46 protein-coding genes (1 of these 46 running past the window's edge) are annotated in these 57,671 nt (G+C 36.0%); 5 read left to right on the top strand and 41 right to left on the bottom strand.

Annotation, left to right across the window (positions count from 1 at the left end):
* The 10 genes from A8L32_RS03460 to A8L32_RS03415 form a co-directional block, all read right to left on the bottom strand.
* On the bottom strand, positions 1-1,875 hold the start of the coding sequence (locus A8L32_RS03460) for an efflux RND transporter permease subunit (protein ID WP_066627841.1). The gene continues 2,841 nt to the left of window position 1, outside the view; the window shows 1,875 of its 4,716 coding nt (coding positions 1-1,875); it begins with the start codon at positions 1,873-1,875; the stop codon falls past the left edge of the window.
* 238 nt (positions 1,876-2,113) lie between these two features.
* Positions 2,114-5,197 (bottom strand): efflux RND transporter permease subunit, encoded by a 3,084-nt coding sequence (locus A8L32_RS03455; protein ID WP_066627838.1) that lies wholly within the window; start codon positions 5,195-5,197, stop codon positions 2,114-2,116.
* A gap of 160 nt (positions 5,198-5,357) precedes the next feature.
* The gene (locus tag A8L32_RS03450) at positions 5,358-6,413 is read right to left on the bottom strand and encodes an efflux RND transporter periplasmic adaptor subunit (RefSeq protein ID WP_066627834.1); all 1,056 of its coding nucleotides are present in this window, start codon (positions 6,411-6,413) and stop codon (positions 5,358-5,360) included.
* A gap of 12 nt (positions 6,414-6,425) precedes the next feature.
* Entirely contained in the window at positions 6,426-7,895 is a 1,470-nt protein-coding gene (locus A8L32_RS03445) for a TolC family protein (protein WP_066627831.1), read from the bottom strand.
* Between the two features lie 18 nt (positions 7,896-7,913).
* Complete coding sequence (locus tag A8L32_RS03440) at positions 7,914-11,267, bottom strand: golvesin C-terminal-like domain-containing protein (protein ID WP_143525006.1); 3,354 nt, start codon at positions 11,265-11,267, stop codon at positions 7,914-7,916.
* Positions 11,260-12,159: an ABC transporter ATP-binding protein gene (locus A8L32_RS03435; protein WP_066627827.1), complete on the bottom strand. Its 900-nt coding sequence runs from the start codon at positions 12,157-12,159 to the stop codon at positions 11,260-11,262. The genes A8L32_RS03440 and A8L32_RS03435 overlap by 8 nt, the downstream gene beginning before the upstream one ends.
* A 147-nt stretch (positions 12,160-12,306) precedes the next feature.
* On the bottom strand, positions 12,307-12,861 hold the full coding sequence (locus A8L32_RS03430; protein WP_066627825.1) for a Spy/CpxP family protein refolding chaperone: 555 nt from the start codon (positions 12,859-12,861) through the stop codon (positions 12,307-12,309).
* A gap of 117 nt (positions 12,862-12,978) precedes the next feature.
* Positions 12,979-13,515 (bottom strand): Spy/CpxP family protein refolding chaperone, encoded by a 537-nt coding sequence (locus A8L32_RS03425; RefSeq protein WP_066627822.1) that lies wholly within the window; start codon positions 13,513-13,515, stop codon positions 12,979-12,981.
* Between the two features lie 12 nt (positions 13,516-13,527).
* Entirely contained in the window at positions 13,528-13,869 is a 342-nt protein-coding gene (locus A8L32_RS03420; RefSeq protein WP_066627819.1) for a hypothetical protein, read from the bottom strand.
* A gap of 53 nt (positions 13,870-13,922) precedes the next feature.
* Positions 13,923-14,504 (bottom strand): RNA polymerase sigma factor, encoded by a 582-nt coding sequence (locus A8L32_RS03415; protein WP_083631159.1) that lies wholly within the window; start codon positions 14,502-14,504, stop codon positions 13,923-13,925.
* Positions 14,505-14,665: 161 nt separating this feature from the next.
* Here A8L32_RS03415 and A8L32_RS03410 point away from each other — a divergent pair, with 161 nt between their 5' ends.
* Both A8L32_RS03410 and A8L32_RS03405 read left to right on the top strand, forming a co-directional pair.
* A complete protein-coding gene (locus A8L32_RS03410; protein ID WP_066627815.1) occupies positions 14,666-16,891 on the top strand; it encodes a sensor histidine kinase in 2,226 nt (741 codons plus the stop codon).
* Positions 16,892-16,971: 80 nt separating this feature from the next.
* Positions 16,972-17,679: a 16S rRNA (uracil(1498)-N(3))-methyltransferase gene (locus tag A8L32_RS03405; RefSeq protein ID WP_066627812.1), complete on the top strand. Its 708-nt coding sequence runs from the start codon at positions 16,972-16,974 to the stop codon at positions 17,677-17,679.
* Here the strand turns inward: A8L32_RS03405 and A8L32_RS03400 are convergent, their stop codons facing one another.
* The 14 genes from A8L32_RS03400 to A8L32_RS03335 all read right to left on the bottom strand — a co-directional run bounded on the left by A8L32_RS03400 (position 17,680) and on the right by A8L32_RS03335 (position 38,224).
* A complete protein-coding gene (locus A8L32_RS03400; RefSeq protein WP_066627807.1) occupies positions 17,680-18,078 on the bottom strand; it encodes an RrF2 family transcriptional regulator in 399 nt (132 codons plus the stop codon).
* Between the two features lie 205 nt (positions 18,079-18,283).
* Positions 18,284-18,775 carry a hypothetical protein gene (locus A8L32_RS03395; protein ID WP_066627805.1) on the bottom strand — a complete coding sequence of 164 codons (492 nt, stop codon included), beginning with the start codon at positions 18,773-18,775 and terminating at the stop codon, positions 18,284-18,286.
* A 232-nt stretch (positions 18,776-19,007) separates the two neighbouring features.
* On the bottom strand, positions 19,008-19,454 hold the full coding sequence (locus A8L32_RS03390; RefSeq protein WP_075590043.1) for a hypothetical protein: 447 nt from the start codon (positions 19,452-19,454) through the stop codon (positions 19,008-19,010).
* Positions 19,455-19,887: 433 nt separating this feature from the next.
* Positions 19,888-21,525, bottom strand: a complete 1,638-nt coding sequence (locus tag A8L32_RS03385; protein WP_066627801.1) for a sulfatase — start codon at positions 21,523-21,525, stop codon at positions 19,888-19,890.
* A 26-nt stretch (positions 21,526-21,551) separates the two neighbouring features.
* Positions 21,552-23,066, bottom strand: a complete 1,515-nt coding sequence (locus A8L32_RS03380) for a family 16 glycosylhydrolase (RefSeq protein WP_066627798.1) — start codon at positions 23,064-23,066, stop codon at positions 21,552-21,554.
* A gap of 3 nt (positions 23,067-23,069) precedes the next feature.
* Positions 23,070-24,536 carry a sulfatase family protein gene (locus tag A8L32_RS03375; protein WP_066627796.1) on the bottom strand — a complete coding sequence of 489 codons (1,467 nt, stop codon included), beginning with the start codon at positions 24,534-24,536 and terminating at the stop codon, positions 23,070-23,072.
* A 14-nt stretch (positions 24,537-24,550) separates the two neighbouring features.
* On the bottom strand, positions 24,551-26,254 hold the full coding sequence (locus tag A8L32_RS03370) for a family 16 glycosylhydrolase (RefSeq protein WP_066627793.1): 1,704 nt from the start codon (positions 26,252-26,254) through the stop codon (positions 24,551-24,553).
* Between the two features lie 502 nt (positions 26,255-26,756).
* Complete coding sequence (locus A8L32_RS03365) at positions 26,757-27,110, bottom strand: hypothetical protein (protein WP_066627790.1); 354 nt, start codon at positions 27,108-27,110, stop codon at positions 26,757-26,759.
* A 66-nt stretch (positions 27,111-27,176) separates the two neighbouring features.
* Positions 27,177-28,067 (bottom strand): T9SS type A sorting domain-containing protein, encoded by an 891-nt coding sequence (locus A8L32_RS03360; RefSeq protein ID WP_066627787.1) that lies wholly within the window; start codon positions 28,065-28,067, stop codon positions 27,177-27,179.
* Positions 28,068-28,872: 805 nt separating this feature from the next.
* Positions 28,873-29,310 carry a hypothetical protein gene (locus A8L32_RS03355; RefSeq protein ID WP_066627784.1) on the bottom strand — a complete coding sequence of 146 codons (438 nt, stop codon included), beginning with the start codon at positions 29,308-29,310 and terminating at the stop codon, positions 28,873-28,875.
* Positions 29,311-29,370: 60 nt separating this feature from the next.
* Positions 29,371-31,140, bottom strand: coding sequence for a hypothetical protein (locus A8L32_RS03350; protein ID WP_066627782.1), 1,770 nt, complete (start codon positions 31,138-31,140; stop codon positions 29,371-29,373).
* Between the two features lie 14 nt (positions 31,141-31,154).
* Positions 31,155-32,942 (bottom strand): RagB/SusD family nutrient uptake outer membrane protein, encoded by a 1,788-nt coding sequence (locus tag A8L32_RS03345; RefSeq protein WP_066627781.1) that lies wholly within the window; start codon positions 32,940-32,942, stop codon positions 31,155-31,157.
* Between the two features lie 10 nt (positions 32,943-32,952).
* Positions 32,953-36,066 (bottom strand): SusC/RagA family TonB-linked outer membrane protein, encoded by a 3,114-nt coding sequence (locus A8L32_RS03340; protein ID WP_066627778.1) that lies wholly within the window; start codon positions 36,064-36,066, stop codon positions 32,953-32,955.
* 544 nt (positions 36,067-36,610) lie between these two features.
* The gene (locus A8L32_RS03335) at positions 36,611-38,224 is read right to left on the bottom strand and encodes a tetratricopeptide repeat protein (protein ID WP_066627776.1); all 1,614 of its coding nucleotides are present in this window, start codon (positions 38,222-38,224) and stop codon (positions 36,611-36,613) included.
* A 234-nt stretch (positions 38,225-38,458) separates the two neighbouring features.
* Here A8L32_RS03335 and A8L32_RS03330 point away from each other — a divergent pair, with 234 nt between their 5' ends.
* Together A8L32_RS03330 and A8L32_RS03325 are read left to right on the top strand one after the other, a co-directional pair.
* On the top strand, positions 38,459-39,841 hold the full coding sequence (locus A8L32_RS03330) for a sulfatase family protein (protein ID WP_198931723.1): 1,383 nt from the start codon (positions 38,459-38,461) through the stop codon (positions 39,839-39,841).
* 82 nt (positions 39,842-39,923) lie between these two features.
* On the top strand, positions 39,924-41,459 hold the full coding sequence (locus tag A8L32_RS03325; protein ID WP_066627772.1) for a sulfatase family protein: 1,536 nt from the start codon (positions 39,924-39,926) through the stop codon (positions 41,457-41,459).
* Positions 41,460-41,518: 59 nt separating this feature from the next.
* Here A8L32_RS03325 and A8L32_RS03320 read toward each other — a convergent pair whose 3' ends face one another.
* The 9 genes from A8L32_RS03320 to acs form a co-directional block, all read right to left on the bottom strand.
* The gene (locus A8L32_RS03320; protein ID WP_066627909.1) at positions 41,519-42,412 is read right to left on the bottom strand and encodes an alpha/beta fold hydrolase; all 894 of its coding nucleotides are present in this window, start codon (positions 42,410-42,412) and stop codon (positions 41,519-41,521) included.
* 119 nt (positions 42,413-42,531) lie between these two features.
* Positions 42,532-43,113 carry a TetR/AcrR family transcriptional regulator gene (locus A8L32_RS03315; RefSeq protein WP_066627769.1) on the bottom strand — a complete coding sequence of 194 codons (582 nt, stop codon included), beginning with the start codon at positions 43,111-43,113 and terminating at the stop codon, positions 42,532-42,534.
* Positions 43,114-43,235: 122 nt separating this feature from the next.
* Positions 43,236-43,832 (bottom strand): hypothetical protein, encoded by a 597-nt coding sequence (locus A8L32_RS03310; protein WP_066627760.1) that lies wholly within the window; start codon positions 43,830-43,832, stop codon positions 43,236-43,238.
* Between the two features lie 82 nt (positions 43,833-43,914).
* Positions 43,915-44,448, bottom strand: coding sequence for a hypothetical protein (locus A8L32_RS03305; protein ID WP_066627758.1), 534 nt, complete (start codon positions 44,446-44,448; stop codon positions 43,915-43,917).
* Between the two features lie 177 nt (positions 44,449-44,625).
* Complete coding sequence (locus A8L32_RS03300) at positions 44,626-46,281, bottom strand: FAD-dependent oxidoreductase (protein ID WP_066627756.1); 1,656 nt, start codon at positions 46,279-46,281, stop codon at positions 44,626-44,628.
* 147 nt (positions 46,282-46,428) lie between these two features.
* Positions 46,429-46,740: a rhodanese-like domain-containing protein gene (locus A8L32_RS03295; RefSeq protein ID WP_066627753.1), complete on the bottom strand. Its 312-nt coding sequence runs from the start codon at positions 46,738-46,740 to the stop codon at positions 46,429-46,431.
* 89 nt (positions 46,741-46,829) lie between these two features.
* The gene (locus tag A8L32_RS03290) at positions 46,830-47,078 is read right to left on the bottom strand and encodes a rhodanese-like domain-containing protein (protein WP_066627751.1); all 249 of its coding nucleotides are present in this window, start codon (positions 47,076-47,078) and stop codon (positions 46,830-46,832) included.
* A gap of 78 nt (positions 47,079-47,156) precedes the next feature.
* On the bottom strand, positions 47,157-47,795 hold the full coding sequence (locus tag A8L32_RS03285) for a Crp/Fnr family transcriptional regulator (RefSeq protein ID WP_066627749.1): 639 nt from the start codon (positions 47,793-47,795) through the stop codon (positions 47,157-47,159).
* A 194-nt stretch (positions 47,796-47,989) separates the two neighbouring features.
* Positions 47,990-49,933: an acetate--CoA ligase gene (gene acs, locus A8L32_RS03280; protein ID WP_066627747.1), complete on the bottom strand. Its 1,944-nt coding sequence runs from the start codon at positions 49,931-49,933 to the stop codon at positions 47,990-47,992.
* A 176-nt stretch (positions 49,934-50,109) separates the two neighbouring features.
* Here acs and A8L32_RS03275 point away from each other — a divergent pair, with 176 nt between their 5' ends.
* Positions 50,110-50,613, top strand: a complete 504-nt coding sequence (locus A8L32_RS03275) for a ribonuclease HI (protein WP_066627744.1) — start codon at positions 50,110-50,112, stop codon at positions 50,611-50,613.
* 54 nt (positions 50,614-50,667) lie between these two features.
* On the opposite strand, the gene A8L32_RS03270 is transcribed toward A8L32_RS03275, so the two are convergent.
* From A8L32_RS03270 to A8L32_RS03235, 8 genes are all read right to left on the bottom strand, one after another.
* Entirely contained in the window at positions 50,668-51,129 is a 462-nt protein-coding gene (locus tag A8L32_RS03270; RefSeq protein ID WP_066627737.1) for a hypothetical protein, read from the bottom strand.
* Between the two features lie 234 nt (positions 51,130-51,363).
* Positions 51,364-53,280 carry an aldehyde ferredoxin oxidoreductase family protein gene (locus tag A8L32_RS03265; RefSeq protein ID WP_066627735.1) on the bottom strand — a complete coding sequence of 639 codons (1,917 nt, stop codon included), beginning with the start codon at positions 53,278-53,280 and terminating at the stop codon, positions 51,364-51,366.
* Between the two features lie 358 nt (positions 53,281-53,638).
* Positions 53,639-54,664 (bottom strand): oxygen-dependent tRNA uridine(34) hydroxylase TrhO, encoded by a 1,026-nt coding sequence (gene trhO / locus A8L32_RS03260; RefSeq protein ID WP_066627729.1) that lies wholly within the window; start codon positions 54,662-54,664, stop codon positions 53,639-53,641.
* A gap of 320 nt (positions 54,665-54,984) precedes the next feature.
* Complete coding sequence (locus A8L32_RS03255) at positions 54,985-55,476, bottom strand: hypothetical protein (RefSeq protein ID WP_066627724.1); 492 nt, start codon at positions 55,474-55,476, stop codon at positions 54,985-54,987.
* Between the two features lie 172 nt (positions 55,477-55,648).
* Positions 55,649-55,969, bottom strand: a complete 321-nt coding sequence (locus A8L32_RS03250; RefSeq protein ID WP_066627721.1) for a hypothetical protein — start codon at positions 55,967-55,969, stop codon at positions 55,649-55,651.
* A gap of 152 nt (positions 55,970-56,121) precedes the next feature.
* Positions 56,122-56,397 (bottom strand): hypothetical protein, encoded by a 276-nt coding sequence (locus A8L32_RS03245; RefSeq protein ID WP_066627718.1) that lies wholly within the window; start codon positions 56,395-56,397, stop codon positions 56,122-56,124.
* A gap of 304 nt (positions 56,398-56,701) precedes the next feature.
* Complete coding sequence (locus tag A8L32_RS03240; RefSeq protein WP_066627715.1) at positions 56,702-56,905, bottom strand: hypothetical protein; 204 nt, start codon at positions 56,903-56,905, stop codon at positions 56,702-56,704.
* Positions 56,906-57,196: 291 nt separating this feature from the next.
* On the bottom strand, positions 57,197-57,637 hold the full coding sequence (locus A8L32_RS03235; RefSeq protein ID WP_066627712.1) for an outer membrane insertion C- signal: 441 nt from the start codon (positions 57,635-57,637) through the stop codon (positions 57,197-57,199).
* Between the last annotated feature and the right edge of the window lie 34 nt (positions 57,638-57,671).

Genomic DNA, 57,671 nt, shown 5'->3' with positions numbered 1-57,671 from the left:
ATCAGCTTTAATTTCTCCCAGAGAACGGTCCGACTCTTTTTTATATTCATCCTTTAGCTTAACTATTAGGCTAGCTTTTTCTTCGTAAACCTGACTGATGATTTTATCATGCTCGCCAACCTTAGCCAAACGCTCCTCTAGCTCCTTTACCATTTCGTCGGTCGCTTCTAAAGTAGAACCTGAGGGTCTTTCAATATCAATAATATATTCGGGTGTTTCCACTTCTTTACTCACTTGCAAACTCACCACCAAGCTAATACCAATCGTTAAAAAGAAGGTTATCACCGCCATATTGATGGTTCGAGCAGGTAAACGAAGTGCATTTTTCAAGAGCACCAAATAGCCTTGAATCATGCGATTATGCAAAGGCAATCGTCTTAATCGCTTTTGCACATTGGTCTTTCCATACCACAACACACTGTGTGTCATCATAGGAATTAACATGAGTGCCACCGCCAGCGAAATAATTAATGTACCTACAATAGAAACACTGATATTTTTGGCGACTAACTTAAAGTAAATATTGGATGAAAATACAAAGGGTAAAAATACCGTGATAGTAGTTAAAGTAGCTGCCAAAATAGCTCGCCATACTTCTCTGGTTCCCATAGTCACCGCCTTGTCCCTATCCTTTTCTGTCGAGGCGACTCGATATATATTCTCCATCACCACAATACTGTTGTCAATGAGCATACCCACTGCCAACGCTATCCCTATTAAGGTTAAGGTGTTGATGGTAATACCAAAGGCATAAAATATATTAAATGCAGAAAAAACAGAAATAGGAATAGATAACATCACCAAAGAAACCAATGGTATGTTTTTTAAGAATATCCATAAAATAAACACTGCCAGCAGGCTACCAATAAGCGCTAGATCAATAATGCTAGCAATATTCTCTTCCATGGTTTCGGCAGAATTGGACGTAATGGCTATTTCTACTCCCTCAGAGCCAAGCTCGCCATTTAGGCGCTCTACCTCATCCTTTATCCTGCCCGATAATTCAATTTGATTAACGGTAGACTCGCGTGCCACACGAATGGTTACCGCTTCTTTAGCATTTACACGGCTATAAGATGTTTGTTCTTTTACTCCGAAAACGATTTGGGCAATATCTTTCAGTAAAATAGGCCCATCTGCCGAAATAACCACATTTTCTAAATCCTGTATTTTATTATACTCACCTTCAACATTAACAAATAAATACTGCCCTTCGTTAACCACTCTACCCGCAAAAGCTTTTTGACCTTCGTTATTGAGTATTTTCCTGCGTACCTCAGATGTGGTTAACCCTAAGGATTCCAGTTTATCTTCATTTAAAGTAATCTCTACTGTTTTTTCGCGTCCTCCATAAACCTCAATACCTGCAACACCATCAATATTTTCAAGCTTATCGCTGATTCTCTCATCCGTTATAGCCCGTACTCTATCTACATCACCTTCGCCCAATACTTGCAGCTGCATAAACTGATTGGAAAACTGCTGCATGTCCATTTTAATGACCGTGGCTCTGTAATCCTCTGGCAGTAGACTTTGGGAAGCACTTATCTTTTCCGCCAATTTTAAATAAGCATATTTAAAATCCACATCCTTGGTCAGGTAAACAATAATAGTCGCTCTGCCTGGGTTAACCCGCGATTCCATTTTCTCGATACCTTCCAGAGTACCAACCACACCTTCCATGGGTATGACCGCTTCTTGCTCTACATATTTTGGGTCAGATTCTGTATCGCCCACTATCTGCACAAAAAGCATGGGTAGCTCCGTATCGGGATATAACTCCACAGACAGGTTATTATAGGACACTATTCCTAACATGGATAGTGCTATAAACAGCATGCTGATGAGTACTTTTCTATGTATAATAAAGTTCATTATTTCAAAGTATCAAGATTCAAGTATCAAGTAACAAGACACTTGTTATTAGTTTGATATTTATTTCATCGCAAATTCAGTTTGCGAATCACTCAATATAGTGATGCGACGAGTATTTTTTACGTCATATTTTCAGGGCGTTGCTCTGGGCTAATGCTTTAGGCCCTTTGGGGCATAATGCTGTACCTTTAAGCCTTTGTAACATTGCACCCCTGAACCTGTAAACCATTTCTCCTTCTTACCCTTCTACCTTTTCTCCTCTTTTAAAAACACCATCGAAAATGTAATACACACATGGAATTACAACCAATGTTAATAAAGTTGATGTTACCAGCCCCCCAATAACAGCAATAGCCATTGAAGAACGGATAGCTGCGCTTTCTCCCAATCCAATAGTCATAGGTAACAAGCCTAAAATAGTGGTTAGACTAGTCATAAAAATTGGTCGCAACCGAGTATTGGCTGCAGCAATAATAGCATCCTTCAGTAATAAACCTTCTTTCTTAAATTGATTGATGGCATCTACCAAAATAATGGAGTCGTTTACTGCAATACCAGCCAGCATTACCAAACCGATATAAGCCATAATGTTTAAAGACTTACCGAGAATTAAAAAGGCAGCAATAGCACCAACTCCCGCCAATGGAATAGTTAATAAAATGGTAAATGGATGAATTAATGATTCAAATTGCGATGCCATAACCATGTACACTAAAATGATAGATAAAAGCAATGCAAAAGAAAGACTTCCGAAAGACTCTTTACGCATCATTTCATCTCCTTTTATTTGATAGCGGTAACCAGTTGGGAATTCAATCTTACTCATGGTATCATCTATCCGTAAAGCTAATTTATCGACTGGCATATTCCCTCGCATATGAGCAGATATTCTTCCTATCCTATTTTGATTATTTCTGATGACCTCCTTAGCCGATGAACCTACTGTAATTTGTGCTAACTCACCTAAACGGTAGGTCTCCTGACCATTTTCTATCACGAAATTCTCTAATTCTTTTAATTCGTAATCCGGCATTTTTAGGGTTATGTCGGTAAGCTCTCCTTCACTCTCTATACTTCCCGCATCTTTCCCCATTAAAAACTCTTGTAATTGAGTAATGATGCTGGTTGCATTAATATCAAAAATACCTGCTCTATAACGGTCTATCACCACATTCACTTCTGGAACGCCATCCTCAAAAGAGCTTTTTACGTTATATAATTCCTCTTCCTGCTTCAGTAAGGCATATACCTCATCAGTTAACTTATCTAACTTGTCCAAGTCATCGCCAATTACCTCAATCACAATGGGTGCTGAATCATTACCTAATATTTCACCCAAGGCCGTTTCATCCTGAATATATTCTAACTCTAAATCAGGAATACCTGCAAACAATTCGCTTAAAACAGGAATAAAATCATCAGTAGAATACGGTGTATCTTCTTTAAGGGTAACTTTAATAAACCCAGTATTCTCTCCTTCAAATACACTTTTATCACTTCCCGATAAATCCGATTGTGGCCCTGAATGCGTGTATACATGTTCAACATGCTCCTCCAGTCCTTCTCTAATCATCTCTTCCATGGCATGTATGGTAGAAGCCGTACGTTGCAAACCAACACCAGCAGGTAAGGTAACATCAATGGAAAACTCGCGGGTTTTAGCCTGCGGCATAAATTCGCTTCCCACATACGAAACAGAAAAATAGCTTAGTACAACTAAAACTACAGAGGCCAAAATAACCAAGTAACGTTTCTCAATCATCCCGCTCAAAAACTGAGTATACCTGGGATAAGTTTTCTCTTTTCGGATAGATTTTTCGGGTCGCTTACCCAGTAACAAAACACTTAATATGGGTATGATTAAGATGGCTACAAATAGCGATGAAAGCAAAGAAAACGCCACCGTCCAGGCTTGATCTTTAAATAATTCACCAGATGCTCCATGTAAATAAACAATTGGTAAGAACACAACAATCGTAGTTAATGTAGATGCCACTAGTGCTCCTCCTACTTTTGCCGTTCCTTCAACGGCAGCCTCGCGGAGCGGCTTGCCCTTTTCTAGCATGCTAAAAATGTTTTCTACCACAATTATGGCATTATCCACCAGCATACCTGCTCCCAACGCCAAACCTCCTAAAGTCATTATATTGAGCGTAAGCCCATTAAAATACATCAAGTTAAAAGTGGCAATAATAGAAATAGGAATAGCAGCACTTACCACAAGAGTAGTTCCAATTCTGCGCAAGAATAAGAATAAAACCAATACTGCGAACAATATACCAATCAAAGCACTATCCTCAACTTCGCTAATAGCATCATCGATAAACTTACCCTGATTTTTAATGACCGTAATCTCGTATCCAGGCAGTCCTTTTTTTATTTGATCGAATCCTTCGTTAAGTGCTTCAATGGCAGCTACCGTATTGTATTTGGTTTCTTTATAAATAGACAATCCAATACACCTTTGTCCGTTTAATCGAACAATATTTACAGGGTCTTGATTTTTATAAGAGATATTGGCCACATCGCTCAATAGCAAAGGAACTTCTTTAGTTTGTCCTTTTTCATCTTGCTCCAAGGTTCGGCCTACCACTAGTCTACCTAAATCCTCTGGCGATTGATATATACTGACTCCTTTGATAATATATTTTTGTCCTGCTTCCTCTATTGAGCCTCCAGAAACATTGCGATTAAAACTCTCAATTTTAGAAACTATAGTAGATGAAGTAATATTATGCGACTCCAATAAATAAGGATTTGTCTCGATGAGAATCTCCTTACTTTCGTCACCCGATAAACGAACATCAGCAATACCATCTACTCTAATTAACTCGTTACGAATATAGTTTTGAGCTACCTTTCGCAGCTCATCCATATCGGTAATATTTTCGTTGGAAACTGCCGCCAACATAACTGGAGAAGCATTGGGGTCGTTACGATAGATATTTAACTCTTCTACATCTTCGTTTTGACTATAAGTAGTGAGTGCCTTTTGTAAATCCAGGAAAGCCTCATCCATATCCTGATCCCAATTGTACTCAACGGTTATTTGCGCTGAGCCCACCTTACTTAACGAGCCCACGTTAACCACGCCTCGTTGACGAATAATGGTTCCCTCCATGGGTTCCACAAATTGCTTTTCTATTTCCTCTGGGGGGCGTTCACCCGACTGAACCTCCACCACGATGCGTGGGTTATTTAAATCCGGAAATAAATCGGTACCTAAACGAGAAAATGATATAAACCCGAGCAATACAATACCCAAAATAATCATGGCTACCGTAACTGGATAATTGACAGAAAACTGTGCAAGTTTTTTCATATATTCTAATTAGTATCAAGTTTTAAGTATCAAGACATAAGACTGATTTAAAAGACTTTAAAAAGTCTATAATAATCGGCCATTAAGCCCAATAGCTAATCCTGATAGTTTCAGATGCTTATTGTTATATTACTTTCAACTTTATAAACTTTTACACTGCCTATTTATTTAAAACTTTAATTTTAGAACGATCTTTAAGCGTCTCGAAACCTTTAATAATTAATCGTTCTTCAGGTTTTAGTCCTTCAAGAATTTCGACCTTACCATTATTTTCCATCCCTGTAACTATTTTTCTTTCAGCGGCCGTTTTGTCTCGTGCTATAAATACTACTTTACCGTCGGTGCGCACTAAAATGGCATCTTTAGGAATAACTACAACACTGTCCTTTTGATCCACAATAATATCTGCCTTCACAAACATACCTGGCCTTAATTTGGCTTCGTTATTACTTATAGCTAGTCGTCCTTTAAAAGTTCTAGACTCCACATCAATGGCTGGTGATATTTCTTTTAGTTTGCCAAACAAAGTATCTTCTGGTAAAGAGTAATTCGTAATCCAAGCTTGTTGATTTAGGGATACTTTCGTGATTTGGCTTTCTGGTAACATCATATCCATCACCATTTCTTTATAGCTCATTATTTGAAGCACCTCTTTACCTTGCTCCACTTTAACCCCTTGCGAAAAGTATGGAAGATCAGTGATCACTCCGTTAAATGGAGCGGACACCCTCATCTTATCCAATTGAATAATGGCATTTTCGTAAGTTTTTTGTGCTGAAACCAATTGCTTTTCTCCTGTTACTTTCTCACGTAGAGTAACACCTCCTTTTTCGTAAAGAGCTTTTTGCTTTTCGTATTCCATCTCAGAAATATCCAAATCAATTTTAGCACCTTCAATGTTGACGTTGTTTTCGTATTCTTCATCTTCAATACGAATAATAATTTCGCCTTTCTTTACTTCATCCCCCATTTTGTACTTTTTACCCGTACGAGGATTGATTTGTATATAGTATTCTCCAGAAGCTTCGGTGGTTTGAAGGCTCTCAAACTCCGATACAATTGTACCTGTAGCGGTAAATACTTCCTGAATATTATCCCGACTCACCTCCTCTACCGTAACTGGTATCGAAATATCTGCAGAGAATTTATTTTGTTGATCGTTACAAGCTACTAAGCTCATACCTAATAATGCGATGGGAATATATCTTTTAATCATAAGAGTAGATTTTTATTTTTTGAATTGAGGTGTTACTGGAACTTGATTTTCAAAGTCGTACATACTCTGAATTTTCATATTCAGTAATTCCAGTTTATAACTGATGATGGAATTGGTTAAACCATTCTTTTTTGTGGTCAATTGGTTTTGTACCAGATTTAGATCCATACTGGTTAAATCACCATTTTTGTATTTCTCTAAATTAATTTCGTAGGTCAACTCAGCATTCTCTAGATTTTTTCGGGCAATACTAATTTGGCGTAGGTTGTTCTCTAAACTTCTAAATACCTGACGAATGGTTAATTTAATATCCACCTCTTCGTCTCGTAAATCATTTTGTGTTTGTTCTAACGCCGCTTGAGCCGCCTTTAGTCTGGCTTTCTTTTCTCCCCAATCCCACAGAGGAATAATTAATCCTAATGAAACTTGCTGGTTATTGGTAGGTTCGTTAAACATATTTTGAAATTCCTCATTCTCACCAATTAAGCCAAATTTTAATACTAAATCCCCTTTAAACTCATTTAAAGCATTGGTTTTAATAATATCAAACTGTCCGTTTTCAATAGCTATTTGACGTTGTCTCAGCTCCATTCTATTAGATAAACCCTGTTCAATGGCTATATTCAACTGAACATCTACAGGCAACACAGAAACATCGGCCAATACCATAATTTCTTCTTCTAAGGGTATTCCTAGCATCTGCTTAAAATTGTCCTTGTCATTTTCAAAGGCCACTTCATTATCTTTCATAGAGGATTCACTGGTCATTAAATCAAGCTCCGCCTGATAAAGTTCCTCTTTCGCTGTTAGTCCTGCATCTACCTTATTTTTGATGATATCATAACTCTCTTTACGGTTTTGATATTCCTCACGAGAAGTATTCAAAGCCATTTGAGTTTGATACACTTTAAAGAAAGCTTGTGTCACCATATTCTCCACACTTAATTCCTGTAAAGCATAACTTAATGTGGCATTTTCATAACTTAACTCAAGTTCCTTTAATTCCAGTTTAGTTCTGTTATAAGTAAATAAAGGTTGCTCAAGTGTTAAATCTAAACTATTACTGAAACCCTTAAAACCAGAAGAATTACCTCCTGTACTTGAATTCTCACGATATTGTAATGAATTATTTAATGATAGTACCCCATCAGTCCATAAAATTGGTTGTGATACTCTAAAATTACCCAAACTACTATAGTTCTCTACGGTATACCATTCAGAAAACTGTTCATTAAAAATTCTATCATGCGAATACTCTAATGGCCTAACATTTAAATTAAAGTTAGATTTTAATGTGGCTCTTTGCGCCTTTAGATTCTCTTCACTTTGTATCAAAGACAGTCTGGAACCTTGTATACGCGGACTGGTTTTCATGGCTTGCTCAATGGACTGCTGTAAGGACAAAATCCGTTGGCCATAAAGTCCTGATGAAAATAGAATAGCTCCTAAAATCAAGCGTATTTTTATTTTATTGATAAACATATATTTAAGTTTAGATATTTAAAGTTTAACCCATTTAACAGCATCTGCAATAACCACTCTTTTTGTAGTTAAATCAGATAGTTCTACAATTGCTTCCCCATCGGATAAATAAAACTCACCCAAGAAAGCCCAATCTGAGGCATCCTGATCGATGGGCACCTTTACCTCTGATTCCCCATCATCATGGTACACCTTATAAGTATAAGTGGCATCTTTAGGATCTTGATTTCGGAAATTACCCATGCGCTTTGAAGGAACCATAGCATAAACATTATACCTTCCAGTTTCGGATAGTTGGCCTTTGAACTGTGCTACCGCATTGCCATCGCCAGCTTTTTTATAAGACATTGATTTGGTAAACTCACCAAAAGCAAAGGAGTTTAATACTGGAGTCCAGCGCGAAGCAGGTCGAAAAAAGGACAATGTTTTATACTCAGAACCATTTTCAACATTTTCTTCATCTTTCATTTCCAAAATATATTCCTTTAATGTTTTGCGACCCGTTGTATTTACTACAGAAAATCCCTCATGCTCATTATCTACAATAATCTCGTTATCCTGAACTAGTTTAATTTTACGGCTTAATGGAGTTATTCCTATCCTAGGCATAAAACTCGATGGCGCCTCTTCAAAATCGGCCAGAGGGAAACGTGTATCTGAAGGTACATTTTTAGATAAATAAGTATGTACCGACATCATGCGAGGAGCTTTGTCCAATACAATACCAATGTTTACATGCTGTCCTTTTTTAATCAGGTATATTTCCTCATAACTCGCTGTCATTCCTCTTCCTCCTGGCGGGCCACCTGGACCTCCACCACCACGACCTCCTCTTGGGCCACCTCCGCCACGGCCACCCATTATAGAAGCTTTTACAATACCATCTACATTGCCCTTATTAGCTACTTGCAAGCCCACATAAAATCGTTTTCTATTGCCATCTTTAAACTCATACACCTTACTCTCTCCAAATAAAAAGGAAGGCAATTCAACATCAGTATCCGAATCAATGGTATTACCATGTTCTGTATCGTCAGAAATCAGTTGACTAAGAATCTCTTGATCGATTTGTTGCATGGCGTTGGCCTGTAACAGGCTATCTACAAAAGAGCTAAATTTATCGGACCCTATGCGTGATTGAGCAGTAGCAAATTGATTATTACCAACGGTAACAATTATATCTGCAATGCTGATTTCTAAATCCTCCTCATCGGCCAATTCTTTCAGACTACCCTTGCTTTTATTTAAGAACAGAATAGATTTATCCGTAGAACTCATTCTTCCGAACCTGCCCGTAGAACTATGCACCCTATTTAGCATATATGATTCTAAACACATATTAAAAAATGGCAAATCCTTTTCCTCGAGTGAATAGGCATAATTATAATACAACGGAAACATGGAAAAAGCACTCCAATTATCTAAGGTTCTTCCTACATCATTATTCCCACCAAAAAATCGGCGTCCTTGCACAGGTTGTGCAAAAGTATTACCCACTAAATTCATAAAAACATTGGTTTCTATTTCTTTAGGCAATAATTCTAGTTTATCGTTCTTTACGCGCCTTTCTTCGTTATTAAACCTGCTAGCCAAATTAAAATCTCTTAAACCTAAACCTGATTCAGGAATAAAAATCATTTCGGGTTGGGTATTGTCATTACTGATGCTCCAACCTCTGAAATATGCATAAAAATGTACAGGAACCTCAACAATAGAAAATCTGTTATAAGGATATTCAACACCTAATTTACGTTCGTAATCCTTTTTAATATCTTTCAGTAAATTAGGCAATGTGTCGCTTAGGTTCTCGAAATACTTTTCGAAGTAAAAACCATCTTCTCGGGCGGTTACAGAATAATTTACACTATCTACTTCAATGCTTTTACTTTGATATTGGCCTCCTACTAAACTAATTTTAGAATAAGGCTTATCTCCTGTAAAATGAACCCAATCACCATCTTCACCTTGCTTACCTTGCGATATATAGTTGAGTTGATTGGATGATTTCACTTTTAACTCGTAGGTAAAAAACTTTTGAACGCGTAATGCATTTCTTTCCGCCACCACAGGATACCAAAAGGTTTCCTTAATTAAAAATAAGTAGTTGGATGTGGCAAAGCAACTTCGTTTATCAGCTACTAAGGGGTCAAAACGATGCAAGGCTTCACGCGTCTCTTTACTTAAATCAAAATATGCCAGTTTATCGTTCGGTGTTCCCTTAAATTTTAAGCTAATATTTAATGATGCATTCTGAAGGTGTTTATTGCTTACATACAGCATATTTAAATCCTGCTCATAACTAGATGCCTCTTCTTCAATTTTCACTTCTTCAACAATAAGTCCATTATTAAAGAAGAATTTTAACTTGTTAGGAAATGAAGTGGTCGTATTCTCTACCTTAAAATTTACCGTTCCGCTTATTGTACTTCCAATGTGTTCTAACTGTATTTTATAATCCGAAATCTGATAACCCGCCTCAATAGGAAGTTGCTTTTCTATTCTGGCTTGTCTTTGAATAAGTTCTTCCTGATCAACACTTTGTATAAGATAATATGCCATTCCTGACAAGGCTATTAATAAACATATATAAGCTGGTACAATAATTATTTTTTTACCGAAGTTAGTTTGTGATAATCTGGGTAATTTATATACCGTAAACAATATAAGAGATAAGCCTATCAGAAAGTATCCACCTCTAATTAAAACCAACTGAGCTATATTGGTAAAACCAACGTAGGCCGAATACGCCATGGGTGTGTTAAAGGAGATAAAATCCCAAGCTCCGTAATGTTGCCCTTTTAAATAAAAAACGCAAGTGGCAATATAACCCAATACCAAAATAAAAGTGACTGCCTGATTACGCACCAACTGCATCACAAAAAAGGATAATCCTAAAATAAACACTAAAGTAGGAAAGGAAATAATAAAGGGATACAGGAAATAAGTCAATAAACTGAATCCTGCATCTGGACTTATTAAATTAATGATGAATGTAAATGAAAGAACCAATAAATTAAGCCCTCCAAAAACGATCAATATTCCTAAGGTCTTTCCAAATACATACTGAAAGTTTGACATATTCCTTACGTATATCACCTCAGTTGTATCTAGCTTTTTATCTCGTCCTAAGAAATCAGCAGATAAGAAAACTGCGATGATGGCCTGTACAATGTTTAATACCCAAAGGTTCATGTAAGGTAAACCTCCCAATAACATTCTATCTGGCCATCCTGCTCTACCTACCTCGGTAGAAGCCATAATATTAAAGAATAAAATAAATATGATGACGATGAGAGAGAAAATACGAAAGAACCAACTCCTTAATAGAGTTTTAACTTCGAAACGTGCAACAGTAAATAAAGGGTTACTCATGACTTGATAAACTATTATTGGTTTCGTACTCCATAAAATATACATAAGCATGCTCCAAGTTGGGAGCAATGGCTTCTCCTACAAAATCATCCGCACTAGGCGCAATTAACTCTACTTCATATCCATTGGCATCAGGTATGGTAGTAATAACAGGATATTTTTGCTTGAACACTTCCATTTGATCGAAGTTTACATGTGTTCGCCACACTTTACCTTGCGATAATTCCAGAAAATCGTTAGGACTACCTGTAAAACCAATTTTTCCTTCGTTTAATAAAGCCATCTGTGTACAAGTACTCGAAATGTCGCCAACAATATGCGTAGAGAGAACAATAATTACATCGCGCTGACTTAGGTCTGCTAAAATATTTCTGAATCGAATTCTTTCCTCGGGATCCAAACCTGTAGTTGGTTCATCCACGATAACTATTTTGGGGTCACCAACAATGGCCTGAGCAATACCTAAACGACGTTTCATACCTCCAGATAACTTGTTGGCATATCTATTTCGAACCTCATACAAACCTACCTGTTCCAGTAGGCGTTCCACCTCATTTCGTCGTTCTTTCCGGCTACTTATCCCTGCTAAGGAAGCGGCATAATCTAAAAACTCATAGGTTTTTAACTTGGCAAAAAAACGGAAATCCTGAGGCAGGTAACCAATCATAGATCGTACATCTTGCCTGTTTTTACTTAATGGCTTCCCGTTTACTAAAATATCACCTCCTGAGGGTTCTAATAAAGTAACCAGAATTTTCATTAACGTAGATTTTCCAGCACCATTAGGTCCTAATAAACCAAACATGCCAGATTCAATATCTAAATTAACATCAGTAAGTGCCTGATAATTATTTTTATAAACCTTATTCAGGTTTTGAATAGAAATATCCAATGTTGTAGACTTTAAAATATGAGAAGACAGACTATGAGAGACAAGTACCCAAATATAAATAATTTAGTTTACAATGTATACAAAAAACACAAGTAGCTAGCAGAATATTATTGAAAATATCCGCTAGCTACCTCACCTAACCAAACCTTATCCTTGAATTTCTATTTCTTTCTCAGCTTCTGCTTGACTAAATCTTTCGCCATGTCCTTTTTGTCCTTTATGAAATTGGCGATCTCCATCTTTTCTTCCTTGACGCATAGCTTTACCTTGATGTCCTCTTTTATGACCTTTACCTGTATGAGCGTCGAACATTATTTTTTGATCATCTGTTAATAAAGCTCTAACCTTTTGCTTATTGGCAAATTTCTTTTTGGCCATTAAAGTTTTAATATCACCTATTTCATCTAACAGATTGTTTACTGTTTTTTCATTAATATTATCACCTGTTGAAGCAGCTTTTAACTCAGCCATTTTCACTCCTAAGTCATTTTTATAAGGTGTCATTTCCTTTGTAAAACTTAACCTAAGTGCCTTCATTTCCTCTTTCTGCGTATCTGATAGGTTCAAACCATGTTTTGGTCCACATTCTCCTTTAGGTCCTTTTGCTCTGTGACCATCTTTTACCCCTGCTGCAGTTCCAACCACTAATATTGCTAATAAAGCTACTGCTAACATCACTCTAAATACTCTTACCTTCTTCATATCACAAATTTTAAATAATTAAACTTCTATTTCTAAAATTTTGAGCGTACTTTTCCTATTATCACAAACGCTCGTTTATAATTCACTTTGATATTTAAATACTTAAGCTATTTTTAATTACTGATGATGATTCCGTTTCTCATCCCTCTCTTGGTGGTGCTTCCCTCTGCCTCTCATTCCGTCCTTAAACATTGGAGAATGTTCTACCATACGCACTAACAAGCTATCAAACACTTCTATCTGCTCCTCATTACAAATATTTCGTAAACCATTAAAATGCTCCATGGTTAATACCTCTAACTGAAGTTTATAGTTAGCCATTTCTTTGAGTATACTTTGCTGTAACACGCTATCATTTCCTTCTTTAAAACTCAACATCATCTTGCTACGTATCACATTCATGCTATCCTTCACCACTTCTATTTGCTTAAAATAATGCTTACTATTTTGCTCAAATTGACTTTTTTGTTGCTGGCTAAGTTCTAGTTTGTTAAAAAAGTAATTCTTCCCTCCACCTCGTCTCTTATTTTCGAATTCACCTTCCTTCTGTTGTTGTTTTAGCATGGGCTTTGGTCCATCCCACCAAATTCTCCACGAAAAAATATTGAGTATAACTAAAACTACAATTATGATGATATAAAACTTCTTATTCATTTTAATTCCTCCTTACTCGTTACCTATAATTTCATCCGATAAAATAAACTCATTATCCCAAGCTGAATAATAGTTTAAGGCAATCTCAGAACCATCAGACTGTTCAGCATCTACCTCATTAGAACTATTATAAACGTAAAAATTAAACACATTAAAAATAACCAGTAATACTAAAACTGGCTTCAAGGCTACGCTTAACCTGGTAAAAAACACGGAGCTATCCTCTAACTGTTCTACCTTACCTATGATGCGTGTAGTAAAAAATGGCGAAGTACTTACTCTCTCCTTTACTGAAGTACTATCTAAAATTTGATTTACCTCACGTTCTATATTTTTATTTACATCCTTCATCATCTTGCTCCTTTACTATATTAGACGTTGTTGTTTTTTAAACCCCTTACTTTTTTTTACAAATAGTTTTTTATTTGCTTTTCGAGTATGCTTTTGAGTTTCTTTTTAGCTCTTAACAATAGTGACTCTATACTTTTAGCAGAAGTATTCATTATCTCTCCCACTACTTGCTGCGAGAGTCCTTCTATTTGCGTTAATACATAGGCTTCTTTTTGTCGGGATTGCAACCTACTAAGTGCGTAATATAATAATTCCTTTCGCTGCTCTTGTATTAAAATGTCCGAAGGATCTTCCGCTGCACCTACACTCCACTCGTTATTTTTAAAATCACTGATATAAGAAGTTAAATCGGCACCCCTTTTTATCCTCTTCTGTTTTCGAATATGATCCAATGATTTATTGGAAGCTATCCTGAAAATCCAGGTAGAAATGGATGATTTAGCATTAAACTTCTTCAACGATTTATATACCTCAATAAATACCTCTTGCGAAATATCTTCTGCATCAGCAATATCGTTGGTATAGGAATAGCAAATATTAATAACACGTTCTTTATAATCGTTTACTAACGATTCAAATTCACGCATATTACCTGCTAATATTTGATTAATTATATCGAGTTCCTTTACCTGATCCATTTTAAAACTTAGGTCATTTAATGCTTTAGACGTTAAGTGAAATTAAATCCCTCGTTAATTTACAAATATTATCAGTTTATAAATTTAGAAACATTCAAAATATGTTCGTATTGCTTTTTTTTTAACTTTATACAGTGTAATCCCTATAGAATAACAAACACATGCGAATAAGCCTTTTATTAATATTGGTTCTGTTTATTTCTTGCCTAAAGCTTGGTGCCAAAGATATTAAAGAAATACTTCTCCTTAATTCATACCACACAGGTTACCAATGGACGGATGACTTAACCAAGGGCGTATTAGACGGTATTGGACCACACGATAAAACTAGGGTTTTTGTGGAATATATGGACTATAAACGATTTCAAAACAAAGGCTTTTTTTACGAACTCGAAAACCTATATAAATACAAATACCAAGATCTTGATTTGGATGGAATAATTCTAGCAGATAATTATGCATTTGAATTTTTCATGGATAAAGGGGATAGTATATGGAATACCGATATACCTGTTACGGCTTGTGGGGTTAATGATATTCAGAAATACGATTACGACACATTAAGAATAAAAGCTATTAAGGAAGAAATTGATGTTGACAATACCATCAAGAGTATATTTAAATTAAATCCACAAACCGATTCATTAATATTAATCTCTGATCAAACTCTATCTGGAAAGATATTCTTAAGTGAGTTTTTGTTCCATTATCAGCATTTACATATTAATGTGCCTTATATCATTATGGATGGATCGAATTATGAAAATATTCGAGATCAGATAAAAAAAATAAAGCCTCAAAATAAAGCCATAGTACTACTAAGCTTGTATTCGAATAAATATGATGTACCTGTAGAGATGAAGGACATTGGAAAAGAACTCTTGGGAGATCTTGAGATTCCTATATACAGCTTTTGGTTCTTCTTAATGGATAATTTAATCACTGGTGGTAGTTTAATTTCATCTTATGATCAAGGTTTTGATGCGGCAAAAGTGTTAGCACAAAGGATGAATGATCCCAATGTGCTTATTCCAAGTTTACAAAGCTCGAAGCATCATTTACATTTCGATTATAACTTAATTCAAAAGCATCAGTTAAACGAAAAAGCACTCCCTGAATTTGCAACCTTTGAAAACAAACAGATTCCCTTTTATGTGCGCTTTAAAAAGCAATTGATTTACTTTTTAACCACATTGATCGTCTTAATAGTTATCATCTTGTTTTTAATGACTAATATAATACTACGCAAAAAAACAGAACTTAAACTAATTGAGAGCGAAAAACGGCTTGAATTGGCTTTAAACGGTGCGAACGAAGGATTATGGGATATCCATTTTAAACGAAAGGAAATTATCTATAATAATAACCTGGCAACACTTCTTGGATATGAGAATGCGGATGAACTAGATATATCATTTTGTAATTGGAGAGGTTTGTTTAGACCCCAAGATTTATTGCAGTTTAAAGAAACATTTATCCTACATTTACAAGATAGATCTCCTATTTTTAAACTAGAAACACAACTATATACTAAATCAGGTGACTTGAATTATTATCTGATTAATGGTAAAATAACTGAGCGTGATGCCAATGAAATGCCCATACGTGTTACTGGTGTAATTATGGATATTTCGGCACAAAAAGAATTTGAAACACAACTAAAAATAGCCAAAGAAAAAGCTGAAGAAAGTGACCGACTTAAATCTTCATTCTTGGCTAATATGAGCCACGAAATTAGAACACCGATGAATGCCATCTTAGGATTCTCAGACATTCTTCTTTGCCAAGAGCTAAATAAAGTAGAAAAGGAGACTTACCTATCTCAGATAAAAAATAGTGGAGAAAACTTATTACATATCATCAATGACATAGTGGATATTTCTAAAATAGAATCTGGTCAATTGATGATACGTAAGGAGAAAGTTGATTTAAATAAACTGCTTTCCAACATAGAATACGCAGGTAATACATTGATTAAAGCAAGAAAGAAATCTATCTCGTTTATTGTTCAAAAAGCTGAAAATGGGGAGCAATTTATTTATTCCGATCCTTTTAGATTAGAGCAAATATTCTTGAATTTAATTTCTAATGCAGTAAAATTTACTCATAAGGGAAGTATAAACGTCAACTTTACAAACCACAATAACTCCTTTGTTTTTCACGTAACGGATACTGGCGAAGGCATATCAGAAGAAGACCAACAAATTATTTTTGAACGCTTTAGGCAAGCAGAAAGCTCTACTAAAAAATTATTATCAGGCACAGGATTAGGTTTATCTATTACGCAAAGCTTAATTCACTTGTTAGATGGAGATATTTCGGTAAAATCGAAATTAGAAGAAGGGTCTGAATTTACATTTAATATTCCTTCTAAATCTGTTTATTAGAAATTCTATCCCATCAACAAGTTTTTGTTTTAAACAATTATATTTGTGTTCCTAAAAAATCACCTATAACAAGTATTGGTATGTATTTATTTTACGAGCGCAATTTTTCAAACAATGGCCATATATTATCTCCAGATGAATCTAAACATTGTGTTAAAGTTTTGCGTCATCAAGTAGGCGACTGTATATCAGTAATGGATGGGAAAGGTTCTATATTCAAAGCAGAGATACTCGAAGCTGCACCAAAGAAATGTGTACTCAAAGTTCTTGAAACCAAGACAGAAAAACCTCGTCCATTTTCAATACATATGGTGGTAGCTCCTACTAAAAATATTGATCGCTTAGAGTGGTTTTTAGAGAAGGCAACTGAAATTGGAATTGAACAAGTTACGCCTATCCTTTGTGATCATTCCGAAAGAAAGGTGATTAAACCCGAGCGTTTAGAAAAGGTGATTGTATCTGCAGCCAAACAATCTTTAAAATCGTATATCCCAACTTTAAACCCCTTAACTACTTATAAAGATTTTATTTTTAGAGAACAAGAAAATACAAACTGTTTTATTGCACATTGTGAGGAGTCATCCAAAGTGCTGCTTAAGAATGCTTACCAGCAAAACTCAAATGCAGTTGTTTTAATTGGTCCCGAAGGAGATTTTTCACCTCAGGAAATTAAACAAGCAGTAGAAAACAAATATCAGGAAATAAGCCTGGGGAAAGAGCGCCTAAGAACAGAAACGGCAGCATTAATGGGTTGTGCTACCCTAAATTTAATTAACCAAGTGGATTGATTAAACGTAATCGGCTAAAGTCTGACGATTCAAAAAATCTCTAAACTCACAAGCTAAAGCAGCAGCTAAATCACCCATCAAACATTTATTAAACGGGCATCTTTCTTTACTACCAGGGCAGCCTTGCACTTCAACAGGCCCCTCAATAACCTCGTATAATTCTAATAAGCTAATGTCTTTGGGGTCTTTTTTCATAACAAAACCACCACTAGGGCCTCTGTTTGAAGCTACAAAATTCTCTTTTGCTAAACGCTGAAACACCTTAGCTACATGATGCCTAGAGCTATCAATCATTTCAGAAATTTGGTTCACATTCAATTTTTGCTCTGTTTTAGCAATTAGAACCATACCATGTAAAGCAATAGATGCCGCTTCGGACAGCGTTATAATTTTAGACATTATACGATTGTTTTTAATAGAATACTTAAATACGTATTTGAAATATTACCCACAAATTAAACAATTACAATCGGTAAAAAAAACTAGATAGGTGAAAAGATAAAGAATAAGCACACGTGCCTGTTCATAAACACATGATTTTAATAATTCATTGCCTCGTGTAGTCGTTATTATTATAATATGAACCAAGCCATAGTAAATAAACCTACTTTAGTATATTGTAGCTTACTTCTATTAGCTTATCATGAAATGGCGCAGGTTTAATTTCAAAGCTTTCATGTTCCTTATATCCATCATGAACACATCCACAATCTGCATTTGAATAAAAGCCCGGCCAACCCGTTGCAGGGGAAAGAACAAAAGTGTGTTTATCGTGACTATTCCAATAAATGGTAATCTCAAAAATATCTTCATCGTCAAATGGCGTATACATATAACCTCTAGCACCCATCGCATTAACAGTTGCTCTTTCAAAAGATAATCTTTGATTATTCACCAATACTTTCCCATCCAACATCTCAATAGGATGATTCTTAGTGTCTCTGATATAAACCTGTATTTCTTTCTCGTCTGGCTCTCCTTGTTCTATTTTAACCTTTACCTTGATGGCTTGTGGATCTGTTATTTCCATATCGCTTAAAATAGATTTACCACAAGATGTAAAAATCAACAATATGGCTAAGTATATAAATTTCATACGTTTATTCTTTGTTTTATTTGATGTAAGGTATTCCCCCAAAAAACCATCCTCTCTGATTAAGGTAAATTATTACGATTTCTAATAAAACCTCAACAAGATTATGACAGATATAATGATATAAACACGTATAAAATTGATCTTAGTCTTGCTACATTTATTGAAATTTGAAGCATAAAAAAACCCAACTATAAAATATATAATTGGGCGTATAATGTGTAGTTCTATTTTCTTACTTAAACATGAATAACATTCTACGTTGCGAATCTGGGATTCCAATTATGTTATTTAAATAGTCCTGCTTAAATAACAACTCACCTTTTTGAATATAACCTTCTCCAAAAGGAATTCTACATCCCCACGAACCAGACATCACTTTCTTATTAAGGTCTGATACCTTAACGATAGTATGAGTACCTACAGTAATAAAGCATGTTTTATAGTTAGTCATTTCTGCCACCGAGCTAGCCATATTTTCTTTGGTTATAACCACTGATTTTGTGGCTTGAGCATAGGCTACTTTATTAAAACTAGCGATAGGCGAATGCTGATTTAATTCTCCTTCTTCAAAGTTTACAACACCAGCTGTAAACTCTTTTATAGTTACATCTTTACCTTTTTGAGCAGAGATGTTTACCATAAATAAGGCAATTAATAATAGTGTAAATGTAGTGCGCATAATTTTATATTTTATACTTGCATTTATAGTTAATCCTCAATTAAACGCACTTCATCAACAAAAGTTACTCTTTAGTCACCATTACTAAATATGTTATTCAACAACTATTCCTTTTAAAACAAGCTCTGCTGTAGCAGGGTTAGTAGCTAGAGGCACATTATGTATATTGCAAATACGTATTAACATATTAATATCTGGTTCGTGCATGTTTAACTAATGGATCTCTGAAAAAGAATACGCCTTTTACTATTCCATCTACTATTTGAACATCTCCTTGTAAAGGCCCTGACTAAACTCGTTGAACTTTTAAAACTGTATTTTGCGCATATTTTCCTGTCGTTCCTGTAGCTATAAATAGAATAAAATAGATGATAAAAACAAAAAAGGATACCCAATTGGATATCCTCTATATGAAAATAGACTAGTAAATTAATTATTGAGGTAAATTACCTTTCCAACCTTTATTAAACTGCGCAAGCAGTTGTTCTACTAATTCAGGCTTTTGGTCTGCAACATTGACTGTTTCTGTTGGATCATTAACATGGTCAAATAATTCAACAAATACAGGTTCTGACGCTGGCTTGGTATAATCCTTCCAAACTACCAAGCGGTAATTTTCCGTTCTCATACCATAACCCATCAATCTTTCTTCAAAAAGCTCTCTGTCCCACTTATCTTTTTGTTGCGCTATAATACGCTCTTCTACCTCCTCGATTAATGGACCAAAATACGTTTCTCGCATTCCTTGAGATAAAGGATTGGCCGCCCATTCGCGTAAAGCTGGACTTGGGAATTGACTAAATACAGCTTTCTTCCAAGGTGTTTCTGGATTATTAATTAAAGGTACGAAGCTATGCCCTTCTAGATGCTCAGGCTGGCTTATTCCAGCTAAATCACATAAAGTTGGATACATATCTACTAATTCAACCAAAGCTTTTGTTTTAGCTCCCTTGTTGTCTTGAGCCATATCAGGTGTCCATATCATCATAGGCACACGAGTAGAAATTTCATAATTGGTTGCCTTTCCCCAAATACCCATATCACCTAGGTGCCATCCATGGTCTGTCCAAAATATGATGATGGTGTTATCTCTTACTCCTGCCTCTTCCAAGGCCTTAATCATCATACCTATCTGAGCATCTACATAACTCACACACGCCAAGTAACCATGCTTTAACACACGCGCTAAACTATCCGAAATTTCTCCTTTTTTAGGAATTCCATAACGAGCGCGCAACTCGAATGAAGGATGTAACCCCATTGCGGCACCGTTTTCAGGCCCTTCTGTTTGTGTGGCTAAAGGAATATTTTCTCGTTCGTAAAAATCCCAATACTTTTTAGGAGCCGTAAAGTTTAAGTGTGGTTTTTTAAACCCTAATCCTAAAAAAAATGGTTTATCAGGATTGTTTTTAATCATATCTTGCATGGTTGCAATGGCTGCTACGGTATTATATCCATCTTCGTAGGTAGCATCTGGCACATCGGCACATTCGTAAGCAGGCCCTTGCCCTAAACCATTTCTGGTAGCATCAGGTCCATATTTTGCCACACTGGCATCTCTACTTTTTTTCCAGTTATCCTGATTTTCTTTTAAGGCATACCCACCTTTAGTTGACGCTCTCTCTGCTTTGGGCTTTAAAGGTTTTCTACTCCATGATAAATCAGGGTCGTTATATTTCCCATGATATATTTTACCCGTACACACTGCCTCATAACCGTTGGCTTTAAAGTGCTGCGGCAAGGTAATAATATCTGGATTTGCATCTCTGAAATAAGTAAAATTCTCAATTACTCCAATGGTTTCAGGACGTGCACCTGTCATTAAACTTGCACGTGACGGACTGCAAATAGCTTGCTGACAATAAGCATTCTCAAAAAGAAGTCCATCCGCTGCTAATGCATCAATATTAGGGGTTATAGCCACTTCGGAACCATAACATCCTAACTCAGGACGTAAATCATCCACTGCAATAAATAAAATATTGGGTTTAGCCTTTGGCTTTTGGGGTGTATTGCAAGCAAAAGCTGTTAAAACAACTGCGCCCAATACAAGGGTCTGTAATATTTTCATGATTATATCAATTAGTTTTTCTCTTTTTATAATTTCGAGAATTTAAGTACTTTTTTTGCTGTACCAGTTCTTACTGAAGCCAGATAAACACCTGTAGGTAATTCATTGATTTTAATTTTACATTCTTGTAAACCAACTACATCTTTACTATGGTGTTTTATGCCATTTAAATCGAATAAATCAACTGAGTAAGATGCAGCATCAACTCCTTGAACAAAGACCACTGATGTTGCTGGATTTGGATAAACCACTACATTCTGCAATGCTAGTTCATCTTCAACACTAACGTTTTTTTCAACTATTTTTATGTCTCTTAACTCTTCAGTTAATGTAACGTCTACTCCACCGCCTTTTGAACTTTTAAAAGTAGGAATTAAAGCATAATAATGCCCCGTTGGTAATTCTTCGGTCACTGTTAATCCGGATAAAGGAATATTTACTTTAGAATAACCTGCTGATAGATTTACAATAGAAGCATCAACCGAAGTAACTGTATTTACAATTTCATCCTGCTCATTCTTCTCCACTAGTTTAACCGTTAATCCACTCCAGTCATCAGCCAATACTTTAAAACCACTTCCCGCATCAAAATAATACTCAAAGTCGAGGTAACCATTAGCCAAACTAAAGCTAGAGTTTTCATACTTATTTTTATCCACAATAATTTGTGCAGGCGCTTCCCATACTCTTACATAATCGCAATACATTTCGGTTGGAAACCCAGGTTCTGGCGATGATTCTGGATACTCCATCACCGTACGGACACCATTAATATATTTTTCGTAGGGCGTTCTTAACCCCATTGAAACCGTTACGTGCATGGGCAGATGCCAATAGTAGTTTTTCTTTTTACCGCGTTCAATACCATCCACATACCAAAAAATTGAATCTGGACGATTTAAAACGCCATAAGTATGATATTCATCTCTAGGATCCCATGGTGCATCCCATGAATTATGGCAAAGTTCTGTATTCCCCTGCCCTGGACGTTTCCATGTTAGCTCACCATTTTCAATGATTCGCGTATGCAGATTCATCTCTAATCGCTTTAGTTGATTCGCTATTTGAAAAATCTCAATAGCATCTATCTCGCAGTATTGTACTCCACCTTCTTCCGTTGGAGTAGGTTGGCCAACACTATATAGCCAAAATGCAGGACAAGTACCCTGCCCCTTTGCACTTGCTTTAATTCTGGTTTCGAAATATCCGTAAGTAATCTCCTTACTGATTTGAGCAATTCCCGAAGTAAAATAAAACTTTTTATCGGCACCCGAAACCTTACGCGTATGCTCTTTCTGAACCATTTGTAAAGTCAGGGCATTGTCTTTTACATATGCATTAGAAGGCTCCCACGACCATGTTCCCCAATCTCTTACATCGGTGTTCCATTTAGATACATCCAAGGTACCTTCATTAAACTCATCCGAATAATCTGTTTTTAAGTTCCACATCATATCTGGATGCGAAACAGGCTTTTCTTGTGCTACCAATGGCACACACAACATTAAAACAGCTATCACCAACAACTCAATCTTCTTCATAATCTAATCTATCTTAAATGTTTTTTCAAAATGTGGCATTTCCATCTCTTTCCACTCAATACTTGTTTGCTTATCATGCCACCATTGTGGTTGTTGATGGGTAGTACTCCAAACTTCAGCTTGAGCAACTAATTCTTTAAGCACTTTTGGATGCAATGCACTCACATCCTTTGTTTCGCCTAAATCTTCATTAATATTATACAGCTTCCAAGGCTCCTGTTGTATCCTTAAAGCTTTCCATTGATCTTTACGTACACCCACATCGGAATATCCAGTGCGATGACGCATGGCAAAAATATATTCGCCTGCACGAGCATTTTTATGGGCAGAGAAATCATCCCAAATATCTTTACCATCTAATATTTTTCCGGTAGGAATTGTAGCTTGCGCTAAACGAGCAAAAGTTGGATAGAAGTCAAGCGCCGATACTGGATACTCATAAATACTACCTCCCTGAATTTGTTTAGGCCAGTGAAAGAACATAGGCACTCTATACCCTCCTTCACAAGTACTTCCTTTGCCTTCGCGAAGTGGGTAATTATTGGCTCCTTTAGATACCTTACCTCCATTATCGCTTAAAAATACGATAAGTGTATTCTCAAATTGTTTATTTTCTTTTAGTGCATCCACCACTCGTTTCACTCCTCTATCTACAGCGTAAACCATTCCTGCATAAGTACGTCGATGCTCATCTTCAATAGCTGGAAACATGGCCATATCTTCGGGTTTGGCTTCTAACGGTGTATGCGGTGCGTTATATCCTAAATACAAAAAGAAAGGCTTTTCAGTTTGTGCCGATTCATTAATAAAACGAACTGCCTCTCGGGAAAAACCATCTGTAATATATTCTGTTTCACTGACCTCTTGACCATTGTGCTGTAAAGGATGTAAGTATTCGAAAATAGCTTTGTTACCATTGGCTTTCTGCTTTTGGTAGGCTGCTCTATATTGCTCAGGAAAGTAATTATGACCTCCAGCCAAGAAACCATAAAAGTCATCAAATCCACGCGCATTAGGATGATACTCATCAGTAATACCTAAATGCCATTTACCAATAGCCCCTGTGTGATAACCAGCATCTTTTAATACCTTACTCATGAATATTTCTGAACGAGGAATTCCTTTATCTAAAAAAACACCCTCGGTATTAGGCGGTAGGTTAAACTGAGACGCGATAGCATGAGGGTATCTACCCGTCATAAATCCAGCACGACTTGGACCACAAAAAGGATGAGTTACATATCCCGCTTTTAAAATGGTGCCACCCTTAGCCAACTTATCTAGGTTAGGCGTAATAATATCCGTCGATCCGTTAAAACCAACATCGGCATACCCTAAATCATCACACATGATGACTAAAATATTTGGACGCTCCACTTCTTCTTTTTTTTGCTTGGTTTGAGAAGCACATCCAATAAGTAAAGAGCAGAAGCCTAAAAAGGCTATTTTTATTATACTATTTCGTTGCATATCTTAATTATAAATTAATTCCTCACTTTTATTTTTGTTGTTACCTTGTCGTTATCCGATTCAAGAACCAACAGGTAAAGTCCACTTTGTAAATCAGCAATTGGTAAAACACATGGTTCTGTTATTTTCTCTTCCTTTTTTAGCAACGCACCCATATGATTATAAATATAAACATACTTAACTAGAGGTGCTTCAATATTTAAAATATCGTTACAAGGGTTGGGGTAAACAGAATAACTTAAATTCGATTTATTATGGATAGATGTTGTGGTACTTGATTCAACAGAAATATCATCGATATATAATGTACTGGATGTTCCTGAAACATCACCGGATTCTATGCGCAGACGGATTCTATCATTACTTCCTGAAACCTGATTTCGTGTAAAGTTACGCGTTAACACAACCCATTTTCCAGTTTCAATACCTGTTAAATCAAAGGAGTTGATTAACCAAGGATCTTCAAAAATAACATCTATTTCGTCGATGGCGCTATTAGGCTCTAACCACACTTTCATTGAAAATGTAAATTCCCCCGTTTCTAACTGCATAGATTTAAATGGAGCAAAGGCTACTGCTGTTTCTGTTAAGGTAGTAGAATGTGCAAACTTTAAGGCATTAATACCTGTAGCTGCTTTTGTGTTTTGAATAGTAAAATAACTGGTTGATGCTGCTGGAATATACCAATTCTTGCTCGCCCCATCTATAGAAATAGGTGCATCAAAACTATAAAACGCATCATCCAAAAGGTTTCTGGATTCTTCTACTTCTTTTTGCCATACACGAACATATTCTATTTCAAAATCAACGATACCATCCTCTTTTTCACCAGCAGGACTGTTTAATTCTAGGTCTGCTTTACTGTCAGGTATTCCGTGCCAAGGAAATGTTTCTTGATCTAACCATATTTTAATGGACTTGGTAATTACATATCCCTTATCGTGCCCCTTAGCCTCGGCGTAAGCATCTATTTCTTCGGCAGTAGCTTGAGTAAACAATACGCCATCCACATAATATTTTACGCCCGTTTCGTCCCACTCAATACCATAAATATGAAAATCGTCGGCCACTCTAAAGCCTAGGTCGTGATGTTCTGTATAAACAGAAGCCCCTCCTTTGCCTGGGCTCCAATCGTGAATGGACCACCAAAGCTCTCTATTCTTATCCAATTTGTTTGGTTGTCTGTGATCTCCAAACATCTCAAACATGTCAAACTCAGTGTTATTACCCGTTGCCCAAAAAGAACTAGTTATTTCGGCATCAGCAGCCTTTGATTTAATTTCCATGTATCCATACTGGAACATTTTACGACCAATGATACATGGTGTAGTAATATTTTCGTACACCATTCCATCACTCTGGGCTGTTTCACTAAAAGGAAAATCTGGTTCCCATCGTGTTTCTAATATAAGTTTACCATCCTCTAACCTATAATTATTGCCTGAGAACTGCGAAGGTGCTCTTCCAATCCATACATTTTTAGCGGGATTATCTGGATCTTCGTAAACCGGTTGGCCATCCACCAACTTGCCTACAACCCACCATTTATCTTCGTTGAGTTGTACTGCATCAAACTCATCACTCACCTCTTCATTCAGCTGCCAATTTCCAGTATTAGAAAGATCTGAATAGGGATATGTTTGTGCTACTAAACTTGTAGTATGTAGCAGAACAACGTATACTCCTATATTTTTTAATATTTTTTTTATCCTCAACATAATTGCGTGTTTTCCAAAACCAACTATAAAATTCGATGATGTGTTATTAATGATAATACCCTAAACAAATTTGGCGCTTCGCCCAAACCCGACTTCATTCTGAAACTATTAAGAATACTCAATTCTTAACTGTCCCGATGTCTTGACACAAAAAATGAAGCAAAAAAATTACTTTATGATTTTTGCTCCGTTCGGCATTATTCAAGCAAGCTTGATACTGCGCTCTCTTACCGCAAAAATTCAAGGCTGCTTTTTAAATATCTTTCTTATTTATCTAGCGCTTAAGTGCGGCCGAAGGATTTTCGAGCAAGCTCTCAACTATTCGGTCTTACTATAGCGCTTAGCTAAAACAAAAGCTTTTTAAAAGAGAGGCCAAAAACATGACGCTCAAAAAATATTAATTAACTCGTTTAGGATGCTATTGCTTATTAAGAATTGGAATAACCCTCCCTTCTCTAACTTCCGAAGGGCTATTCCTAAACTAATAAAATCGGATTATTATCTATTTCACAGACTTTAATTCTTCTCTAACCCTCTTTAAAAATGGTTGTAATTCTTTATTCGTTTTACCAGTAATACCTGACAAATAAGTAGTAAACGCTTTATTAATCGTTTTTACCTGAGTTTTCTTTTCCTCCTCTGTTATTTGTCCATTTTTACTTTTCTTATTAATATCAGAAAACTGACTTACATATTCAGTTCGTTCCTTAAGTAACTGTTCTTGCTGCTCCTCGTTTAACGAAAATTCCAGAGTAGCCTCATCAACAAAATATTGAATCTTCTTCTCTTGCCATGCTTGTGCAAATGCAACGGAACATATTACAACCATTGCCATTGTTAATACCCACTTCTTCATATTTTATTGATTTTTAAATATTAAAATTGAGGAAAAAGACACAATGCTTCTACCTCATTATTACATTTACTTAACTAGTAGCTTTTGCGTTTTAATAGTTCCCTTATTAGAAACTTTAACAACATATAAACCTTTATTTAATTGACTTACATCAACTTTCTCTACATCTGATGAAGACACAAATGTTTTCACTACCATACCTGCTACATTACATAACTCTACTTTACTGCCAAATGGTGTTTTAATATTAACGACATTCGTTGTAGGGTTAGGATATACATCCATTTCCACACTTGTTTCAAGCTTAAGATCAGTAGTATTTCCTAGTTCCAATACCATATTATCTACATACATCGCTGATGCTCCAGTTGCATCAGGGTAATCTTGAGGACGTGTTCTAACACCTGTCTTCATTGCTGTATAATCAGGTAATGACACTACTCCTTGAATATCTTGCCAGCCTCCTTGAGTTATAGGGCTACCTCCAACAGTTACTTCTGCAAGCGGAATAGACAATAACGTTGATCCGGCTCCTGCTACTCCAGCATTAGATTCTTGAAAATAAACTAAAAGATTTGTTGGTGGATTTTCAACTATATATATTTTCGCACTAAAAGTATAAACTCCTGCTTCAATATTATTTATATTTCCATCAACATAACCATTTGTACCTCCTAAAATAACTGTTGAATTACCTGATGTTGCAGCAGAAGTCGTTGCTAAATCATCCGTAAAAAACTTTGCAGACCTTTGTCCATGCACAAAAGCTTCTGTACTAGACTCAACATCTAAACCAACAGTAGTTGGGTTTGTAAACCAAAGAACTGCATTCTGCTCAAAGCTTGCATAATAAACATCAGCTTGATCTCCAGACCAATATAAATTTTGGGCATTTGAAAAACTACATGTAATCATCAAAATAACCAATACACTAAACTTGAGTAATTTTTTTTTCATAAGATTTTAAATTAAATAGTTTTTAATAGCTGCTTTATACAATATTCTATAATCTCTAATGTATAAGGCATTTTTAATTTCACTACTAAAAGTATGGTTGCATGGGCTTTAATCTGTACAACTGCGTTAATTTAATGTACGCATTCGTACATCAACCTAAACCACTGATAAACTATCACTTACAAGACCATATCGTATACCAATAGACTTACCAATACATAAAATAAAGATGTTTTAACGCAAGTATGAAGGATAGAAATATAAAGGAGGAAAAAGAAGCAGTAGACCTAACAAGTAAGATGCATTTTAATATGATTTTTTATACAAGTCTATTGACATTAAAATCCTTATTTGGGAGTTTAGGAGCATAACAAAAATCGGTGTTAGCTATTTGGCTTTTCCCTCAAAAAAACCAGCTATGTGTGTCAAATCTCTTTCTAAGTGCACCCAAGCTCATCTATCTTTGTCAGATTTATATCTATGTGTGTCGGATGAGCATCTATCTTTGTCAAATGAATAACTAAGTGCCTTTAATGATTGGCAGAATGTAAATAAGCCTATGATATAAAAAAGAACGGTCCTTTATTACCACCATGTGATAAAGAACCGTTCCGTCGCCCTGAAAAGTGCTAGCGTAAGTTATTGAGGTTATAAAAATTTGTTTCAATTACCATAATAAAAATCAATGCCCTCCTCAATATCATTCATTAAACTTTCCAATATTTTAGTTAATGAGTTATAATCCGTCAGCATAAAGTATTAAGATGTAAGTCTTTTGTCTTTATACTTTTGTCTTACTACTTAATTAATACAATCTTGTATCCGGAAAAATTTTCATTGTTCCAGTAGCTATTTGCACTTTTTCTGTTTCGCTGGCATCGTAAATAGTATAAACTCCTGCACTATCCTCTTTAGTACCTGTGTACACATACTCATAAAACACTATTGCTTCGCCTTCGCCTTTTGTAAGCATGTAACTTATATCATAATCGCTAGCTGTTGACACATCCTGATAATCAGTTATAGCAAAACTTTTTAAAGCACTTGCCTTTTCAAATTCGATAGTAAGAGACTGCTGTGGGTATACCTCAATAGCATGTAAGGCCATTTCTCCTTCGATATTGGTTAATGCATAAACAGGCACCTCTGCAAGATCTGATTCGTTCCACTCGTATTCTTCGCAGCTTACTAAAGCTAGAAGCACGAATACCAAAAGTGATGATATATTTATAAATTTCTTCATTGTTTTAATTTTGAGTTATTAGGCCCTCGCACAATGTAATGCGAGGGCTAAAATATTTTGTTATGGACGTATGCCTGCATCAATTTTTACTATGCTCATGTCATCTAAATAGAAGGTTTGAACATCAGTAGCTACAACTCCAGGGTTATCAGCTGCACTAACTGTAAACTGATATCTATATTGTTCTGCACTTGATCCTCCAATTTGATTAGGGAAACTTGCTATACTTTTAATAGTAACCCACTCTCCTTGTTGTACATTGGATAAATCCCACACAAACGACACCTCAGTTGGCCAACTTCCTGTTTTTGGAGAAACATAACTACGTATCGTTTTAATGGTAGATTCTGGCTCAATATAAATTTTATGAGAAACTTCATAAGCTCCTGGTGCTAAATCAACAGATTGTTGCATTTGCATCCAACCTAAGTTTGGTCTAACAGGTGTAAGTGTGCCATTATATTTCATGGAAGCCTCACCTTCGAATTGCATATTTTCAACACGCGCCCATTCTGGGTTAACTGCATCCTGGCCACCTACCCAATATTGCGGACAGAAAGCCTTATTTAAACCAGCTCCACCCGTTTCATATCCTGAGTGTGCACCATTATCCGTTAACTCATTATCTCCTCCTACAGGAATTTCTACCGATGCATCAGTAAACGAAACAAATGGTCTTTCATCCACAGAAACAATATCAGTTCCTGTGGCATCAAAGCTTACTGTAATCTGGTCATCACCATAAATAGCCTCTGCCAATGTTAAGTTCATTCTGGTTGCGTTGCTCGCATCTACAGATACAGCTGTTACAGCAATATCTTTATCTACTCCTTTTGAAGTATTCACCACATGTACAGTAAAACCAGCCTCAGGATTTGTACCTAAAGAAGCTACCTCTCCGGTAACGTTCAAGGCCAACTCTGTTTGACCTGTCCATACAGCACCATCAGCGTATGAGAATGGTTGAGACGACTGAACAACTTTTAATTTTAGTGGAATAATTTTTTGAGCTTGTACATAACGCCCTTCAGATGCAGATCTTTTGGAAATGATATTTCCTAAACCAACCGTTTCGTATTGGTAAGTACTAAAGTAAACATTAGCTGCAGAGTCGGTCGTTACAGCTGGGTCGCTACCATTTCTAATGGTCCAAGTTCTTGTATCAGGCTGAATAAATTCAGGGTGCTCATCTACTGTAAGATCAACAAACCTTAAACGCTCTCCTACCTCTACTTCAACACTTGGCCAAGTATCAGATTCCTCAATATTTGGTTCATCATCAGCTCCAATGGTTAATAAAACCTCACCATCTGATATTGACCCATCTGGATTAACAACAACTCTACAAACTTTATAGGCTGGTAAAATTGGTCCATAAACATCTACTGTAAAAGTAGTGTCAATTACCCAAACATCACCTTCTTGTTTAGCCTCTAACTTGCGCGCTCCATCATAAGTTACTTTCTCGGTAAATGTATTTCTTAAACGAACTGATTTTCTTCCTGATTCTGAAAAATAAACATTAATTCCGGAAGCATCGCTTGTTAACCCTTGAGCCTCATCAATAAATAAATGTAGAGAGTCTCCTTGTTTCACATCAGAAGTTAAAAAGTAGCTACCTTCTTCAATGATCCACTCGTGACTTATTGGGTTTTGAGAAGCGTCAATAAAAGCCATCATATCCTCTTGAAATATTCTATATTCAGTTACGTTTGGCATACTTGTATACCAAGTAACATCGTTTACTGGATATGGCGCCTCGTAATCATCCTCACAGGCAACAAAACCAAGTAATGCAACTAATAGTATGTATATATTTAAATTCTTCATCTTACTAAATTTTGCTAATTAAATATGTCAGTATTCGTTACTGTTTCAGTTGAAGGAATAGGTAACCAAGCATGCTTTTGGTAATTAAAATTTAAAGCAGCTTGCTCGTAATCCTTTAATAAAATAAGCGTAGGATCATTAGGATCTGTATCAGTAATTGTACTGTGCCACTTAGTTCTGGCATTTTCTCCTCGTGTTACGGTATAGTGTGCACTCCAAAAAGTTTCGTTGGCATGCATATCAAAGTTTGATTTTAAAATACCCCATCTACGTAAGTCGAACCAACGAATACAGTGTCCTTCGATAGAAGTTTCTAGTGGTTTTTCAACATTTTGCAAACGTGTTAATAATGTAGTAGCATCATAGTTTACTTCATTATAAGTATGAGAAGCATCTCCGTTACTTGGTCCTATTAATTCTAAGGCCCAACGCTGGCGCACCATATTGATATTTCTAAGCGCTTCTGTAACATCATTTTTATAGATATAACACTCCGCTAGCATCATATAGATATCTCCTAATCTGCTTAATGTAACATTTTTACCCGAACGCTGATTACCACCTGGATTATCTTGCTCTCTATCTAAAATATCGTGGTTATTAAATATTTTATACCTAGAAAATCCATTCTGTGTTCTTTTATCGTTACTCGGGAAAGAAACCGCATTGTGTACTAATCCATCGTAATACTTGGTAAACTCATCTTGTACCACACCAATCATAGCAGATGTACGTAAAGAAACAGGGCGAGGAACAAATACACCAGGATCTTCTGGTTCTTCTACCATATTACGAGAATCTAACGGATCCATTTTTTCGTTTACGTAAGCATTGGTTACCCATAACGAAGGAAATACATTGCTTGAGTTTGATCCTCTCCCATCAAAAGTAAAAGCTAAACGGTTACTTACATTATCTTCTACCCAAGTACTGTACTCTGGGTTAACGGTATTAGAAAAAGCTATTTCAAAAATAGATTCTTTGTTCATTTCGCCAGCCGTAGTAAATAGCAAAGCCATATCATCTACCAACTCGTAATTTTTAGAACCGATAATGTACTCGAACTTAGTTATAGCAGAATCAATTTCTACCATATCAATATTACCAGGCCCTGGTAATGTTCCTTGATATAAATAACTTGTTCCTAACATTGCAGCAGCAGCTCCTTTTGTTGCTCTTCCCTGATCCTTTGAATCGGCATATACCTCTGGAAGATTATTATAGGCGTATTGTAAATCTTTTCTGAAGAATTCAACTACCTCTTCTGATGTAGATAATGATTGGTTAAAATCTTCTAGATTACCCGGAACTTTATCTTTAATGATAATAGATCCTCTGTTGTACGTTGAGTGTAAATAAAAATGATATAAACCTCTTAAAAAACGAGCTTGTGCCATTTGTACAGTCCATGCTTCTTCACTAGATACATTCTCCATGTTATGTAAGGCTTCAATCACCTGATTGGCACGGAAGATACCCATATAAAGAATTTCCCACTTTTTAATAACGCCATTATTAGAGTTATCGTAACTATGGGTATACCAAACCGCACCTTCGCCAGTATATGTTGGACGACCAAAACCTGGTGTAGCTAAGTCGGTACGAGGTGCTTCATAAGCAATGTTTAAAGCAAAATCACTAACCATAGCGGCATAAGCAGCCGTTAAAGTTGAATTTGTTTGATTCAAATTGGTCCAGTACGTGTCTTTATCCGACATGTTAGGATTGCTTTCCTCTAGATAATCGCTACACGAAGATAGTGCCACAACTAATCCTAAGGCTATATATTTTAATATTTTCATTTTCGTCTAATTAAAAGTTAAGATTTACACCAACTGAATAAAGAGAAGTAACAGGATAGTTTCCTTTATCAAGACCTCTATTGGTAACATTTCCTCCTACTTCAGGATCGTACCCTTGGTAGTTTGTAAATGTTAATGGGTTTTGAGCTGTTACATAAAACCTACACTTACTTAGTTTTAATTTAGATACTGCACTTGTTGGCAAAGTATAACCCAGTGTTACGTTTCTTAATCTGATATAACTACCATCTTCTAACCATAAATCGGTATTTCCGTGGTAGTTTTTGTGTGCGTTAGGCTCACCTCTATAAGCAGGAATTGGCGAAGTTGGATTCTCCACAGACCATTGCGATGTCATATCTGCATGTCTGTTCCAAGCATAAGCTGTTGCTTTTGATCCGTTCATAATTTCATGACCAATTGCTGAATACCAGCTCATTGAAAAGTCGATATTTTTATAATCGGCCTTTACATTAAAACCTACTTCAAATTCTGGTAAACCACTACCTCCGTAAACTCTATCAGCATCAGTTATCACACCATCTTTATATGTATCTGCATACATCAAATCTCCCATTTTAGCGGTAGCATCTATTTTTTGATACTCAGCTAATTTAGCATGCGTATCAATCACACCTTCTGTTTTATAGATAAAGAAAGCACCTGCTTCATATCCTTCAGCTAAAGCAGTAACCTGCGACTGAGCTCTTCTTCCTGCAATAAGTCCACCATCGTTTAACAAAGTAAATCCGCCTAAACCATTGATTTTAGTTACCTCATTATCGTTGGTTGAAAATGTTCCGCTTAAGTCCCATTTTACATTACCTGTTTTAGCTTTATAGGCTAATGCTAACTCAATACCTTGGTTGGTCATATCGCCCACATTAAGCATTACTACCGAACTTTTAGGTGTTTCCATTTGAGAAGTTGGAAGAGAACCATTTGAAGGTGCTACTTCAATTGGCATTAACATATCCTTTTTACTCGTAGTATAATACTCTGCCGTTAAGGTAATTTTGTTATTTAAAAAGGCTAAATCAACCCCGTAGTTACTTTGAATAGAAGTTTCCCATTTTACATTGGCATTGGCATAACTTTGTTGTGCACTACCATAGCTTTGCTCGCCACCCAAAATATAATCTACTCCATTAATAACACCGGCCGAAAAAGAATATGGCGTAAAGTTTTGGTTACCTACTTGCCCGTAACTTCCTCTTAACTTAAAGGTATTAACTACATTAGAAACAGCAGAAAAGAATGGCTCATCAGAAACATTCCATGCTGCCGAAGCTGAAGGGAAAGTACCCCATCTGTTTTCTGCTGCAAATTTAGATGATCCATCGCGACGAACACTGGCACTAAGTAAGTATTTACTTTTGTAGTTATACTGTACACGACCGATATAACCAATTAGTTTGTTTACATAGTCGTTACCCATAGAAGAAGCCGCAGGGTTTGCTACCGCACCATCCAACACATCAACATTGTTATTAACTACTCCTACTCTACTGGCTTCAAAACTATCGAAAGTATATTTTTCTGTTGACTGACCAGCATATAAGGTCATATTGTGCTTATTAAAGCTTTTACGATAAGTAGCTCCAATATTATAAGTAGTAGATCTACTTTTAGTAGCTGTCATACGTACATAACTATCTCGCTCTGGGTCACTGGTTAAATCACCTTCTGCATCATACACTTCCTGAAAAGGACTAAAACTATGTCTGTAATCATTAACACCTCTAACCGCAGCTCTGGCACTAATGTTAAGCCCTTTCATTACATTGTAGTTTACATTTAAGTTTGCAAACTGATTGTTACGAGAAGTAACATCTGTATTTCTAAAACTATCGAATACCCAATTTACGTTATTTGCTTCATGATCGCCTGTAGCATAAATAGGCTCATCCGAATTAAAATCTAAATCGTTATTGGTTGGGTGATATTTAATGGTTTGTGTAATAATTCCGCCTGGAGGACGATCCGTTTCTTCTAACGATCCACCAACACTTGCATTAATTCTCCACTTATTGTGATTATAAACCGTATTGATACGCGTATTGAAACGTTCAAAACCAGAATTTATCACAACACCTTCTTGGTTATAATAACCTACAGTAACGTTGTAAGAAATATCCTTAGAACCACCCGACATGTTTAAGTTATAATCCTGCGTTGCAGCATTATCAATAAATACATGCGATCCTAAATCTGTTTCATTTTGGAAGTAATAAGGGCTACGTAACATTTTTAAACGTAACTCATCATCATTAATACCTTCAAAGTTGTGTTTCAACTCTAAGATATCAGCATAAACCTGATCCGACGAGTTCATTAAAGGCGTACCAGAACGAATATCTCTAATACCATAGTTAGCATTTAAGCTAACACGCATTGTACCAGCCTTACCTTGTTTAGTGGTAATTAAGATAACACCAGCAGCACCTCTAGTACCATAAATAGCACACGATGCAGCATCTTTCAAAATATCGATGGTTTCAATCTCGTTAGTACTTAAACGTGGGTCGCCTTCCATCGGAACACCATCAACTACATATAATGGTGTATTACTACCATTAATAGAAGTTACACCACGAATTAAAATACTAGAACTTTCTCCTGGCTGGCCAGAAGCAGCCGTAACATTAACACCAGCAACTAATCCTTGTAAAGCATTACCCACATCCGATGTAACAATTTTGCTAATCTCTTCAGACTTAACCTGAGCAACAGCTCCAGTTAACTCTTTCTTTTTAACCGTACCGTAACCAATGGCTACTACTTCATCTAAACCAATCGTCTCCGATTCTAGTTTAACGTTTAAAGGAGCTCCTATGGCTTCAGCTTCCTGGCTTTTCATTCCAATAAAACTAAAAACAACAATTTCTCCTTTGTTGGCACGGATTACATACTTACCGTCAATATCTGTAATGGTTCCATTGGTTGTTCCCTTTACAACTACACTTACACCTGGTATTGGTAATCCATCCTCAGAACTTGTAACTACCCCTTTAACTCTTAGCTCTTGTGCCATGGCTACACTACTAAAAGCTATTAGAGCGATAAAAGAGATGAGTAATACCCGACTCATTCTTTTTTGAAAGTTAAATAACTCACTTTTCATAGACTCATTTTATTTGTTGTTATAAAAATTGAAAATCTTATTTATGCTCTTGCCATAATCAGAGTTGGCATGCGCATTCCTAATTTCTGTTTACAAATTTTCACACTTATCAAATCTTTTTAGACCTAATTCGTCAATATGTATGTACTGAAACGTAAATAGACAGATCTGAACAACAACACCTAAAACACTATAAAACTGCAGTTTAATTACACATAAAGACATACTAGGGTAAAATAGTGCCAGTCTTTGAATAATAAGTGTAAATGGTAATTTTGATTAAAATTTAAGATTTTAAGAAAAGTGAATACGGAAAATACTACCATGAATTAGTTGAATATGGGTACCTCGTTAGTTTTAAATTAAAGACGAAACCTCACTATAACTAAAGGATATTATAATGATATTTTACTTGGCTTACTCCTATTTCAACATTAAAATATTACGCTCAAATAAATATCTGAACAAATTGTAAGGAGAAATTTCAAAGATGCTAAAAGCTCTATTAAGGAAATAGGGTGACGAAAATGGATATTACGTTTTACTATTTATAAGCTTGTAAATATTCAGATAAGATGACCTCTCTTTGCAGATCCATTTTCTTACGCAGGCGGCTCCGTGAAGTATTAATACCCTCGACGGTAATCCCCATTATTTGAGACATATCTTTACTACTAAAGCCTAGTTTAATGAAAGCGCACATTTTTAAATCGGTTGGAGTTAAACGCGGGTATAATTCTTTCAGCTTTACAAAAAAACTATCGTTTACTGCCGCAAACCTAGCTTCAAACTCTTTCCATTTATTAGAAGTATCCACTTGTAGCGAGCTTTTTACATCCTGAATAATTTCAGCATTAGCACCTTCAAGCTTTAGTTTTGCTATACGTTTTTTAATATCCGCTTGCCAGTTATCCTGTTCTAACAATTGTAAGGCAGAACTTAATAGCTCTTTGTTTTTTAATTCGAGTATTTCACTTTGTTTTTCTATTTCGAGCAGGTGCTTTTGGTTTTGCAGTTTATGACTTAGAATATCCTTACGTGCTTTTCGTTTAAACAAAAATACGAGCACTATTATCATGATTATAAAGCCTAATACTATCAAATAAGTCTTTAATTGTAGAATTTGATTTTTAGTTTTGATGAGTTGCATTTCCTGTGCGAGCACCTCTTCTTGATATTTATTCTTTATTTCGAATAATTGCTTGTTTTGAGACTGGCTGGCGCTAAAAAAACGATTATTTAGCTCCACTGCTTTTTGTTGGTAATCAAAAGCCTGTTTAAAATCACCTTGATTATAATAAATGCTTGCCAGCTTTTTATAGGACTCTGGCTTTTTATCTAACAATGTTTTAAAGGTATCGATAGCTGCCAAACTTATTTTATAATAAGAAATTGCATTTTTCTCATCATCTACTAATTGATAATACTGTGCCAATCTATATCCCAATAAAGCATGCTCCCTTTTTAGTGGTCCGGTATAATAGCTTTCTAGCTGTTTTAATATAGCATATGCTTTTTCTGCTTTTTGCATTAAAATATAAATATGTGCGAGCTGTGTTTGCGAATGATGTAAAAAACCAGGTTTGTTCTTTATTTTTTTATATTGCTCTATACTCATTAAACACAATCTCTCTGCCCTTTTTAAATCCTTTGTGGTCTTTAACTCAATCCATGCTCCTAAGCCAAAGATACGTCCTTGGTATTTTACTTTTTTTTCGTCTGTTAAGGATGCTGTTTGAACTAAACCGGGAAGTTGTTGGTAACATTCAATTGCTTTTTCATGTTGCTCGTACAGTAAATACAGACCGATTAATTTGTTAAGTATACCAAATTTCTGTTCTGCAAATTTCGGAGCTTCAACCAAGGTAAGCAAATGCCATATTTGGTCATATGCATCACTATACCGTCCATTACCAGTATATACAGTCACCAACTTCAAATTAATGTCTATCATCTTTAAGGTGTCTTGCTGCTCTTTGTAATACGCAATACTCTTTAGAAATTCGTTGATGGATGAATCCGACGATTCAGAATAAACCTCACTGATACGACTTAAGCTCTCTTCAATATTTACTGAATCCAGCTCTATAGCCCACAAAGAAGACGAATTTATTAATAATGCAATATGTAAGAATAATCTGATGACCAATTTAATCATTGAAAGATGCTAAAAAATATAAAACACTGATTTACTGGATTCAAAAATAACAAATACTTAAAAATGCTATGGTAGTTAAAACTAATAAAAATAGCTATTGCTATGATAATGCTATGGTATTTTCTTTCGTTTTCACTTTTGGAACCATGATATTTGTATGAGAAGTAAAAAAATATTCACACTTAACTTATGAAACTAACATCAAAAATCAGATTTATTTTAACAATAACTCTATTGTCAACTACAAAGTTTGTAATAAGCGCAAAAGAAAGACCTAATATTATCCTTATCATGACAGATGACCAAGGTTGGTTTGATGCTGGCTTTAATGGTAATAAGATGATACAAACACCTAATCTGGATGCCTTAGCTCAACAAGGTGTAATATTCGATCGCTTTTATTCTGCTTCTTCCGTTTGCTCTCCTACACGAGCCAGTGTAATGACAGGACGGAATCCAAACAGAATGGGAATACCCAGCGCCAATACAGGGCATTTAAAATTAGAAGAAATTACCATTGCCGAACTATTAAGAAAAGAAGGTTATGCCACTGGCCATTTTGGTAAGTGGCACTTAGGTACACTTACTAAAAAAGTAAAGGATGCCAATCGAGGGGGAAAAGAGAAACATTTTGAGCATTTTACAATACCGAGCATGCATGGGTACGATGAGTTCTTTTGCACAGAATCCAAAGTACCAACCTACGACCCCATGATTTATCCAACTACATTTAAAGAAGGAGAATCGAAGAAGTATGGCTGGACTGCCGTCGCAAAAGGCGAACGTTCGGAAGCATACAATACTTTTTATTGGGTGGATAACGAACAAAAAGCAAGCAATGACTTATCTGGCGATGATACCAAACTGATAGTAGACCAAGTTATTCCTTTTATCCACCAATCAGTTTCTAATAAAAAGCCCTTTTTTACAACGGTATGGCCACACACCCCTCACTTGCCAGTTGTTACAAGCGAATACTACAAAAATAAATACGCTCATCTTTCAAACAAGGAACAGCTATATTATGGTTGTATTACTGCATTAGACGAGCAGGTAGGTAGGTTATGGCAGGAACTGAAGGAACTAGGCCTTGCAGAAAATACCATGATTTGGTTTTGTAGTGATAATGGCCCTGAAAATGGAACGCCAGGTAGTGCAGGCAAATTCAGAGCCAGAAAAAGAAGTCTGTATGAAGGAGGACTACGCACTCCTGCTTTTGTGGTATGGAAGAAAGAGCTAGCGGGAAACCAACGATTAGATTTCCCCGCTTACACAAGCGATTATATGCCTACAATTCTCAACATTTTAAATATTGAGTACCCCGATAATAGACCGGTAGATGGAATGGATATTATGCCGCTGATTCAACACTCCTCTATGCAAAGAGAAAAACCAATGGGTTTTCAGTTTAATAATAGAATATCATGGGTAACACATCAATACAAATTAATTAGCGAAGATGCTGGTAAAACATTTGAGCTATATGATTTGATAAATGATGAAAAGGAACAAAACAATATAATTCAGAATAACTCAGAATTGGCTCAACATATGAAAGAAGATTTATTGGAATGGAAGAAATCAGTCTCTCATAGTTTAAATGGTAACGACTACTAAGCAAATCTACTTCTCTTAAAGAAAGAACCAATAAAAAACATCTTGATTCTTAATTTTCAGGAATTGTACTAAATACGAAATAATGATACAAAAAACACTTTTATTAAGTCTGGTTACAATACTACTCATCTCCTGTAGTACTGCACCTAAAAAAGAAAAAAGCAAACCCAACATTGTAATTATTTACGCCGATGATATGGGTTATGGCGATTTAAACTGTCAGAATCCAAATTCTAAAATTCCAACCCCTCACTTGGACAAATTAGCTAGCGAAGGGATGCGATTTACAGATGCACATAGCTCTTCGGGAATATGCACCCCCAGTCGTTTTGCTTTATTAACAGGACAGTACCACTGGCGAAGAGGACACGGTATTGTCAACAGCTTTGGTCAACCCTATTTTAAGGATAATGACATCACTCTTCCTCAAATATTGAAAGATGCGGGTTATTCTACAGCTTGTATTGGCAAATGGCATTTAGGTTGGAATTGGGAATTCAATAATAAACCCAGTGGTGAAGTTATGCAATGGAATAAACTACGACAATACTACTTACCTAAAGATGTAAAACTAACAGGTACTATTACGGGTGGTCCTTTAGATCGCGGTTTTGATTACTATTTTGGTGATGGCACTATCAATTTTCCTCCCTACGCTTGGGTTGAGAATGATAAGATTATTGAGATACCCACAGAAGTAATGACTCCAGATGTAGGTAATAAACAAACCAAAGAAGGAAGTTGGGAATTTCGTCCTGGACCAATGGTTAAAGACTGGGAACCGTACGATGTTTTGCCAACCTTAACTAAGAAAACAGTAAGTTGGATAAAGAGGCAAAAAAAAGACCAACCTTTCTTTTTGTATTTTGCTTTGCCCTCACCTCACGCTCCCATCATTCCTAACAAAGAATTTATTGGAAAATCGGAAGCTGGTGGTTATGGCGATTTTATGTTTCAAACCGATTGGGTAGCAGGACAAGTACTAGAGGCTTTGAAGGAAAAAGGTTTTGAAGACAACACCATTGTAATATTTAGTGCCGATAATGGCCCTGAGAAATATGCTTGGGCCAGAGCTGAAAACTATGGTCATTATAGCATGGGTGATTTCCGAGGTTTAAAACGCGATGTATGGGAAGGTGGTCATCACATTCCGTTTATCTTTAAATGGCCTGGACAAATTGAGGCAGGAAGCGTTTCGGATGAAGTGATATCGCAAGTGGATATTATGGCAACCTTAGCTAGCATCACACAATCAGAGCTCTCCCAAAACGCAGCGCCAGACAGTTATAATTTAGTTCCTTTATTAAAAGGAAAAAAATACACTAGCCCACTGCGAGAAGCAACCGTGCAGAATACTTATAAAAACCATTATGGACTAAGAAAAGGTAAATGGTTTTATATCAATAAACCAACAGGTGAGGTATCTAAAATGTCTGATTCTTTTAAGGCACTCCGTAACTATCCAATTACTAAGTATGATACTAAAGGTTTGTTATTTGATTTAGAAAACGATCCAGAACAACGAACTAATTTATACAATGAATATCCAAAAATAGTAGAAGAAATGGATGCTTTATTAAATAAATATAGAGAACAAGGATACTCTGTGAAGAGGTAATTGATAATGAAATGAATCTAATTTGTAATAATCATTACAAATTAGATTCAAAAAAAAAGTCACTTATTCTTTAAAAAATTACGTATTAATGCGATAGACTCTTCCGGATACTCTTCTAATATGAAGTGACCTCCGTTAAAAAAATGAGTTTCTATATTAGTTAAATCACGACTATAAGCCTCGCCACCAGGTTTACTAAAAAAAGGATCATTACTACCCCATATTACCAAACTCGCTGGTTGATACGCTCTAAAATAATTCTGCCATTCCTCGTAAAGAGCAAAATTTGACCCGTAATTACTAAATAATTCCGACTGTACTTCTTTAACATTTACTCGCCTTAAAAACGACTCATCCGTTAAGTACGAAATTGGATCAATTGCTGATGTATCAGAGGCTCCTTTTAAATACATTTGTTCTATTCCCTCCTTAGACATAAGCCACTCTTTGAATTTGCCTAATCCTTCTAAATCATTTTTCTCCCAAAAGGCTCCTATTTTCTGCGGCCACTCACCTAAACCATCTAAATAAGCATTGGCATTTTGAATAATTAAACCATTGATTTTTTCTGGGTTTTGCTTGGCTATTCTGAAACCTATCGGGCCACCGTAATCCTGCATCATAAGCGTAAAACTATCCAACCCTAACTTTTGAATAAAGCTTTGCATTAACTTAGTTATATTATCAAAAGTATATTCAAAATCATTAATACTAGGGATATCACTAAATCCGAAACCCGGATAATCAGGGGCAACAATATGAAAATCGTTCGCTAATCCCTCAATAACCTTTCTGTACATATGCGAAGAGCTCGGGAAACCATGCAACATTAATATGGTTTCATTTTGAGGGCTACCCGCTTCCCTGTAAAAAACAGACACTCCATCTACTTCTAGCAATTGATGTTTTACTACTATCTTATTTTCCTTTGTTAATACTTCTTTTTCATTCATCATTATTGAGTTTATGTGTTGACTCCATTTATCTGCATTAATTAAGTCAACGGTTAATACTAAATTGATTTATATCCAATACAATATTGTAACGTTCATTACATTTTAGGTCAAATTTTTTATAACATCTGTAAGTTCAAATCTATCAAGGCTCTTAGTTTATCATCATCATTATACATGCGCTCGGTAATATTAAGTCCATTCCATAAATTCATTAAAAACATAGCTAACTGTTTTGGCGATTTATCCTTATCAATTTCGCCTTCTTTCTGACCTTTTATAATTGCTTTTTCGAAACCTTGTTCAAGCTCTAATAGCAACTTGACTGATAATTCCTTGGTTTCCTCATCCGCATTGCTCAATTCTACAATAGCATTTCCTAAATAACATCCTTTATTACGCTGTTCCGCAGGCGAATCAACTATGGCATTAAAGAATTTACTTAAAAATAACTTTGCACTTTTACTTTCCTCCAATCCCCTACTGAATAGAATATTCGCCTTACGTAAAAACTGATTTAATGATTTTTGATAGAGTTCCCTTTTACCACCAGGGAAAGAGCGATAGAAACTACCTTGACCTATCTGCATCGCTTTTAATAAATCTTGGGCAGAAGAAGCTGTATACCCTTTCTTCCAAAAGACTGTAATAGCTTTATCAATTAATTCATCATTCTCAAAATGCTTTGGTCTACCTGCCATCTTAAATTGTTTTACACAACAAATATAAATATTGTAATGATTGTTACAATATAAATTTCAGCATTTAACAATTAATTAATATCATTATTAAATTATCTCCTGCACTTAACAGATGAGAATATTCACTCAACAAACTCAATCACATCAGTTTGTGCATACAACTCATGACCAGACTCTAGAAATATTTTTACAGTAAAAATAGCCGAATCTGGAACATTCGAGTAATTTTCCAAATCAACATGGAAACTTTCATGCCACTTTCCTAAATCTTCAAACACTTCGGTAATACTCGTTGTTATTCCGTCATAACTTGTTGAATAAAAATGATCAGTAACATCAATTTCTTCGTCATTTTCAACATTGATAACAGTAATTTCAATCTGATGTATTAGATCAACAGTTATATATTCAGGCTCTACGCAATCACAAGCCATAGCAGGTGCAAATCCAAATGAGGCAGAATTAGAATGATTTTTATTGTAGGAGGCTACTCTTTTCAAATCTGACGTCACAGAAAAAGTTATTCCAAAAGAATGCTTACGTACTTCATCGTTCACTATTTTTGGGCTAAAACCAGAAGTATCCCAAGCTTCTAAATCCAGTCCTGTATAATATTTTTCATATTTACCAGTATCTCCACAATCACATGGGTCGCAAGCTGAAATGATTGTTTGTAATACAAATATTACAGCAAGCGAGTAAATTACTTTATTAGTCATAGTATTAGTTTGTCAACATGCATATTAAATGAGTACATAAACTTCTTTTTAAGATATAAAAAACATCATGTACAGTTATTCCTTACTGAACTCTTTCAAAAATTAGCGCCTCGTTAAACTCACCTACATATTTTCCACCTTCTCTATAAAACACCATTTTATTTTCAGATAATTCCGCCAAAGCATAATAACTGATAAGCATTCCTGAGGCTGTACCTTCTTCATTTTGGTAGCCTCGAGAATATCTTAGATAAATAGATTCGGATATGTAGATGAGTTCACAATCAAAAATCTCCATATCCGCTTTAAATACATCACCATCAATTTCCTGAAAACAGAGTTGATCTCCCAGTTCAATTAGTCCTGCTGACTGATTGGCGAAGAAAGTATAAATATCATCCGCTACGCAAGACAAATCAATATTTGTATCGCTACTAGCATCCACTGATTTATCTATAACCTCTACTATTCGCCATGATCTTTCATCATCTCCATGGATTACAGACATTTTTGATTCTGGAAATAAAGGAATTTTGTTATCATCCTCCTTAGAGCAGGAAGAAATGATGAGAATTAAACTGATTGCCATAAACAATCGAGATAACATACTTTTCATTGGATTAGTTTTAAAATTCGAATATCGTTTATTTCAAATAATATGCCAACCCACTACATTAATATTAACATATTGATAATACTTGTTTTTAATCAATAAAAAAAGCGCATCCACCCGAAGGTTAATGCGCTCATTGATTCCCAAACCAATACTACTTAAACTATCACTATAACTATCTTAATTCAATTTACTCCATATTAAAAATCCACCAGATAGGTTTTTAATATTTTTAAAACCTTTGTCGGCTAAAATTAAATAACCTAAATATCCTCGTAGTCCTTTGGCACAATAAATATAGGTTGGTTTTGAAGCATCCATACCTTCTAATCTACTATCCCGTAACTGTTCAAGCGGAATATTAATGGCATTAGCAATTTTTCCGTTTGCCTGCAGCTCATTTGGATTTCGCACATCAATAAGGTTGTACTCACCCTCTGGAGTATTTTCAATTAAATCCTTTAAAGTAACCGCATCCACTTCGGTATACTGACCATTTAAAACATTTGATGTTACATAACCTGAAACAATCACAGGATCCTTTGCAGGCGAATATGGCGGCGCATAAGCCAAATCAAGATTAGGTAAATCGCTCATTTTAAGCTTAGCATAAATGGCCGTACTCATAATATCAATACGTTTATCTACCCCTTTTTCTCCAAATGCTTCGCAACCCAATATTGTTCCATCTTTAGGATTATAATAGGTCTCCACTATCATATCTTTTTGATCGGGATAATACCCGGGTGTAGAACCTGCCACAATTAAGTTCACTGCAAAATCGATATTATTTTGAGTCATAAATGCTGGGCCCATCCCTGTGCGCCCCATGGTATTTTCAAACACCTTAACAATAGCCGTTTTATAACCGCCCTTAAACTCCTCTTGTCCACCAGCAGCATTAACCCCAGCGGTACGCCCACCTTTATTCGAATGCGTTCCTAAAGGAAGGTAATCGTACTCTCCAGTCTGCGTATTTTTAATGCTAGCACAATCCCCTGCCGCATAAATATCTGGCAAAGTGGTTTCCATTTTCTCGTTTACCTTAACTGCGCCATTACCTATATATTCAGCTCCTTTTGAAGTCAGCAAATGAGAGTTAGGCTTAATTCCAACACTCATGATTACAAAATCAGTAGCCTGCGTTTCAGTTTCGCTTAATTGAACACCAGTAATCTGCCCTTCGTTTACATCAAACTCTTTAACAAAAGTATTAGTAACTACTTTTATACCATGTTTCTCCATAGTCGTTTTAGCAAACTGACGGAACTTTCCTTCCCACATAGGTAAGATGCCATCGCCACCTTCAATCAGTGTAACTTCCTTGCCTGCTTCACGCAGATTTTCGGCTACCTCAACACCAATTAATCCAGCTCCCATTACGGTGATATGCTTGGCGTCTTCAATCACATCTTTTTGCATGATACGATCGAAATCTTCAAGCGTACGACAAGCTGACCAATTTTTGGCTTGCTCTATATTTTTTACGGGTGGAATAAATGTGCTCGCTCCTGCTGTATACACCAACTTATCATAGTTATATTCTGCTATGTTAGTTTTTACAATATGCTTATCCGGATCAATATCAAGCACCTCTTCTTGTAGGTGAACATCAATATTAAAACGTTCTCTAAGCAGATTGGCTTCCACCACCATTAAATTATCTCTATCGTTAATTACACCAGATAATGCGTAAGGAATTCCGCAAGTAGCATAACTTATATTTTTTGTTTTTTCGAACAATACAATCTCTGCATCTTCATTTTGTCTGCGTGCCTTAGCAGCAGCCGATGGTCCTGCAGATAGACCACCTATAACGATTATTTTCTTTCCCATATTTTTATTAGACGAAAGTCTGTTTATTTAAAGTTTGACGGCTACAATAGCCGACCTTATTGTAAAAAGAATTATATCAAGCTGTTTTCACTTAAGCAATTACAGTTATACCGTTTACTGCCAACTGAAAAATGGCCTCTAAACACCTTACCCTAAAAGTCTATCCACTTTCGACCAACGGCCACCATTATGAACATCCAGTACACTGTTTCGCTGCAAAATGGCTGTAGCATTAGCACTTCTGATACCAGATGCGCAACATAGTACTAATGGCGTTGGCATCTTCTTTATTTTCTTTAATTTATGCTGAATCTGATCTAAAGGAATATTGATTGAACCATCAACATGTCCCATACTAAATTCTCCAGGAGTACGCACATCTATAATGGTAGCTCCATTTTCTAATATCTCTGATAGAGGATTTTTACCTCCCCCGAATAATCGACTAAAAAATGACATAATTGTAGCTGTTAGCTATCGGCATTAAGTATGAAACCTAATGCCCATAATTATTAATTGAATGATTTAAATAAAAAAATATGGAGCAATTAATTGGCTACGGTATACCAAGGACCGCCGTCTTTCACGTTGGTCATGCCATTTTGTTCTAGAAACTGTAGTGCAGAAAAGCTGCGCATTCCTGAGGCGCAACATAATACGATATCCCCTTCGATAGCTCTAATTTCTTCTATTCTTTGTGCAATTTGATCAACCGGAATATTGATTGATCCTTCTACCTTGCCTCCCGCATATTCCATTGGAGTGCGTACGTCGATAACTGTGATTTTATTTTCCATTGTTCTTTGTTTTTTCAATTTTACAAAGGCAAAAAAACAACCTTCTATAAAAGTGCACAGTAACTTTTGTCACATTGGTTAAATTAATTCAACTTTATAACGATGGAGTTTAATTCTCCCGAGCTTCTCCAACTGCTTTAAAAGCCTGGAAATAACCTCCCTAGAAGTATTTAAGTCGCTTGCTATTTCTTGATGAGTCAAATTTAAAATTTTTGCATTTAATTCCTTCGATCTTTCTAGGAGGTAACGTTCCAAACGTTCATCCATCTTCATAAAAGCAATACTATCGATGGTGTGTAACATCTCATCAAAGCGAATTTGATACGCTCTAAAGATAAAGTTCTTCCATGAATCAAACTTCTTCATCCACTCATCCATTTTGTGCGTAGGTAGCATAATAATCTCAGCATCTTCAATGGCAGAGGCTTTTATGTTACTCTTTACATCGCCCATGCAGCAGGTAAGACTCATTGCACAAGTTTCGCCACTATTTAAATAATACAACAGTAACTCATTACCCTCTGAATCTTCGCGAGATATCTTTAAAGTACCTTCAATTAACAAAGGCATCTGTTTAATGTAAGCACCTATTTCTATCAAGTTACTGCCAGCATTAAAATTTACAATCTTTCCAAATTTCTGAATCTCTGTTACTAGTTCAGGCTCGTATAACACAGGAAACTTAGCCTTTATTATTTCTTCTACTGATTGTGTCATGGTTATTTTTGATTTGGCATGCAAGATAATATTTTTTAGAGATGGGAGATCGGAATCGGAGAACCTAATAGGAAAATATATCCTATAAAATGATGTAAATTAAAATATACCTACCATGGTTTATCACAACAACAAACCCCTGGAAGTATCCAAGGGTTCGTTTAACTTTATAGGTAGCAAACATCCATATTAAACTACTCCAATTTGGCTCTCAATTCTATAAGACTATCCACCACACTTGGATCTGCTAAAGTAGAAGTATCTCCTAGTTCCTCTGTTTTATTAGCTGCTATCTTACGTAAGATGCGACGCATGATTTTTCCGGAACGTGTTTTGGGTAAACCTGGTGCAATAATAATTTGGTCGGGAGTTGCAATAGGACCAATATGATGCCTGACTTCATTTTTCAGTTCTCCTATTAATTCTTCATCATAACTATACCCTTCACGCAATAGCACATAAGCAAAAATACCTTCTCCCTTAATCTCATGTGGAAAACCAACCACGGCTGCTTCGGCACAGAAAGGATGTGAAACCAAGGCTCCTTCAATTTCTGCGGAACCAATTCTATGACCAGAAACATTCATCACATCATCTACTCTACCCGTCAACCAGTAATATCCATCCTTATCGCGATGCGCTCCATCTCCTGTTAGGTAATATCCTTTATAATCGTTTAAATACGTTTTTAAAAATCGCTGATGATCGCCTTGAATAGTTCGAGCCATACTAGGCCATGGTTTTTTAATGGCCAACAATCCCGAAACATCATTCCCTTCTATTTCTTCTCCTTCGGGCGTTAGCAAAACGGGCTCAATGCCAAAGAAAGGCAAGGTTGCAGAACCCGGTTTAGTTGGTGTAGCTCCTGGCAAGGGTGCAATTAATATACCTCCTGTTTCCGTCTGCCACCAAGTATCTACAATAGAACATCGTCCTTCGCCCACCACTTCGTAATACCATTTCCAGGTATCTGGATTGATAGGTTCTCCTACCGTACCCAATACACGAAGGCTACTGCGATCATACTTCTTTACAAACTCATCTCCATCGCGCTGAATAGCTCTAATGGCCGTTGGAGCTGTATAAAACTGCGTAATCTTTAATCGCTCTACCATTTCCCAATATCTCCCTGAATCGGGATAATTAGGCGTACTCTCAAAAATAACGGTAGTACCACCATTCATCAGGGGTCCGTAAACCACGTAGGTATGTCCCGTAACCCAACCAATATCAGCTACACAAGCAAAAATATCATCAGGCTGATAATCGAAAATATATTTTTGGGTTAGAGCAGCATATAATAAATAACCCGCTGTTGTATGCGCCAAACCTTTGGGTTTTCCTGTACTACCCGAAGTATATAATAAAAACAAGGTATCCTCTGCATCCATATGTTCGGTAGGACAATACGGCCTTTCGGCATCCATTGCATCATTTAACCAAACATCGCGTGGCTCATAAAAGGGTACTTTATTTACTGTTCTTTCTGCTACAAATACATGCTGAACCGAGGGACAAGCCATCACCGCCTCATCCACTATTCGCTTCAAGGGAATGATTCTTTTTCCACGTATACCTTCATTGGCCGTAATAACCGCTTTACATTTTGAGTCGTTAATTCTATCGCGTAAAGCCTCGGCACTAAAGCCAGCAAACACTACTGAATGTACTGCTCCTATTCTGGCACAAGCCAACATAGCATATACCGCCTCGGGTATCATGGGCATATACAAAGCCACTCTATCCCCTTTTCTTATTCCATGATGACGCAACACATTGGCCATTTTCGAAACCTCTCTCAGTAGTTCTTTATATGTAATCTTTTTACCCACACCAGGTTCATCCGACTCCCAAATTAAAGCCACCTTATCACCTTGAGTTTTAGCATGACGATCTACACAATTTTCGCAGGCATTCAGCTTCCCTCCCAAAAACCAGGCAATCATGCCTTCTTCAAATTCACAATTACTTACCGAATCAAAATCGTGCTGCCATTGAAGTACCTTTCTGGCTTGTGTCTCCCAAAATTCTTCATTATTCTGAATACTCTTGTTATACATTGAATGGTATTCATCCATGTTGGAGATTGCTGCCTTGGGAAAGTTTTCTGGTACTGGTTTGTAGGTTTCATTTTCCATAGAACTGGTTTTATAAGATTAGAAAGAAATCATTCTCTTAAACAACACATTGTCAGCTTATTTTGTTGAGATAGTTTTCATATAAAACCTTTTATATCAATAGGAAAATGAGAATTATAAAATCTATTCTCGTGTATATTCAATCTAAAAGTTACCTTAGTCGTTCAATTTATTTCATGAAGCAGATTTACCTTTTTACGGATGGAAGTGTTCATACACAAACTAAGCTTGGCTTTGGTGCATCTTTAATTGTAGAAGATTTGAATAGTTCTATTGAGGATGCTAAACAAAGCTTATGTATCAAGCAATTTATAGATACCTCATCTACCAAATTAGAATTACAGATATTGCTTTTTGCGCTTGAAAACTTAAAGGATTATAAAGGTAATATTTCGGCTTATACCGATTCTCAGAATATTCTATCCTTACTCTCACGTCGCGAAAAATTGGAGAAGAATAAGTATTTAACAGCGAGTGGTAAAAAAGTAATCAATACCGAGTTATACCAGCAGTTTTATCAGTTGATTGATGGGCTCAATATTGAATTCATTAAGATAAAAGGGCATCAAAAATCTAGCGACAAAACAAGCCTTGACAAGCTCTTTACACTAGTTGATAAAGCTTCGAGGAAGGCCTTAAGAAGTGAGATTAAGCGTAATCAGGGTAAAGAGTTTATTTAGTTATAATGTAGAATGTTAAAAGTAATTCCAACGAACAATAATTCTACTAAATGCTTAAACAATATCCTTAATCACTATGGTTTGCTCCTGAAATGTAAATTTATCTCCTGCTTTGAGTCCAGCCATTTTTTTACCAATGGGTGATACCATAGAAATGGAATAGAACTCACCTGCCTCAATCGAAAGTTTACCAATAGCTACTGAAACAAAATAATTGCCTTTATTGGTAATCACAACTGTTCCAAAACCAACTTCACTATTTGCTTGACTTACATTTATCTTAGATACCTGATTCTTCAGCTTGAGAAAATTACTTAGCTGAGCTTCGTTCTTCGCTATCTCAATATGCATCATAGCACGACTGGTTTCGTACTTATCGCCAACGCTACTTTTAGTATCACTATCGCGCGATTCTTTAGCCGAAGATAATTGAGTATTCAAGGTGTCAATTTTCTCATCTAAAATTTCCACCACCTTGGCGCTTAGTTGCTTTTTTATTTCTAATAATTGGCTCATGCATATATTTAAATGAACAACAAATGTATACAATAATTTAAAATAGCATGGAATAGTGCAAACATTCGAGGCTGTTATTTGAAATTCACGGAGTTTACTTCAAAGAACAAGCTTAGTGCATTTATAGTAATCGTATCGAAAGACCCAGAAAGAAGAAATCTTAAAACGAGAAAAGGCTTAACAAAGAACGTTTCCTCTGTTAAGCCTATTAGCTAACTATATAATCGTTATAGATTATGCCATAAACTCTTCTAACTTCATCTCTAATAATTTACCTGGTAACGGAGCTCCTTCTTCGTCCATACCTGTCATTTGGTAATAAAATTTTTTGGCTTCTTCAAACTCATCTCTTGGAATTTTAGCTCCTTCAATGGCACCATTGCCTAGTGGTTCAAACATTCTTTCGGGTAAAGTTTCGTCCTTACTCGTAATACCACACTTGGCGTTAAACAACCTGGATAAAACAATTCCTCTTTCCGATACTGCGACCAATTCCTCTAGCGTTACATCCCATCCTGTAATTTGACTCACCAGCTCCGGCAGTTTTTCAAGGGTTATCATTCTACGACTTGGTTCTGCCACAAAAATACAGATATCCAAGGTATCCATGATACTCCATAAACGTTGTAACACCACAAAAGCTCTTAGCTTATTTCCATCTAATGACATAGGCTCAAAAGGCTCGCGGATACCATAACGGAAAATCGGAAATAAATCGCCAGGCCCCAATGCATCTGGATCGGTATTAGGCTCCCCCATAAAACAGTGATCATGTTCCACTACAATATGGTCGGCACCATTAGGTGAAACAGCATATCCTAAACCTACATTCCATTTACCACGCGGCTCATGCGCTGCAAACTCAGTCTTTTTAGAAGTAATGGCTAATTTCTCGGCTCCATTACCAATTTTTTGAGCGGCTCTATACGTTCCTTCGGCCAGTACATCACCAAAACCTTTACGGTAAGCCATCTGCTCAATCATTTGAATCAAGGCTTCATGATTACCAAAAGTTAGCTCTATACCACCCGTATCTTCTTTTGTGATGATGCCTTTTTCGAAACACTCCATGGCAAAAGCAATGGTCATACCTGTTCCAATAGAATCCATACCAAAACGTGTAACCATCTCGTTGGCCTTACAAACTGCAATTACATCCGCCACACCGCAGTTTGAACCCAAAGCACCAATCGATTCGTACTCTGGCCCACCATATTGCGGATCTACATTGCGCGTTTCGTCTTCCGACTCGTGTTTAACCACTTGCTTACAGCGGACAGGACAAGCAAAACATGATTCTCTTTTTACGCGCAACTGCTCTTTCATAAGGTTACCATCAATGGCATCGGCATGTTCAAACTCACCAAACTGAAAGTTTTTAGTTGGCAAAATACCCATGTTACTCAATATAGAAACAATAGAGAATGTACCTGAATCGCCATATTCCTTAAGTCCTGCGCGCTCCATATTACTACCAAACCACTTGGCATATTCTTTAATTTTGTCGGCCTCTTTCATAAACTCTTTGTTATCGCCAATAACGGCAATAGCACGCAAGTTTTTAGAACCAAACACCGCTCCCAATCCACAACGGCCATTCCAATGGTTTAGGTTATTACTGATAGCAGCCACGCGTACCATTTTTTCGCCAGCGGGACCAGTCTGCAATACTTTTACTCTTTTATTCCCCATCTCTTCTCTGATGGCATCCTGAACGGGCCCTGTTTCTTTACCCCAAAGATGGTCTGCCTTTTTAATTTCTATTTTATCGTTATTAATACTGATATAACATGGCTCAGCCGCTTTACCTTCAACAATAACTGCATCGTAACCTGCAAACTTTAATTCAGGTCCCCAAAAACCACCCGCTTCCGAATTTCCAAAAGCATCTGATAAGGGCGACTTAGCTGCCACCGTAAACCTGGAAGTTCCTGCAATGGGAGAACCTGTAATAACACTGGGTGCTACTATTAATTTATTTTCAGGGCTCAGGGCATCGCATTCTCCACTTACCTCTTTATTCAGATAGTAAGCGGCCAAGGCTTTACCTCCCATGTATTTTCTAAAAAAGGCTTCTCCAGGTTGTTCGGTAGTGATACTTCCATTGCTTAGATTAATTCTAAGAATCTTGTTTCTACATCCAGATGTCATTTCGTCTAAGTTTTAATTTGTTTGTGGGGAGCAGCTTTTAAACTGCACATTTTCTGATTTTTCAAAGTAAATTGAAACCCACAAATTAGACTCAACGGATTTTAACACATCATGGCATTATTTTATCTGAAATAAGCCCAAGGGCGGAGAAGGGAGAACGGAAAAAGGAGAAGGGAAAACGGAGAAAGGAAGTGAGCTAAGGGATGAGAGCTAAAGGGTGAGAGATGAGGGCAAAGAGGTGAGGACAAAAGTCTTCTGGGTGTGACTGCAAGGGTTTAAGGGGAGTTTCGTTGTATCGTGATTTCGCGCTTACCTTGCATCACGATATCACAACACAACTGAATAACTTCCCTCCCATTTACGCCATTTTAAAATAACGTTTATTGGGTTTATACTGATGTATATTTTCCAGTTCAATTTTTCTTTCGGGCGTTGCTAAAATGTACTCTTTACACGAATCGGAACATGCACCATGATTGGTAGTGCCACAATTATTACACTGGATAAACAGCAAATTGCATCGCACGTTAGAACAATTAACATGGGTATCACAAGTTTCTCCACATTGATGGCAGGTGCTGATAACCTCATCGCTAATACGTTCTCCTAATCGATTATCAAACACAAAGTTTTTACCTTGAAACTTATTCTCTTCCTGGGTTTGGTCTACCTGGCGTTTATAATCGATAATGCCACCTAGCAACTGGTTAACATCTTTAAAACCATGATGCTTTAAAAAGGCACTGGTCTTCTCGCATCGCACACCACCTGTACAGTACAACAATACCTTTTCATCTTGCTTGCCTTTTAATATTTCCAGTACTTCGGGCAGTTCCTCCGAAAAAGTCTCTGCTTTAGGTGTTATTGCACCTTCAAATTTACCTACCTCGCTCTCGTAATGATTACGCATATCTACTACCAAAGCTCCTTGATCCATGGCCTGGTTCCATTCTTTGGCATCCAAATGGTTTCCTACATTGGTTACATCAAACTCATCATCGTTTAAACCATCGGCCACAATCTTTTGGCGGACTTTTATCTGCAACTTTAAAAAGGATTTTCCATCATCCTCCACCGCAATTTTAAAAGGAATATCTTTTAGGTATTCGTGACTTTGAATAAAGGCGACAAACTGATCCCAGTTATGCGCTGGTACATTCATTTGTGCGTTAATGCCCTCGTTCGCCACATATATCCTACCCAAACAATCCAACTCTTTCCAAGCTTTAAATAACTGATTTCTTAACTCACCCGGATTTTCAACCATCACATATCTATAAAACGAAACCGTTTTTCGTGTAAACGTTTCATTATCTAACTTACGTTGAAGTTCTTCGGGGCTTAGTCTGTTAATTAAATCGGTTCTACCTTTATTCGGATCCATATGTGCTTAAAAATTTGTGCAAATATAATAAAGATATAAAGGTCTTAAAATAGATTTAAGAGATTTTAAGTTCAAAAAAGAGAAAGAACTATTAAGAATCATACAACTCTTATCTAACTCCAAGTCATCACTACACTTTTTTCACAGTAGCTCCACAGCATATTCACGCCGCTACGGCGAAGCTTTTCCGAACCGTTTGCGAACAGACTGCGAAGAAATGCGAAGCTTTTGCGAAGGAGTTGCGAAGCGGGCTCGAAGAAAAGGCGAAAAAAAGACAAAATTGAAGAGAAAGACTATCTTAATAATTACATTTTTCCTTATTAAGCGCTTAATTTTTTAGCAAAGGGGAAAGCTATATTTTGCTTAGTATCAACTACAAAAGGGAACTCTTTTTGTTTTAATAATAATGAAGTAATTAAAATTGTTTTTCCATTTTTTAAATCTATTTGATAGAAGTAATAGTTACTCCAAAGAGAACTTGCACTTCTCTCTAGCCCTGTCGTTAAAATGATGCTCAGAATATCTTTAACTTCAATTTTAGTTCTTTTGCCATTCTCATGTATTTCGATAGAATGGAGATTTATATTTACAGATATCTGTTTGTTTTTATCAATCTTATTGTAGTTTACGTGTATTAAAAGCACAGGTATCAAGGCTAGTATATAAGCAACTCCAAAAATGTATATCACCTTAGTATCACCATCATTTATAAAATAATAAATAGCTGATATTACAACACCAATAAATATTGATATTAAAGTATTTTTAAAATTCCTAATATGACTACTGAAGTTTATTTTTTTGATTTGCATGGTATTGTTGATTCTAAAGAACGTAGGCTAGGTATATGCGTATGACCATCTAACGAACTAAAACTTAACTAAGCCAAATCAAAAATTTGGCGGAGCTGATTAAATGTGCAAAAAAATCCGTAACCACTAATTTACTTATATTATATTTACTGCCTTAGCAGCTGTCATTCTATCAGTTGTATTTATTTTCATAGTCTAAAGAAAACTCATATTTTTTTCTATCAGCTGCCAATTTATCAGATAAAGGAGTGAATGATATATTTAAAAGATCAACAATATTTTTATAGTAAATCATTGCTTCTGACTCATTTTTAAATGGCTGTACAGAATAAAAATTTGCAAAGGAAAGAGAAGTGTTAGAAAGAACTTCAATTTCATAGTATTTGGATACTACTTTAAGATCTTTGGTAATAGTCTGCCCATAAGATATTGATACAATCATCAGTAATCCAAATAAAGAGTAAAGTCTCATATTCATTTTAATTGCATTCATTTTAAGTAATTGCCCGTAACGATGGCGGCATGAAACGTTACACATTTCGAAGCACAAAACTATCAAACTACTAAGCCGCTAATTAAGTGTTATTTAATTCAAATATCGCACTATCCGCGCAATGTTTTATGACCGCGTGTTGTACACCGTTTTTATTCTGCTTTTTTTATTTCTATCTCTTTAATTTCTCCACTTACAAATTTATCAATATCAGTTAAAGGAAATTGAAACCAGTATTCAATCCTATTTTCGTCATAGTAGCTGAAACAAAATTCTTCTTCAGTCGCATCAAATCCTCCACAAAAATCATCGATCTGAAATTGGTCACTACTCTCAAGCAAACTCCAACCTTCTAAATCAAGATTCTCATTCTGAATTTGCTCACAAATTGATAAAAATTCCGAGTCGATTAACAGTTTATCTTTCATTGTTTAATCTCTTATCTGAATGTACTAATGAAAAAGAATGTTTCTACCACCACTCATTGTCATCAATGTTATATGTAGCTTTCACTTTTGTAACTGTTGTATCATTGAATTCTTTCTCATATCTCGTTGATAACATTATCAAATAAGTATTTTCTTTCAAATCAGGTCTATTAATTGCAGTAATTCGTTTATATTCAAAAAGTGTCGAATCAACTCTTTCTGATTGAAAGTAACCATCTCCAGATAGTAGAAGAACTTTTCCATTATCTTGAAAAACTAAATATCCTCTAAATCCGTCATTTATTCACGAGTATTCCGCCCATATCTGTCCATCAATTTTCTCTTGACCAATCTTATTGTAATAAAACGTTGATTTTCCGCAAATATCAACTCTTTTAATATTCACATCGTTGAATTTGTAATCAATCTCGGTATGCAAGCCACAACATGAACTTATCAATACGAGCATTGATAAAAATGAAATAATGTTTGTTATATTCTTAATCATGTTGATTCTCAATTTGCACAATGCTATTTAAATGGTGTACAACTTATAAATAACATGAAACTACATGTTATCCCAAATATAGAAAATAATATTGTTAAATTAACCATGACTAAACCTATCCTCTTCCCATTTCTTTGGGTTATTGATAATGTATTGTGTGCATATAGAAATAAAAAAGTTCAAGAATGAATCCATAAATGGAAATACTCTTGAACTTAACATATTTAATACTTTTGTTTTTAGTTAGGGCTACAACTATGAATTGTTACCCTACTAATTAATTAAAGCGATTTATTTACCAAATACCCAACGCACGTTTAAACCAAAGCCACCAGCAAATAAATTAGTATTATCAATAATTTGGAGTCCTGGTCTCCAATCAGCTCCTACAACCAATGGAACTTCTTTAAACTGATATTCAAGTCCAATTTCTCCCACTGCCCCAAGAGCAAAATCATTACCAATAAAGGCATAGGGTCCTGCTCCTACATACCAGTTAAAAGCTTCTTTACCCAGTGGCATATACAAAAAGTCCCAAAGCGCATCAATACCCATACCGCCATTACCAAATGAAACATCTGCATGAATTCGGCTAAAGTTTCCTGTACTAAAAACACCATCTATAGCCACATTGCCTCCAGATACATCTCCAAAACGAAGACCAACTTCTTGTGCATGCACATAACTGATGGCAAAAAATGCAATTACTGTAATTAAAAACGCTTTTCTCATGTTAATGTGTTTAAGTTATTTATTAGAATTATTG

This window comes from Labilibacter marinus (assembly GCF_001659685.2).
Lineage (GTDB): Bacteria > Bacteroidota > Bacteroidia > Bacteroidales > Marinilabiliaceae > Saccharicrinis > Saccharicrinis marinus.
The sequence above is the reverse complement of the archived record's forward strand: the minus strand, read 5'-3'. Positions and strand labels throughout refer to the sequence as shown.

Excerpts from the sequence above, each read along its gene's own strand:
- A8L32_RS03380 (WP_066627798.1), bottom strand. The coding sequence starts at position 23,066 with ATGAAGAAGATTGAGTTGTTGGTGATAGCTGTTTTAATGTTGTGTGTG.
- A8L32_RS03375 (WP_066627796.1), bottom strand. The coding sequence starts at position 24,536 with ATGCAACGAAATAGTATAATAAAAATAGCCTTTTTAGGCTTCTGCTCT.
- trhO (WP_066627729.1), bottom strand. The coding sequence starts at position 54,664 with ATGGATCCGAATAAAGGTAGAACCGATTTAATTAACAGACTAAGCCCC.
- A8L32_RS03455 (WP_066627838.1), bottom strand. The coding sequence starts at position 5,197 with ATGAAAAAACTTGCACAGTTTTCTGTCAATTATCCAGTTACGGTAGCC.
- A8L32_RS03450 (WP_066627834.1), bottom strand. The coding sequence starts at position 6,413 with ATGATTAAAAGATATATTCCCATCGCATTATTAGGTATGAGCTTAGTA.
- A8L32_RS03240 (WP_066627715.1), bottom strand. The coding sequence starts at position 56,905 with ATGATTAAGAATATAACAAACATTATTTCATTTTTATCAATGCTCGTA.
- A8L32_RS03320 (WP_066627909.1), bottom strand. The coding sequence starts at position 42,412 with ATGAATGAAAAAGAAGTATTAACAAAGGAAAATAAGATAGTAGTAAAA.
- A8L32_RS03265 (WP_066627735.1), bottom strand. The coding sequence starts at position 53,280 with ATGACATCTGGATGTAGAAACAAGATTCTTAGAATTAATCTAAGCAAT.
- A8L32_RS03350 (WP_066627782.1), bottom strand. The coding sequence starts at position 31,140 with ATGAAGAATTTAAATATATACATACTATTAGTTGCATTACTTGGTTTT.
- acs (WP_066627747.1), bottom strand. The coding sequence starts at position 49,933 with ATGGAAAATGAAACCTACAAACCAGTACCAGAAAACTTTCCCAAGGCA.
- A8L32_RS03395 (WP_066627805.1), bottom strand. The coding sequence starts at position 18,775 with ATGAAATTTATATACTTAGCCATATTGTTGATTTTTACATCTTGTGGT.
- A8L32_RS03275 (WP_066627744.1), top strand. The coding sequence starts at position 50,110 with ATGAAGCAGATTTACCTTTTTACGGATGGAAGTGTTCATACACAAACT.
- A8L32_RS03410 (WP_066627815.1), top strand. The coding sequence starts at position 14,666 with ATGCGAATAAGCCTTTTATTAATATTGGTTCTGTTTATTTCTTGCCTA.
- A8L32_RS03385 (WP_066627801.1), bottom strand. The coding sequence starts at position 21,525 with ATGAAAATATTACAGACCCTTGTATTGGGCGCAGTTGTTTTAACAGCT.
- A8L32_RS03390 (WP_075590043.1), bottom strand. The coding sequence starts at position 19,454 with ATGCGCACTACATTTACACTATTATTAATTGCCTTATTTATGGTAAAC.
- A8L32_RS03310 (WP_066627760.1), bottom strand. The coding sequence starts at position 43,832 with ATGACTAATAAAGTAATTTACTCGCTTGCTGTAATATTTGTATTACAA.
- A8L32_RS03430 (WP_066627825.1), bottom strand. The coding sequence starts at position 12,861 with ATGAAGAAGGTAAGAGTATTTAGAGTGATGTTAGCAGTAGCTTTATTA.
- A8L32_RS03335 (WP_066627776.1), bottom strand. The coding sequence starts at position 38,224 with ATGATTAAATTGGTCATCAGATTATTCTTACATATTGCATTATTAATA.
- A8L32_RS03300 (WP_066627756.1), bottom strand. The coding sequence starts at position 46,281 with ATGGGAAAGAAAATAATCGTTATAGGTGGTCTATCTGCAGGACCATCG.
- A8L32_RS03355 (WP_066627784.1), bottom strand. The coding sequence starts at position 29,310 with ATGAAGAAATTTATAAATATATCATCACTTTTGGTATTCGTGCTTCTA.
- A8L32_RS03325 (WP_066627772.1), top strand. The coding sequence starts at position 39,924 with ATGATACAAAAAACACTTTTATTAAGTCTGGTTACAATACTACTCATC.
- A8L32_RS03295 (WP_066627753.1), bottom strand. The coding sequence starts at position 46,740 with ATGTCATTTTTTAGTCGATTATTCGGGGGAGGTAAAAATCCTCTATCA.
- A8L32_RS03345 (WP_066627781.1), bottom strand. The coding sequence starts at position 32,942 with ATGAAAATATTAAAATATATAGCCTTAGGATTAGTTGTGGCACTATCT.
- A8L32_RS03405 (WP_066627812.1), top strand. The coding sequence starts at position 16,972 with ATGTATTTATTTTACGAGCGCAATTTTTCAAACAATGGCCATATATTA.
- A8L32_RS03370 (WP_066627793.1), bottom strand. The coding sequence starts at position 26,254 with ATGTTGAGGATAAAAAAAATATTAAAAAATATAGGAGTATACGTTGTT.
- A8L32_RS03245 (WP_066627718.1), bottom strand. The coding sequence starts at position 56,397 with ATGAAAGATAAACTGTTAATCGACTCGGAATTTTTATCAATTTGTGAG.
- A8L32_RS03255 (WP_066627724.1), bottom strand. The coding sequence starts at position 55,476 with ATGCAAATCAAAAAAATAAACTTCAGTAGTCATATTAGGAATTTTAAA.
- A8L32_RS03360 (WP_066627787.1), bottom strand. The coding sequence starts at position 28,067 with ATGAAAAAAAAATTACTCAAGTTTAGTGTATTGGTTATTTTGATGATT.
- A8L32_RS03290 (WP_066627751.1), bottom strand. The coding sequence starts at position 47,078 with ATGGAAAATAAAATCACAGTTATCGACGTACGCACTCCAATGGAATAT.
- A8L32_RS03270 (WP_066627737.1), bottom strand. The coding sequence starts at position 51,129 with ATGAGCCAATTATTAGAAATAAAAAAGCAACTAAGCGCCAAGGTGGTG.
- A8L32_RS03445 (WP_066627831.1), bottom strand. The coding sequence starts at position 7,895 with ATGTTTATCAATAAAATAAAAATACGCTTGATTTTAGGAGCTATTCTA.
- A8L32_RS03285 (WP_066627749.1), bottom strand. The coding sequence starts at position 47,795 with ATGACACAATCAGTAGAAGAAATAATAAAGGCTAAGTTTCCTGTGTTA.
- A8L32_RS03415 (WP_083631159.1), bottom strand. The coding sequence starts at position 14,504 with ATGGATCAGGTAAAGGAACTCGATATAATTAATCAAATATTAGCAGGT.
- A8L32_RS03305 (WP_066627758.1), bottom strand. The coding sequence starts at position 44,448 with ATGAAAAGTATGTTATCTCGATTGTTTATGGCAATCAGTTTAATTCTC.
- A8L32_RS03425 (WP_066627822.1), bottom strand. The coding sequence starts at position 13,515 with ATGAATAAGAAGTTTTATATCATCATAATTGTAGTTTTAGTTATACTC.
- A8L32_RS03235 (WP_066627712.1), bottom strand. The coding sequence starts at position 57,637 with ATGAGAAAAGCGTTTTTAATTACAGTAATTGCATTTTTTGCCATCAGT.
- A8L32_RS03250 (WP_066627721.1), bottom strand. The coding sequence starts at position 55,969 with ATGAATGCAATTAAAATGAATATGAGACTTTACTCTTTATTTGGATTA.
- A8L32_RS03440 (WP_143525006.1), bottom strand. The coding sequence starts at position 11,267 with ATGAGTAACCCTTTATTTACTGTTGCACGTTTCGAAGTTAAAACTCTA.
- A8L32_RS03420 (WP_066627819.1), bottom strand. The coding sequence starts at position 13,869 with ATGATGAAGGATGTAAATAAAAATATAGAACGTGAGGTAAATCAAATT.
- A8L32_RS03365 (WP_066627790.1), bottom strand. The coding sequence starts at position 27,110 with ATGAAGAAGTGGGTATTAACAATGGCAATGGTTGTAATATGTTCCGTT.
- A8L32_RS03315 (WP_066627769.1), bottom strand. The coding sequence starts at position 43,113 with ATGGCAGGTAGACCAAAGCATTTTGAGAATGATGAATTAATTGATAAA.
- A8L32_RS03400 (WP_066627807.1), bottom strand. The coding sequence starts at position 18,078 with ATGTCTAAAATTATAACGCTGTCCGAAGCGGCATCTATTGCTTTACAT.
- A8L32_RS03340 (WP_066627778.1), bottom strand. The coding sequence starts at position 36,066 with ATGAAAAGTGAGTTATTTAACTTTCAAAAAAGAATGAGTCGGGTATTA.